We start from the raw sequence: 55,329 nt of genomic DNA on the forward strand, positions 1-55,329 counted from the left end.
CGCGTCACCGACCGCCGCCTCAGCCACCCCGGCTGCAAGGTCGCCGTCCTCTCCACCTTCGAGCACCGCAGCTTCGACCTCGCCGACATCGGCCTGGTCTTCACCCCCGGGTCCGACCTGGCGATCCTGAACTACATCGCCAACCACATCATCAAGACCGGCCGGGTGAACAAGGAATTCGTCGAGAAGCACTGCAACTTCAAGCGTGGCCGCGACGACATCGGCTATGGCCTGCGTCCCGACAACCCCTTGGAGAAGAAGGCGAAGAACGCCGCCAACGCCAACGACTCCGACCCGATCAGCTTCGACGAGTTCGCCAAGTTCGTCGAACCCTACACGCTGGACAAGGCGCACGAGCTGTCGGGCGTGCCGAAGAACCGGCTGGAGGCGCTGGCCGAGCTGTATGCCGACCCGAAGGTGAAGGTCGTGTCCTTCTGGACCATGGGCTTCAACCAGCATGTCCGCGGCGTCTGGGCGAACAACCTCGTCTACAACATCCACCTGCTGACCGGCAAAATCTCGCAGCCCGGCAGCGGTCCCTTCTCGCTGACCGGCCAGCCGTCGGCCTGCGGCACCGCGCGTGAGGTCGGCACCTTCTCCCACCGGCTGCCCGCCGACATGGTGGTGACCAACCCAGAGCACCGCAAACACGCCGAGGAGATCTGGAAGCTGCCGGAGGGGACCATCCCCGACAAGGTCGGCTACCACGCCGTCCAGCAGGACCGCATGCTCAAGGACGGCAAGCTCAACGCCTACTGGGTCATGTGCAACAACAACATGCAGACGGCCCCGAACACGGCGAAGGAGACCTTCCCCGGCTACCGCAACCCGGAGAACTTCGTCGTCGTCTCCGATCCCTACCCGACCGTCACGGCGCTGGCCGCCGACCTGATCCTGCCCACCGCCATGTGGGTGGAGAAGGAGGGCGGTTACGGCAACGCCGAGCGCCGCACCCAGCTGTGGCGCCAGCTGGTCGACGCGCCGGACGGCGCACGTTCCGACCTGTGGCAGATCATGCAGTTCTCCAAGCGCTTCACCGTGGAAGAGGTCTGGCCGGAAGAGCTGCTGAACAAGAAGCCGGAGCTGCGCGGCAAGACCCTCTACGACGTGCTGTTCCGCAACGGTCAGGTCGACCGCTTCCCGCTGTCCGACCTCGACTCGAACTACAACAACTTTGAGGCCAAGGAAGCCGGCTTCTACGTCCAGAAGGGCCTGTTCGAGGAATATGCCGCCTTCGGCCGCGGCCATGGCCACGATCTGGCGCCCTTCGACCAGTACCACCAGGAACGCGGCCTGCGCTGGCCGGTGGTGGACGGCAAGGAGACCAAGTGGCGCTACCGTGAAGGCTCCGACCCGTATGTGAAGGCTGGCGAGGGCATGCGCTTCTACGGCAACAAGGACGGCAAGGCCAACGTCTTCGCCCTGCCCTACGAGCCGCCGGCCGAGGCGCCCGATGCCGACTATCCGTTCTGGCTCAGCACCGGCCGCGTGATCGAGCATTGGCACAGCGGTTCGATGACCATGCGGGTTCCCGAACTGCGCAAGGCCTTCCCGAATGCCGTGGTCTTCATGCACCCCGACGACGCCAAGGAGCTGAACGTCCGGCGCGGCCAGGAGGTGCGCGTCACCTCCCGCCGTGGCGAGGTGCGGGTGCGGGTCGAGACGCGCGGGCGCAACAAGCCGCCGCGCGGCCTGGTCTTCGTTCCCTTCTTCGACCAGACGGTCCTCATCAACAAGGTGACGCTCGACGCCACCGATCCCATCAGCAAGCAGACCGACTACAAGAAATGCGCGGTCAAGATCACGCCCGTCGTGAACGCCTGAGGAGTGTCGGCATCATGAAGACCCGTTTCCTGATTGCCGCGCTGGCCCTGCTGGCCGGCATCCCGGCCCTGACCATCGGCGTCGCCACCAGCGGCGTGGCCGCCGACAAGCCCGCCGTCACCGCCAACGCCACCGGCACCGTGGGGGGGATCAAGGTCCCGTCCACCAACCACCCGATCACGCTGGACGTGCCGGCCGAGGCGACCCACCGCGAGATCACCGACGACCAGAAGCGCGTGCGCAACTACGCCGACCAGCCGCCGCTGATCCCGCATGCCATCCGCGACTATCAGATCGACCTGAACATCAACAAGTGCCTGACCTGCCACGACCGCCGCAACACGGCCGGCTCGCAGGCGCCGATGCTGTCGGTCACCCATTTCCAGGATCGTGACGGCCAGACGCTGGGCACGGTGGCGGCGCGCCGCTACTTCTGCACCCAGTGCCATGTGCCGCAGACCGACGCCCAGCCGATCGTTCCCAACAGCTTCCAAGACTTCGACTCGGTCCTGGGCCATGCCCAAGGCGGCCAGAAATGAAAATCCGTGACGCAGTGCTGTGCCTGTGGCGGCTGTTCGCCCGTCCCAGCGTCCATTTCAGCCTGGGCTTTCTGACGTTGGGCGGCTTCATCGCCGGCGTCGTCTTCTGGGGCGGCTTCAACACCGCCCTGGAGGCCACCAACAAGGAAGCCTTCTGCATCAGCTGCCACGAGATGCGCGACAATCCCTATGAGGAGCTGAAGCAGACCATCCACTTCACCAACCGCTCTGGCGTGCGCGCCAGCTGCCCGGACTGCCACGTCCCGCACCAGTGGACCGACAAGATCGCCCGCAAGATGCAGGCGTCGAAGGAGGTCTGGGGCAAGATCTTCGGCACCATCGACACCCGCGAGAAGTTCCTCGACAAGCGCCGCGAACTGGCCGAGCACGAATGGGCGCGGTTGAAGAACAACAACTCGCTGGAATGCCGCAACTGCCACAGCGCCGATTCGATGGACATCACCAAGCAGAACCCGCGCGCCGCGAAGATGCACGAGACCTATCTGTTCACCGGCGAGAACACCTGCATCGACTGCCACAAGGGCATCGCCCACCGCCTGCCCGACATGCACGGCGTCGAGCCGGGCTGGAGCATGAAGACCAGCCAGAAGTAAGCGTTTGAGTAAGGAAACAGCCCCGTCTCCGGAAGGAGCGGGGCTGTTTGCGTTTCACGGGAAACGTGTCGACTTCGAATGCCCCCACTTACCCCAGCATCGCCACCACCGACAGCGCCAGCAGCGTCACCAGCACCGCCTCGCCCAAGCCCACCAGTCCGCGCAGTCCCAGCGCGATGGCCCAGGTGGTCAGGTCGCGGCGGTGGCGGACCTCCTTCAGCAGGCGCTCCTGGATGCCGCCGACGGTGCGGCGGGCCGACAGGCTGGCGATGCCGCCGACCAGCGCCACCACCCCGGTGCCGAGCACGAAGTACAGCGCTCCCTTCCAGCCGGCAAAATGGTCGGGGTCGTTCAGGTAATGCCCGGCACCGACGATGATCCACACCGCCGCCGGCCAGACGCCGACGATCTCCGGCCCCGGTCCTTCTCCCTTCGACTCCTCGTCCATCGCCGCCGCTCCTTAGCCGCCCGGCACATGACGGTAGGCCAGCACGCGCGTCGCCGGACCACCCTCGACATCGGCCAGCGGCAGCAGCAGTTCGACGAACTTCGCCCCCGGCAGCATCGGGTCGTCGCGCACCAGCAGGCAGCGCGGCTCGCCGCTCTCCAGGCAGGCGCGCAGGTCGGACAACCAGCGCTTCGCCGCCTGCTCCGGATGGCAGTCGGTCACCCGCCGCGTCGTCGGCCGTTCGGACAGCCGGCGTTGCAGGGCGCGGCCGCAGGACTTGTAGACGAAATCGCTGCCGTCGGCGGTCGGCTCCATCAGGGCGATGCGCGGCACGCTCTCGCGCACCTGGGCGGTGTCGATCTCGGTCGCCAGCGGCATGCGGCGCTTGCGCTTCAGCCGGAGCCAGTGGGTGTAGAGCACCCGCACCTGCGGCGACTGCTCCACGTCGATCGGGTCGGCCCGGCAGGGCGGCGGCGGCACGTCGAGCACCGGCGTCGCGACCGGCGCGTCGGCGAAGGCGGCGGCGGCCGGCACCGGTTGGGAGACGGGAGGCACCGGCCGCGAGGCCGCGGCGGTGACCAGCGTGTGCGCCTGTCCCGCCGGCGTGTGGCCGATCCGTCCGCCATGCTTCTTCAGCATCGGCAGCGGCGCCCAGGCGCTGCAGGTGTGATAGCCCTTGGTGATGCGGCGGTAGTCCTGGCTGCTGGCAGTGCGGCATTCGCCCTCCACCCCGTGGCGGGCGACGTACACCAGCGTGTTGTCCTCCGACATCGCGCGCTCCCCGCCCCACGAGACGCAGGCGGCGCAAGCGCGGCTGTCCTTGGCGAATGCGTGGCTCATCGGGGCGTATCTCCAAAGGGTATGCGAAACGGGAGAATGGGAATTGATGCGTCCCTTTCCCCATCGGTTCAAGGGCCGCATGGGCCGGAACTGTCCTGCCCGAGATTCAGTCATGCGAGGGTGGCATCCATGCCACCCCTTCCCCCCCGGCCCGGAACCCCCTATAAGGGGGCCTTGCACGACATGCCCATCCCCGCTCTCCGTCTCCGGTCCCCCGGCGCCGGGGGGTTTTCGGCTGACCACACTTCAGAGAAGCGGACCCATGCCCAAACGCACCGACATCAAATCCATCTGCATCATCGGCGCGGGTCCGATCGTCATCGGACAGGCTTGCGAGTTCGACTATTCCGGCGTTCAGGCGTGCAAGGCGCTGCGCGAGGAAGGCTATCGGGTCATCCTCGTCAACTCCAACCCGGCCACCATCATGACCGACCCCGGTCTGGCCGACGCCACCTACATCGAGCCGATCACCCCGGCCGTCGTCGCCAAGATCCTGGAGAAGGAGCGTCCCGACGCCCTGCTGCCGACCATGGGCGGCCAGACCGCGCTGAACACGGCGATGGCGCTGTCCGACGACGGCACGCTGGAGCGCCTCGGCGTTGAGATGATCGGCGCCAAGCGCGACGTCATCGCCAAGGCCGAGGACCGCATCCTGTTCCGCGACGCCATGGACAAGCTGGGCCTGGAGTCGCCGAAGTCGCGCATGGTCCGCACGCTGGACGAGGCGATGGAGGCGCTCGACCTCGTCGGGCTGCCGGCGATCATCCGTCCCAGCTTCACGCTGGCCGGCACCGGCGGCGGCATCGCCTACAACCGGGCGGAGTTCGAGGACATCGTGCGCGGCGGCCTGCGCGCCAGCCCGGTCGGCGAGGTGCTGATCGAGGAATCGGTGCTGGGCTGGAAGGAGTATGAGATGGAGGTCGTGCGCGACGGCGCCGACAACTGCATCATCGTCTGCTCCATCGAGAACATCGATCCGATGGGCGTCCACACCGGCGACTCGATCACGGTCGCCCCGGCGCTGACGCTGACCGACAAAGAATACCAGATCATGCGCAACGCCTCGATCGCGGTGCTGCGCGAGATCGGCGTGGACACCGGCGGTTCGAACGTGCAGTTCGCGGTCAACCCGGCCAACGGCCGCCTGATCGTCATCGAGATGAACCCGCGCGTGTCGCGCTCCTCGGCGCTCGCCTCCAAGGCCACCGGCTTCCCGATCGCCAAGATCGCCGCCAAGCTGGCCGTCGGCTATCGCCTGGACGAACTGACCAACGACATCACCGGCACCACGCCCGCGAGCTTCGAGCCGACGATCGATTACCTCGTCACCAAGATGCCGCGCTTCACCTTCGAGAAGTTCAAGGGCTCGGAGCCGCTGCTGACCACCTCGATGAAGTCGGTGGGCGAGGCGATGTCGATCGGCCGCACCTTCCAGGAGTCGGTGCAGAAGGCGCTGCGCTCGATGGAGACCGGCCTGACCGGCTTCAACGAGCTGAAGATCGGCGGGGAGGAGAACCCGGACCGCACCGCCATCCGCGGCGCGCTGGCCACCCCGACGCCCGACCGCCTGCTGGTGATCGCCCAGGCCTTCCGCCACGGCTTCTCGGTGGACGAGGTGCAGGCCGTCTCCAAGTACGACCCGTGGTTCCTTGAGCAGATCAAGGAGATCACCGACCGTGAGGCGGCGATCCGCGACGGCGGCCTGCCGACCGACAAGGCCGGCTGGCTGAAGCTGAAGCAGATGGGCTTCTCCGACGCCCGTCTGGCAGAACTGGCCAAGACCAGCGAGGCGGCGGTCGCCGCAGCGCGGCGCATGGCCGGCGTCACCCCGGTCTACAAGCGCATCGACACCTGCGCCGCCGAATTCGCGTCGGCCACCCCCTACATGTACTCGACCTACGAGACCGACGGGACCGGCGAAGCCGAGTGCGAGTCCGAGCCGACCGAAGCGAAGAAGGTCGTCATCCTCGGCGGCGGTCCGAACCGTATCGGCCAGGGCATCGAGTTCGACTATTGCTGCGTCCATGCCGTCTACGCCCTGCAGGAGGCCGGCATCGAGACCATCATGGTCAACTGCAACCCGGAGACCGTCTCCACCGACTACGACACTGCCGACCGCCTGTATTTCGAGCCGCTGACGGCCGAGGACGTGGTGGAGCTGGTGCGGGTCGAGCAGCGCAAGGGCAACGTCCTGGGCTGCATCGTGCAGTTCGGCGGCCAGACCCCGCTGAAGCTTGCCGCCGCGCTGGAGGCCGCCGGCATCCCGATCCTGGGCACCTCGCCCGACGCCATCGATCTGGCCGAGGACCGCGAGCGCTTCCAGAAGCTGCTGCATGAGCTGAACCTGAAGCAGCCGGCCAACGGGCTGGCCCGCTCGCTGGAAGAGGCCGAGGCGGTCGCGACCAAGATCGGCTTCCCGGTCGTCATCCGCCCGTCCTACGTGCTGGGCGGCCGGGCGATGGAGATCGTCCACGACATGGCCGGGCTCCAGCGCTACATGGGCACCGCCGTGCAGGTGTCGGGCAAGAACCCGGTTCTGATCGACAGCTATCTGCAGGACGCCATCGAGGTCGACGTCGACGTCGTCTGCGACGGCACCGACGTCTATGTCGCCGGCGTGATGGAGCACATCGAAGAGGCCGGCATCCATTCCGGCGACAGCGCCTGCGCCCTGCCGCCCTACACGCTGCCCGCCGACATCATCGCCGAGATCAACCGCCAGTCGGACGCGCTCGCCCATGCGCTGAAGGTGGTCGGTCTGATGAACGTGCAGTTCGCGGTCAAGGACGGCACCGTCTACATCCTGGAGGTCAACCCGCGCGCCAGCCGCACGGTGCCCTTCGTCGCCAAGGCCACCGGCACCGCCATCGCCAAGATCGCCGCCCGTGTCATGGCGGGGGAGAAGCTGTCCTCCTTCACCCTGAACGGCCCGACCCCGCCGCACACCGCGGTCAAGGAAGCGGTCTTCCCCTTCGCCCGCTTCCCCGGCGTCGACATCGTGCTGGGTCCGGAGATGAAGTCGACGGGCGAGGTCATGGGCCTCGACCACAACTTCGCGCTCGCCTTCGCCAAGGCGCAGCTCGGCGCCGGCGTCACCCTGCCGGTCAAGGGCAGCGTCTTCGTCTCGGTCAAGGACCACGACAAGCCGGCGCTGGCGGTGATCTCCAAGAAACTGCACGAGATGGGCTTCCGCATCCTCGCCACCTCCGGGACAGCCAAGGTGCTGAGCGATGCCGGCGTGCCGGCGGAGACCATCAACAAGGTGGTGGAAGGCCAGCCGCACATCGTCGACGCCATGATCAACGGCGACGTGCATCTGGTCATTAACACCACGGAAGGCGCCCAGGCGCTGGCCGACAGCTTCAGCCTGCGTCGCACCGCGCTGACCTACAACATTCCGTACTACACCACCGTGGCGGGAGCACGCGCGGCAGTGGAAGCGATTGCCGCACTCCGGAACGGCAGCCTTGAAGTCGCCCCGTTGCAGTCGTACCTTAGCGGATCGTATTAAGGACGGACGACGGCGCGGCGGACCTCCTCCGCGCCGTCTTCGTCCTTGATGTCGCTTTGGACAGGTCGAACGACTGCAAGCGGTGATGGACCGAACATGGAAAAAGTTCCGATGACAGCGGCGGGCTTCAACCGCCTCCAGGAGGAATTGAAGCACCTTAAGATCACCGAACGCCCGGCGGTCATCAAAGCCATCGCGGAAGCCCGCGAACATGGCGACCTTTCGGAAAACGCCGAGTATCACGCGGCGCGCGAACGTCAGAGCTTCATTGAAGGCCGCGTGCTGGAGCTTGAGGACAAGATCAGCCGGGCGGAGGTCATCGACCCGGCCAAGCTGACCGGCAACACCGTGAAGTTCGGTGCGACCGTGACCCTGGCCGACCAGGACACGGACGAGGAGACGACCTATCAGATCGTCGGCCAGGACGAGAGCGACATCAAGAACCGCCTTCTGTCGATCCAGGCGCCGCTGGCCCGCGCCCTGATCAACAAGGCCGTCGGCGACAGCGTGGAGGTCTCCACCCCCGGCGGCTCCAAGCTGTACGAGATCGTTTCGGTCGAGTTCCGTTGAGGTTTTGATCTTCCCTCTCCCGCCCCCGGGAGAGGGAAGATAAAGCCCCCCCTACCCCCCAAGCTTCTCTTTGAAAAACTCCATCACCCGCCGGATCGCATCCGAGCGGGCGTCTTCGTTGGTGCCGACATGGGCGGTGCCGTCAGGAGCGGTTGCGAGATCCTGGCGCTTGCGCACCGGGGCGTCCGGCGCATCGAAGCCATGATAGGCGTCGGGGTAGACCACCAGATCGACCTTGTCCTTGACCCCGTCGCGGCCGGCCAGATCGATGCAGGCCTGCGGCGGCGTCCAATCGTCCTTGCCGCCGCCCAGCAGCAGAAGCGGACCGTCGGGCTGCCAATCCTCGTTGCTCAACGGCGCCTTGCAGCCGGGGTAGAAGGCCACGGCGGCACGGAAGCCGCCCTCCTCCGTCCCGGCCGGCCCATCCTCGCCGGCGCCATAAGCGGCCAGCACGGTGCTGGCGCCCTGCGACCAGCCGATCAGGCCGATGCGCTCATGATCGACCTCCGGCCGCTTGCGCAGGAAGGCCAGCGCCCCCCAGGCGTCGCGCTTGCGCTCCATTGTGGCGCGGACGGTGCGATCCTTCAGCGCGGTGGTGCAGACCTCCTCCACATCGCGCGGGCCGAAGCTGTCGACCATCAGCACCTCGAAGCCCTGCCGCTGCAGGTGGGTGGCCCACCAGACATGGCGCGGCGACACCCGGCCGTTGCGGGCATAGAGACCGCCGCAGCCATGCAGCATGACCACCGCCGGATGCGGACCGTTGCCGGCGGGGCGCAGCAGCCGGCCGCTCAGCATCGTCGGCGCCCCGCCGGTCAGATCCCCGTCGGTGGAGGGAAAGCGCACGATCTCCTCGGCATGGACGCCGACGGCGGCCTGCGCCGGCCCCGCCAGCACCAATTGCCCAAGAACCATCACCCCGACACCGGCACACAGCGCCGCGCCCAACACAGCCGCGCGACCGCGGGCGGAAGCCTTCATTCTGCAACGTCCCCGACGTCCGGCGCCGGCCACGACGGCGGCGCTCGCGGTTGCAATATTAATCCTCCGCGATGCGGAAGACCATGGGCGGCCCGCAATTGTCTCCACCACCAGGATCGGTGTCGATGGTTCTCCTGCTGGGGCTCTCCTGCGGCGGCTGTCTTGCGGCGACGTTTGCGCTAGGGTGCGGGACATGACCGAATCCGAATCCCGCTCCCCCACCCCGCCCTTCGGCGCCTTCTGCCTCTATTGGCTGCGGCTTGGGCTGACCAGCTTCGGCGGGCCGGCCGGGCAGATCGCGATGATGCAGGGCGAACTGGTCGACCGCCGCCGCTGGATCGACCAGACGCGGTTCCTGCACGCGCTGAACTTCTGCATGCTGCTGCCGGGACCGGAGGCGCAGCAGCTCGCCACCTACATCGGCTGGCGGATGTATGGCGTGCGCGGCGGGTTGGTGGCGGGCGGGCTGTTCGTGCTGCCGGGAGCGCTGGTCCTGCTCGCCCTGTCCTGGATCGCCGCCGCCCATGGCGACGCCGGACCGGTCGCTGCGCTGTTCGACGGCATCAAACCGGCGGTGGTGGCGATCATCGCCGCCGCGGTCTGGCGGATGGGCCGCCGCACGCTGAAGGGGCCGGCGGCCGTCGCCATGGCCGGCGCCGCCTTCCTGGCGCTGTTCGCGCTGCACCTGCCCTTCCCGCTGGTCATCGGCGCGGCGGCGGTGGTCGGCGGCGTGGCGGCACGCATGGGCCGTCATTGGTTCGCACACCCGCATCCGCTGGCCGACGGCGATGCCGGCCCGGTGGAGCCGGCGCCGGGACGCGGCCGGCTGGCGGCCCTTGCGGGCCTGTTCGTGCTGCTGTGGCTGGTTCCGGTCGGGGCAATCCTGCTGGCCTTCGGGAGCGATCCCTGGCGCGGCGTCGCGGCGCTGTTCACCAAGGCCGCCCTCGTCACCTTCGGCGGCGCCTATGCCGTGCTGCCCTACATCGCCGGGCAGGCGGTGGATGCCTATGGCTGGCTGAGCCCGCGCGAGATGGTCGACGGCTTGGCATTGGCCGAGACGACTCCGGGGCCGCTGATCCTGGTGACGCAATATGTCGGCTTCTTCGCCGGCTGGAACCGGCCGGGCGCGCTGTCGCCGGCGCTGGCGGGAGCGCTGGGGGCGGCGCTGACGACCTACGTCACCTTCCTGCCCTGCTTCCTGTTCATCTTCGCCGGCGCGCCCTATGTGGAGCGGCTGATCCACAACCGTCTGGCCACGGGGGCGCTGGCCGCCATCGCCGCGGCGGTGGTGGGGGTGATCCTGAACCTGGGAGTCTATCTGGGGGTGGCTGTGCTGCTGCCGGACGGCCGGACGGCCGGGCACATGATCTGGACCTGGGCGATCATGCTGGCCGCGCTCTATGCGCTGACCCGCCGCAACATGGCGATCCACTGGGTGGTGCTGGGGGGAGCGGCGGCGGGCCTGCTCCAGGCACTCGCCGCATCTTCCCTATAAAACGAGCCCCTGACCCCGCTCAGCGCCGGGTGGCGCGGGCGGGCGTCTCGGCCTCGTCCTCGACGAAATCCTCGTCCTCGTCGTCCTCGGTCCCTTCCGGGATGTCGGGCGAATCGACGTCGATGGGAACGCCGGGGGTGTGCTTGCTGGTGCGGATCGACAGGGCCGACTTCACATGGGCGACGTTGGGGGCCGCCGTCAGCTTGGTCGTCAGGAAGCGCTGGTAGTCGTCCCAGTCCTCCGCCACGATCTTCAGAACGAAATCATATTCGCCGGCCAGCATGTTGCACTCACGAACAAGCGGCCAGCTGTTGACGAGCTCCTCGAATTTCTTTAGGTCCGCTTCGGCCTGGCTGCTGAGGCCGACCTGGGCGAACACCGTGACGCCGAATCCCAGTGCATCGGGGTTGACGTCGGCGTGGTAGCCACGGATGAATCCCGCCTCCTCCAGCGCGCGGACGCGGCGCAGGCAGGGCGGAGCGGAGATGCCGGCACGTCGGGCAAGCTCCACATTGGTCATCCGGCCGTCGTTCTGCAGATCGCGCAGAATCCGACGGTCAATTCGGTCGAGTTTGACCCGCCGCATGGTTTTACTCGGTCGCTCCGGGGGTGATTTGGAGAAAGGATATTACACGGGCATGGTGTCTACGCCAAGACGGAAACCCCCGCAAGGGCGAGCAACCCGGATAACGGTCTTTTCGTCGCAATCCCCTTCGCAGCCACAACGATCCGAGTTCTCATGCAACCTTTGACCTGCTGGGTGGTGTCGGACGGCAAGGCCGGCATGGAAAACCAGTGCATCGGCCTGGCGGAGTCGCTTGGCCTGACGCCGGTCGTCAAGCGCGTCCACCTGCGCACGCCCTGGCGCCAGCTGACCCCCTACTGGCGCATCGGCAACCGCTTCGCCGCCGGTCCGAAGGGCGATCCGGTGGAACCGCCCTGGCCCGACCTGCTGATCGGCACCGGGCGGCAGTCCATCGCCGTCTCGCTGGCGGTGCGCCGCCAGTCGGGCGGCCGGACCTTCACCGTCCAGATCCAGGATCCGGTGATGAACCCGCGCCAGTTCGACCTCGTCGTCGTGCCGCGTCACGACAAGCTGCGCGGCGACAATGTGCTGGTGACCCGCGGCGCCCTGCACCGGGTGACGCCCGCCATCCTGGCCGACGCGGCAGAGCGATTCGCACCAAAGCTGGCCCATCTGCCGCACCCGCGCATCGCCGTGCTGATCGGCGGCGACAACGGCGTCTACCGCCTGACGCCCACCATCATGGGCGACGTGGCCGAGAGGCTGGCCAACCTGACGCGCACCCACGGCGCCGGGCTGATGGTCACCCCGTCGCGCCGCACCGGCGCCGACAACGAGGCGATCCTGCGCGCCCGCCTGTCCGGCCTGCCGGCGGAGGTGTGGGACGGCAACGGCGAGAACCCTTACTTCGCCTATCTCGGTTTGGCGGATGCGGTGGTGGTGACCTGCGACAGCGTGTCGATGACGTCGGAGGCCTGCTCCACCGGCAAGCCGGTCTACGTGATCGAGCTGGAGGGCGGATCGCCCAAGTTCCGCGCCTTCCATGACGGGCTGTACCAGGACGGCATCACCCGGCCCTTCGACGGCTCGCTGGACCAGTGGAGCTATCCGCCGCTGAACGAGACGGAGGTGGTGGCCGACGAGGTGCGCCGCCGCTTGTCCGCCCACCGCAAGCGGTTCGGTCTGTAACGACAAGCCGGCGGGGTGCGGCGCGACCAATGCGCGCACCCCGCTGGTAAGACCGGTTTGAGTGCGGAGTTCCGCCGTGGGTCATGCCATAAGCGCTGGCGAACCGGCCGTCTCCGAAAAGCACGGTCCGGGGCCGTCCTTCCATCCGGAACTTCGCCGCCATGACCACCCCCGACGCCGTTTCCGCCTCCTTCCTGCGTTGCCTGGAAAACAGCCGGCCGTTCGACCAGCCGTACAATCACTGGCTGCTGGCCGAGGCGTTGCCGGAGGAGTCCGCCGACGCCATCGCCGACCTGCCCTGGGGTCCGCCCCCGGTGTCCGACACCTATGGCAAGCGCGAGACCAACAACGCGTCGCGAACCTATTTCGGTGAGGAAAACCGCGCCAAATATGCCGTGTGCGAGACGGTGGCCCAGGCCTTCCAGAGCCGCCCGGTGGTGGACGCCATCCAGAAGACCTGCAACGTCGACCTGACCGGCACCAGCCTGCGTATCGAATATTGCCAGGATACCGACGGCTTCTGGCTGGAGCCGCACACCGACATCGGCGTCAAGAAATACACGATGCTGATCTATCTCTCGAAGGGGCCGAACTGCTCGCATTGGGGCACCGACGTGCTGGACGAGAGCCGGACGGTCGTCGCCCGCGCGCCCTACGCCTTCAACGAGGGGCTGATCTTCATCCCCGGAAGCAATACTTGGCATGGGTTCGAGAAACGTCCGATCGACGGTGTGCGCAAATCGATCATCGTCAACTATGTCGGCCCCGAATGGCGGGCACGGCAAGAGTTGTGCTTCCCTGACAAACCTGTTGCATAAAACTTCCGTCGTGGTTAAGTGACGCCGGTTTTGGGGGGCAAAGCCATCGTCGGCACGCTCTTTGGGAGTTCCGTACCCATGTCCATGCTTGATCTGGACAAATTCCGCGCCACCCCCCTGCAGCACGATCCCTATGATTTCCTGTGCGTTCCGGGTTTCGTGAAGCGGGAGTTTCTTGAAGAGCTGCACCGCGACTATCCCAAGGTCGACAAGCCCGGTTCGATCCCGCTGGGCGTCTTCCCGCAGGGGCCGAGCTTCGACCGGCTGATCGGCGAACTGAAGGGGCCGGAGGTCTGCAAGGCCTTCTCCGACAAGTTCGATCTGGATCTGTCGAAGTATCCGACCATGTTCACGGCGCGCGGCATGTGCCGGCCGACCGACGGCAAGATCCATCCGGATTCGGCCAGCAAGGTCATCACCGTGCTGATCTACATGAACCCGCCCTGGGAGGCGACCGGCGGCCGCCTGCGCATCCTGCGCTCCCAGAACCTGGAGGATTACGCCGCCGAGGTCCCGCCGGAGGAAGGCACCCTGATGTGCTTCCGCCGCAGCGACACCTCCTGGCACGGCCACTATCCCTTCGAGGGCCAACGCCGCGCGATCCAGATGAACTGGGTCAAGGGCAGCGTCTATATCTGGCACGAACAGTGGCGCCACCGCATCGGCGCCTGGGCGAAGGGCGTCTTCGGCAGCCAGCAGTCGGCAGGCTATTGAGGAAAAGGCTGAGGGGGCGGGCTTGAAGGGGCGAGCTGCCGCGCCCCTCAGTCGATCAGATCCTCGACCTCGCGGATTCGGCCATTGTCGATCATGAACTGGACCAGTTCCGGGCGCTGCTTGCCCAGCGTGCGGTGACGCTGGCGGACGGCGGCGATCAGGTCGCCGTTGCGGCCGAGGATGTCATCGGCGAACTCGATCATGCGCAGGTTGGGCCAGGTCTGGGCGCGGATGCCCACCACCATCCCCACCGCGTCGGCTGCCGGAAGGTCGGGGCGCGCTTGGGCCAGGATCATGGTCAGCGCCGCGGTGGACCGCGACACGCCGGCATGGCAGTGGACCAGCAGATGGCGGCAATCCACCGGCTCGGCCAGCAGGTCGCGGCCGAAGGCCAGGATGCGCTCCACATCCGACCGTTCCGGCGCGATCTGGCCGCGGGTCGGTTCGATGACATCGTGGAAGCGCAGCTCCAGCCGCTCATGCTCGCCGTAATCGCCGAACTCGCTCGGCTCCGTCATCTCGGGGTCGAGGATGGACAGCACGTGGCTGACCTTGCCGCCGCCGAAATTGCAAAGCTCGCTGAGACCGCAGACCGTCAGGCCGAAAGGCACGAAATCGCTGGCCATCATTCTCTCGTTCGATTGCGGAGGGAAGGAAACGGAGGGCTGGGGAGCCGTATTTGGCACCCGGCGCCGCAGCGCCGTCAACCCGGCGGTCAGGTCAAAGAACGTTGAACAGGTAGAGCAGGAGGATGACGGGGATCGGAATGCCGACCAGCCACAGCAGAATACCGCGCACGAAGCCTCTCCTTCCGTCGTTGCAACGGGCGATCCGGCCGGCCGGCGCCGGCCCTCTCACCCGTTACAACGGCGCGGCCGCCGGTTGGTTGCAGCGGCGGATAAGACCCTCAGGCCTCGTCGCCCCCCTCGCCGTCGGAAACGGCCGGGCCGGCGTCCTCAGCGGACGGCGGCGTCGGACGCGGACGGCGGGTGCGCAGCTTCTTCAGCAGCAGCGAGAAGGGCTTCAGCGCGGTGTCCATGATGGTCTGGTCACCCTCCAGCCGCGACAGCAGGAAGGCGCCGGCCTCCAGGGTGGAGACGCTGTCGCGCCGCGGCTCCTTGCGCGCCTGCCCATAGAGCGAGCGGAACTGCGGGTTCAGCACGATGCGGCGGCATTTCAGCAGCCAGGCATTGCGCCACCACAGGGTCTTGGCCTGGCTCCAGGTGCCGTCCAGGACGATGACGCCCTCCAGATCCTCCAGGATGTCGGCGCTGTCGCGGAGCGGCTGGCCGTCCTTGTCGACCACCGCCACCTCCGGCCGGGGAGCGCCGCCGTCCTTCACCGGACCGAGATACAGCACGCCCCAGCGCTTGGGATCGACCTCCCGCCCCAGGATGCGCTTCAGCCCCGGCCAGCTCAGCCCGACCTTCACCATCGAATTGGCGAACTGCAGATGGGCGATCTGGGCGGTGCCCAGATTTTCCCGCTTCTCCTGCGGGTGCTGCAGGATCAGCAGGAACACGCCGTTGTCGATCGGCTGCACTGCCTCGCAAACGCACAGATGATTAGGTTTTAGGCAGGTCGGGCAAGAATCGGGTACGGGGGCGCTGTGCATGGGAGGTACGCATTCCTTGAAGAGGATTGGCCCCGAATATGGGTTGGAACGGCACGGAAGGGAACACATCTCACACGGGACGGCGGCGATGCCCGATCGAAGGGCGATGGCCGCCACGGCGTGTACGACAGTGTCCCTCGTGTCATACCGGTTCATGTGGGTTCGAGTGGCTTCGTATAAACCGTTTGTAGAGACTTAGTCGTGTGTCATGGAACTCGTGTGACGCGCTTAACAGCTGGCCTGGAACTTGCGTAGTTATTATCCAGGCAAACAGGAACGACGGGTGGGCCAGGACCGGCCTTAGTCAGGCTGATCCGCGGTGCCATCCGGCGCTCAGAAGGAGACCTGCCATGCTGCCCGCCCACCTTGCCGACCGCCTGCTGAAGCAGCGCCGCGATGCCGACAACGCGGAATTCGCCCGCCAGCTGCCGCTCTACGCCCCACTGGACGCGGATGACCCGCGCTGGATGACCGAGCCGGACGGGTCGGAGCAGCCCGCCCGCCGCGAGCCTGACTGGGCCACCAACTACTGATTCGGCACTCAGCGCGCGATAGCCGGTTTGCGGTGATCCGACAAGCGACCCTGTCGGTTGTCGGACATCGAGTCCAGGGCCATCGAATGCGAGGCTATCGAGTGCCGGGCCGGCCATGGCCCCGAGTCGCTTCGCGCGGCCTGCCCAAGGCCGCTTCCATCCTCTTTCCCCACGTCGCGCCAGCCCTCCCCGTCCCAGGAGAGGGTCCAGTGCCCTGGGCGCCCGCCCCGGCACCGTTCCAGCGCGACGGACCAGCGTGGTTTTCCCAGCCCCGGCGGACCTCCGGCCGGGCGCGGGGCCGCATCCTCCTCCCCATCCAGGCTGGGTGCAGCATCCAGGCGCCAGCGGGTCACCGCGGCGCTGAGCCCCTCCGCCCGCCGGTTGCGTCCACCCGACGCACCCAAACCCGCGCTCAGGTCCAGCAGGAAGCCGGTCACCCCCGACGACTCGGCAGCGAGCTGCAGCCGCCGGCTGGCGGTGAGGTCCAGCCCCTCCAGCTCGCCCAGCACCGCCGACAGGGCGGAGCTGCGCAGCGCCTCCTCCATCGCCCACAGCGCATCGACCGGCCGCACCGCCCGCACCGCCACCAGCCGGTCCGGCGTCAGCCCATAGGCCGCCAGCCCCGGGGCATACAGGTCGCGCCCGCGCAGGATCCACAGCGCCGGCGTCCTCGGCGTCGCCAGCCGGGCCAGCAGCGCCGCGGCGAATCCGGTACCCGCCCCCGGATCCTCCGCCGCCACCCCATGCAGGCAGCCCAGCGGCAGCCCGCCGTCGGGCAGATGCCCGTCGACCGCGTCGATACCGAACGGCAGGATCCTCCCACCCTCCCCGCCCGCCCCCTCGATCCGCCGGATGCGCGCGCGCAGGTCGGCCAGCACGCCGGCACGATCACGCGGCGCAGCCTCCGCGGACGGCGAAGGGGACAACAGGACAGGCATGACTCGGCTCCGCTCGACAGGTATATGTTCCTGATATGTTCTATCATGGAGCCATGTCGAGGGGGAGTCTGCGACTCCTGTCTTGTCCTGTGACCGATTGCCCGGAGGCTCGCCGACCTCTCAGGTCAATTGCCGATGGGCGTGACGCCGATCTTGCTGCGCGGGGCGGCCTTGATGGTCGGACCGGCATTGTCGACCGGCTTCTCCAGGGTGGTGGAGGTGCCGCGGCTGCCGCGCGGCGTGTTGCTCTTCAGGCTGAGCAGATGCAGCCGGACATAGGCGGTGGACCCGCCGGCCTTCACCGCCACCCAATCGCTGTTGCGCACCCGGCCCAGCGTGGTCACCGCCTGCCCTGCTCCCAGCGTGGCGACGACGCCCGCACCGGCGGACGGCTGGGCGCGCAACGGGGTCGGCTTGTCCACCTGCCATTCCCCATAGATCGGTTCCAGCCCCGCCCCGGTATCGGGCGCGGTGCGTACGGTCGGCGGATTCGGAATCCGCTGGTACGGCATGCAGCCGGGAACCATCAGCGTGGCCAGGGCCACCATCAGCGGAAGGAAACGCACACGCCGGATCATCGCTCACCTTGATATGGATCGGTGATTTGCAGGAAGGGCGAAAGGGGCTGGCAAACAGGAGCAATGGACCTTCGGCGCGACCATACAGGAGGTGCCCCCCTCTTCGCCACCGCAGCACACCCAACCTCGCTATGCGCTTTTTGGGGCACGTCGCCCGCCCCCCGAAGAATTAATGCAAATCCAATCTTTTTTGCGCCGCCCCAGCGCAGGAGTCCGGCCGCGCCCCGCGTATCTTGACCATCACGACGGCACCTTACGGGGGCATCCGGCCATGATCTCCTCCCTCGGCAGTTCCAGCAGCGCGGCGACGCTCCAGAAATTCTTCTCCAAGGCGGATGCCAACAGCGATTCGTCGCTGTCCAAGGACGAGCTTCTCGGTGCGCTCGGCGGCACTTCCGCCGCATCCGACAGCGACAAGCTCTCCTCGGCGGTCGACAGTCTGGTCGGCAGCCTGGACAGCGACAAGAACGGCTCGCTCAGCGCGACGGAGTTCAGCTCCTTCTCCAGCCAGTTCGACTATGGCAGCGGCAGCGCCCTGCTGGCGGCGCAGGAGCAGGCGAGCGCGATGCAGCAGCAGTTCGCGCAGAACCTCTATTCCAGCCTGGACAGCGACAGCAGCGGCGGCATCAGCACCGACGAGCTGACCTCCGCCCTCACCTCCGCCGGCCAGTCGTCCACCGACGCCTCGTCGCTGTTCAGCAGCCTCGACAGCGACGAGGACGGATCGATTTCCGAGGACGAGCTGAGCAGCGCGCTGAAGCAGGCCGACGCCAACCGCCCGCCGCCCCTCCCCCGCCGCCCGCCAACGACAGCGGCACGGCCAGCGCTTCGGAGAGCACGTCCGACAGCAGCAACGGCGCGTCGGCAACGTCCTCCGCCTCATCTTCGGGAAGCACCGCGTCGGCGGGCGGCACGACCAGCTACGACCCGCTGGACACCGACAAGGACGGCTATGTGTCGGAACAGGAACGGATGGCCGCCTATGGCGGCGTCACGCAGCAGCAGGCGGGCGGCGTGACGTCCAACCGCCTCAGCGGCGACATGCTGCGGACATTGATGCAGGGCATCAACGAGGTTGCCGCGTAGCCTTGTGGGTTCGGATGCGCGGCACGGGAAAAGGCGGTCGGCGGGTGGCGCCGGCCGCCTTTTCTTTTTGAAGAACGGCCCTCAAACTGCCCGGCCCTCAAACAGCCCGGCTGTGCCGCCCGGCGCCCTTGGACAGGTGGGTGTCGAAACGGGCGGCGACGATGCGCATCAGGGGGCGGGCGCTCTCCGGCACATGGACGCGCCGGCCCTCCACCACCGCGACACCGTCGGCGACCAGATCGGCCATGCCCTCCAGTTCCGCGTCGAAGGCCGACTCAGGCAAGCCGTGAGCTTGGGCGATGGCGGCGGTGTCGACCGACAGGTCGCACATCAGCCGCATGATCAGGTCGCGCCGCACCTTGTCGTCCGTGGTCAGCGCGATGCCCTTGCCGGTGGGCAGGCGGCCTTCCTCGATGGCGGTGGCATAATGGTCGAAGGGCACGGCGTTCTGCACATAGCCCTGCGGCAGCGCGCCGATGGAGGAGGAACCGAAGCCCAGCAGCACCTCGGCGTCGTCGGTGGTGTAGCCCTGGAAGTTGCGGCCCAGCCGCCCTTCCTCCTGCTGCACCGCCAGTTCATCGCCGGGACGGGCGAAATGGTCGAGACCGATGGCGCTGTAGCCGGCGGCGGCCAGCGTGTCGCCGATGGCGGCGAACTGCTCCCACCGGCCAATCGAACCGGCCAGCGCCGCCTCGTCGATCTTCTTCTGGTGGGTCTTCATCCACGGCACATGGGCGTAACCGAAGACCGACAGCCGATCCGGCGCCATCTCCAACGCGATCTCGGCGGAGCGGGTGACGCTCTCCACCGACTGGTGCGGCAGGCCGTACATCAGGTCGAGGTTGACGCTGGTGATCCCGGCCTCCTTCAGCCAGGCCAGCGCCTGTTCGGTGACGGCGCGCGGCTGGACGCGGTTGATCGCCTGCTGCACCGTCTCGTCGAAATCCTGCACGCCCAGCGAGGCGCGGTTGACGCCGGCGCGGCCCAGCGCCGCGGACATTTCCGCCGTCAGGGTGCGCGGGTCGATCTCCACCGCCAGTTCGGCATCGGCGGCGACGTCGAAGCGGGTGCGCAGCAGCGCGATGATCGCCTCGAAGTCGTCCGGCGCCATCATGGTCGGGGTGCCGCCGCCGAAATGGATGTGGCGCACCGCCAGCCGGCCGGGAACGCGCTCCGCCACCATGGCGATCTCGCGCCGCAGATGGCCGAGATACTCGGCGATCGGCTCGTAGCGCGCGACGATCTTGGTGTGGCAGCCGCAGTACCAGCACATCTTCTGGCAGAAGGGAATGTGCAGGTAGAGCGAACCCGAGCGGGCGGGATCGATCGCCTCCAGCCAACCGCCATAGACGTCGCCGTTCACCTTGGGGGTGAAGTGCGGCGCGGTCGGGTAGCTGGTGTAACGCGGCACCCGCAGCCCGTCATACTTGGCGAGCAGCGCGGGATCGACACCGTGGGAACGGGACGGGGCGGGGGCCGGCTTTACGGCCAGGGCGGTGATGGCGTTCATGAGCGACAGAGTGCCGCAGTCCCCCCACCCCTGCCTTGATCCACGTCAAGATCGCAGGGACCGCCATTTCAGCGCTTCGCCGCGGCGGCGGCCAGACGCTGTTCCAGATGCTCGTGCAGCAGGTTCAGGTTCATCCGGTTGGCCTTGAAGGCGATGTCGAAGACGGTGCCCAGCACCGGGATCGACCCGCCGGCCCAGTCGAGCAGGACGTTGAAGACCATGCGGGCGACCAGCGTCTTGGGCAGGTCGAAGCGGGCGGCCTCCATGATGATGTAGGCGGAAACCAGCGCGGTCGCCGTGTCGCCCGCCACCGGCACCAGACTGGCGATGCCGTCCAGCCCGACCGGGATGCGGGTGAAGGGGATGCGCCAGCGGCTGTCCATCAGGCGGGACAGGCGGCGCAGCCGCTCCAGCCGCTGGAAGTCGATGGGGATCGAGCTGCCGGACCCGCCCGGTGGGGGATCTTCGGCAACGGTGCGCCGGCGTGTGCGGATGGCGTCGATCATCGCATGTCCCCCCGATCTGTCGGTCCCGCGCCTGCCGCGCGACTCCCCACCAAGGAAGAACCGGCCAGCACGCCCGCGGGTTCCGCCTTCCCGGAACAAAGTTCGCGCACCAAACAGATACCATGGGCGACTATCTTTGGCGATAACCTTCGCCGATCGGCATCAGGTCGCCCGCGCCGCCGCCCGCGCCCGCCTTGTGCCGGCGACATGGAGCAGGCCATAGCCGACCAGCGCCGAGGCGAGCGACCCGGTCAGCACGCCCAGCCGCACCGCCACCGCATGCTGCGGATCGGCGAAGGCCAGCGTCCCGATGAACAGGCTCATGGTGAAACCGATGCCGGTCAGCACGGCGACGCCGTAGACCTGACTCCAGCTGGCCCGCGCCGGACGCTCGACCACGCCGATATGCACGGCGATCCACACGGCGAGGAACACGCCCACCTGCTTGCCCACGAACAGGCCGAGCGCGATGCCCAGCGGCACCGGCTCCATCAGGCTGGCGGGGGTGATGCCGTCCAGCGGCACGCCGGCATTGGCCAGCGCGAAGACCGGCATGATGAGGAAGGCGACCCAGGGATGCAGCGCATGCTCCAGGCAATAGAGCGGCGCATCCTCCGCCCGCTTGCCGTCAGGACCCTTGACCCGCAGCGGAATGGCGAAGGCCAGCACCACGCCGGCCAGCGTGGCGTGGATCCCCGATTTCAGCACGCACACCCACAGCACCAGCCCCAGCAGCAGATAGGGCGTCAGCGAACGCACCCCGGCCCGGTTCAGCAGCCACAGCCCGACGGCCGATGCCGCCGCCAGCCCCAGCGCCATCGGCACCAGCCCGTGGCTGTAGAAGACGGCGATGATCACGATGGCGCCCAGATCGTCCATGATCGCCAGCGCCAGCAGGAAGACGCGCAGGCTGCCCGGCACGCGGTTGCCCAGCAGGGACAGCACGCCGAGAGCGAAGGCGATGTCGGTGGCCGCCGGGATCGCCCAGCCCTGCAGGGCGCCCGGTTCGGCCTGGGCGAACAGGCAATAGACCAGCGCCGGCACCGCCATGCCGCCCAGCGCGGCGATGCCCGGCAGCATCGCCTTGGCCGGGCTGGACAATTCGCCCTCCAGCACCTCGCGCTTGATCTCCAGCCCGACCAGCAGGAAGAAGATCGCCATCAGCCCGTCGTTGATCCACAGGATCAGCGGCTTGTCCAAACCGACGCCCCCTGCCGTCACCGCCAGTTTCGTCGCCAGGATCGTGTCGTACAGCGGGGCCGCCGGCGAGTTCGCCCACAACAGGGCGAGCACCGCCGCAATCATCAGGACCACGCCGCTGGCGCTTTCGGTTTTCAGGAAGGTGGCGAGGCGTCCAAGCGTCATCGCGTCTCGTCTTTCCGGTCTGTTGGTCGAAAGGAACAAATGGCACCGTCAGGCTTCCGTTGGAAGACGCGGATGTCGAAAAATGCGTACGCCAACGATCGGCAGAGCATCGCGGCGAATTGACGCGCATGTGCATCTAAGCTGCTGCTGCTGCTCCGAATTTTGACGCCGAATACTTGAGGCCAGTCGGGCTTATGTCTTTTGATCGCTGGCGATGTCTGAGGGCAGCCGACACAATTCACCCAACAGCATCAGCAGAGCCGAAGGCCGATCGCTCCCAAGGCAATCAAAAATTGGGGCGATCACCGCAAGGCTCGGGGCAGGCCGGCAAACGGCCGCCCGTTCCGGAGGAAACGACCATGACCACGCTTTACTGCGCCTGCTGCGGCAGGCCCTTCGTCCGCACGTCCGCCCGCGGTCCGGCGCCCTTCTATTGCTCCCAGGATTGCCGGCTTCAGATGGCGGTCCGCCGGCGCGCCTGGAGCGGCAGGACGGCCACCCGACAGACCGTCGAGCGGCACGAGGTGGAGCCGGCCCCCTTCGGCCGCCTCCCCGCCGCGGCAGGCGGACAGCGGGCCGCAGCCTCCTGGAGGTGAAACGCACCGCCCCCGGATCAACGGCAAGACGGCGTCAGGACGGGGGAAGAATGGCGGAAAAATGGAACTGGCCCCTCTTGCAGCGGACCGCGGCCGACCTCATGTGGTCGCGGTCACGCTGGTGCCCTGCGGTGCCGGCGTGCAGCCTGTCGACTGCACCCATTTGACCGCCGGAGCCCCGCCCCTTCATGCTCGACCTTCTCGCCGACCCGAATGTCTGGGCCAGCCTTCTGACGTTGACCGCGTTGGAGATCGTGCTGGGCATCGACAACATCATCTTCATCTCGATCATGGCGTCGAAGCTGCCGCCCGAACGGCAGCACAGCGCGCGCCGCGTCGGTCTCGCGCTGGCGCTGCTGACCCGCCTGGCCCTGCTGGCCTCCATCGCCTGGGTGGCGCAGCTGACCCAGCCGCTGTTCACCGTCGCCGGCTGGGAGGTGTCGGGCCGCGACCTGATCCTGATCCTGGGCGGCCTGTTCCTGCTGGCCAAGGGCACGCTGGAGATCCACCACACCGTCGAAGGCCATGAGGAGAGCGGGTCGGCGCCCAAGCACGCCACCTTCACCTCGGTGGTCGTCCAGATCATGTTCCTGGACATCGTCTTCTCGCTCGACAGCGTCATCACCGCCGTCGGCATGTCCGACCATCTGCCGGTGATGATCGCCGCCGTCGTCATCGCCATGGCGGTGATGCTGTTCGCCTCCGGCCCGGTCGGCGACTTCGTTAACCGTCACACCACGGTGAAGATGCTGGCGCTGTCCTTCCTGCTGCTGGTCGGCGTGGCGCTGGTGGCGGACGGCCTGGGCTTCCACATTCCCAAGGGCTACCTGTACTTCGCCATCGCCTTCTCCGCCCTGGTGGAGGCGCTGAACCTGTTGGCCCGGCGCAAGCAGAGCCCGGGGCACTGACGGCAAAGAGGGGACGGCAAAGAGGGGCGCCCTTCCCGGCGCCCCTTCTCTCCCTCACGCCTCGGCGCGGTCGGCCATCATGTGCTCGTAAGCGACCTTGAACAGGTCGCGGATCGACACGATGCCGACCGCGCGCTTGCCCTGGGTGATGGGCAGGTGGCGGTAATGCTTGTCGTGCATCAGCTTCAGCGCGTCGACCGCGTCGGCATCGGGCGGCAGGCTGTCGGGGTTGCGGGTCATCACCGTCCCCACCTCCACCGCCGACGGGTCGAGATCCTTGGACAGCACCTTGTTGTTCAGGTCGCGCTCGGTGACGATGCCGATCAGGGCGCCGTGATCGACCACCAGAACCGCGCCGATGTTCTTTTCGGCCATCATCTTCGACACGGTGGCGACGGAGGTATCCTCCGGCACCAGGATCAGCTCCTGCGACTTCACGACGTCCGGAACCAGCTTGCGTTTCATGACTTCCCCGAGGATCTGGTTGTTGTGGACCAGACTGTAGCCAAAGCGGACGATCGGGGAGAACAACGGCATAGCAGCAGAAGCGGCGCCGATTGTCGCAGGCAGACCTTACGAATACTTACGAAGCTTTTGGAACCGAAGCATTGGGTGTCGCCATTGCCGATCCCGCCGATGCCTGCCGCCCGGCGATCACCATGCCCAGCACCAGCAGCAGCGTGCCCAGCACCACCGCGGCGGCGGCCCCCAGCAGCGCGGCGTTGAAGCTGCCGGTGCGCGTCACCACCAGCCCGGCCGGAAGCGGCCCGATGATCTGCCCCAGCCCATAGGCGGCGGTCAGCGCCCCGACCACCCGTGCCGACGCTCCACCCGACAGTTGCCGCCCCAGCGCGAAGGCCTGCGACACGATCCCGACGAAGGTGCCGCCGAACAGCAGGGCCGAGACCACCGACGCGGTGGGCGATCCGGTCATCGGCAGCAGGATGGCCACCGTCTGCGTCAGATGCGCCAGGATCAGCGACCACCAGCTGTTGGTGCGCCGGGCGACCGAGGCCCAGAAGACCCCGGCGCCCATCGCCCCGATGCCGACGACCATCCAGGCGGCCTCGCCCACCGCGGCGGTGCCGGGATCGGTCTTCAGGATCGACACCAGGAAGGTGGCCGACACGATGTAGCCGCCGCCCTCCAGGAAATAGGCGACCGTCAGCAGCAGCAGCGGCGCCGACAGCCCGCCCGCCCGCGCCGGGGCGGCCCCCTCCGCCTTGGCGACCGCCGCATGGCATTGCGGCGCCGGATCGCGCACCCAAAGGCCGGGCATCAGCCCCAGCACGGCACAGATCGCCCCCAAGGCCAGCCAGTCGCCGTCCCAGCCCAGCCGTCCGCCGAACAGCGCGACGAACAGGCCGGAGGCGGCGATGCCCACCCCGATCCCGGTGTAGAGCCAGCCGGCCAGCCGCTCCCCGCCGCCGCGGGTCAGCGTGTCCAGCACCATGGCGATGCCCAGGATGAAGATGCCGGCGCTCGACACCCCCGACAGGAAGCGCAGGACCAGCCAGACCGGCATCGCCTGCCCGGCATCCCCGAGATCGAGCCCCATCGCCGCGGTGGTGGCGACGCTGATCAGCAGCGACAGCCGGAACACGGCGGTCCGCGTGGCGCCGTGCGGCACCAGACCGGCCCCCAGCGCCCCGACGAAATAGCCCAGATAGTTCAGCGAGGCGAGCAGCCCCGCCCCGTCGGCCCTTAGCCCGGTGGCCTCCTGCATCGCCGGCAGGATCGGGGTGAAGGCGAAGCGCGCGACACCCATTGCGATGGCAAGCCCGATCAGGCCGCCAACCAGCACCCGAACCATGTTCCACGCCCTCTCGGTGTTCGGCCGGCTCGTTGAAACAAGAACTGTTTGGAAAAACGAACCGTTCGGCCGGCCGATTGATTTGCGGTTCATCATGGCCGCGGCACTGCCCTCATTTCCAATGAATTGTTCTGATGATAAGCTCCACTTTCAGTGATGGGTGCCATGCATTGGCGGTTGGGGAGATGGTGCGATGGATCTGGCCGGTTTGCGGGTGGTGAAGGCGGTGGCCGACACCGGCAGCGTCAGCCGGGCGGCGGAGGCGCTGAACTGCGTGCAGTCCAACGTCACCGCGCGGATCAAGCGGCTGGAGGAGGATTTGGGCGTCGACCTGTTCCTGCGCCTCAGCCGCGGGATGGAGCCGACGCCGGCCGGCCGGGTGCTCAGCGGCTATGCCGACCGGGTGCTGCGGCTGGTCGCCCAGGCCCGCGACGCGGTGGCGGAGGCGGCCGGGCGCGGCGGCCGGCTGGCGGTGGGCAGCATGGAATCGACCGCCGCGGTGCGGTTGCCGCCGATCCTGGCCCGTTTCCACCGCGACCACCCCGACGTGGAGCTGACCATCACCCCCGGCCCGACCGAGACCCTGCTGGGCGACGTGCTGGGCGGACGGCTGGACGGCGCCTTCGTCGGCGGCGAGGTGGCGCATCCCGACCTGACCGCCCGGCGCATCTTCGACGAGGAGCTGGTGCTGGCCGAACCTGCCGCCGGGCTGACCACCGACTCCGCGCGCCGCACCCTGCTCGCCTTCGGCCGGGCCTGCGCCTATCGCGGCCGGGCGGAGATGGCGATGCGCGAGGCCGGGCGCGTGCCCTTCCGCGTCATGGAGTTCGGGGCGCTGGACGCCATCCTGGGCTGCGTCGGCGCCGGCATGGGGGTGACCGTCATCCCGCGCTCCGTCGTGGAGCGCGATCCATGGCGCGAGTTGCTGGTCGCCCGGCCGCTGCCGCAAGCGCTGGGCCGCATGCCGACGCAGTTCGTGCGCCGCACCGACGCCATCGAGACCGCCAGCCTGCGCGCCTTCCTGGACGCCTTCTCCGGGGACATCGCTTCCGTTGCCCATTCGAAAAAGGCCGCCACGGGTGCGACAGGGTCGCCCACATCACGCGCAGGGTTGAACGGTTCGTCTGCGGCATGCTAGGCAGGCGCGGGTTGGCCATCCGGCCCGTTGCCATGCGCGTGCCCATTCCTGCCGGCACCGCCGGCCGGAACAGCGGAGAAGAATCATGCCCTACGTCGTCACCGACGGCTGCATCAAGTGCAAGTACACCGACTGCGTCGAAGTCTGCCCCGTGGATTGCTTCTACGAGGGTGAGAACATGCTGGTCATCCACCCGGACGAGTGCATCGACTGCGGCGTGTGCGAGCCGGAATGCCCGGCCGAAGCGATCGTCCCCGATACCGACGACCGCGCGACCAAGTGGCTGGAGATGAACCGCGACTATTCCGGCCAGTGGCCGAACATCACCCGCAAGAAAGACGCGCCGCCCGACGCCGACGAGTTCAAGGGCGTCGACGGCAAGTTCGAGAAGTACTTCTCCCCGAAGGCGGGCGGCTGAGGCCGGACCAGCGGATGCGGCCCGGCCATTCCGAGTCGGGCTGCATCAACCGATTGATCCCGCCGATGTTGCTATGCAAAATCGACGGGGCGGCCATGGCCGGGCGATGAACGATTTCCGCCCGGTAGATTGCGCGTTCCCTTTGTAACTCGGGCGTAACATCGCTATAATGCGCGACCGGAGCCGGCCTCCGCGCCATTGCCGGTTTTCCCTATGTTCCAGGACCTGTGGCTTTTGTGATCGTCGTGGATGGGTCCCATCCCCACGGCGCCATAACTGTCCGGGGTCCTTTTTCGTCCCTTCCACCGGGGCGGCAAAATGGCGTGATCGCGAGAAGTGAGAGCCAATCCAAATGTCGAACAAGCTTGACTTCGAAGCCGGTGACTTCGTCGTTTATCCGGCTCATGGCGTCGGTCGGGTCGAAGGGATCGAGACCCACAGCATCGCCGGACTCGAGGTTCAACTCTACGCGATCACGTTCGAGAAAGAGCGCATGACGCTCAAGGTTCCGGTCACCAAGGCCCGCAACGCCGGCCTGCGCCGCCTGTCCTCCAAGGACCGCATCAAGGTCGCGCTGGAGACGCTGCAGGGCCGGTCGCGCGTCCGCCGCACCATGTGGAGCCGCCGCGCCCAGGAATATGAGGCCAAGATCAACTCCGGCGATCCGGTGTCCATCGCCGAGGTGGTGCGCGACCTGTACCGCGGCGCCGACCAGTCCGACCAGTCCTACAGCGAGCGCCAGATCTATCAGGCCGCCCTGGAGCGTCTGGCCCGCGAACTGGCCGCCGTCGAGAAGATCGACGAGACCAAGGCGACGGAGCGTCTGGAGTCGGTGCTGTCCAAGGCAGCCTGATTCCAGGGCCTGGGTTCCAGGCTCCTCATATACGTCCGTGACACGAACGGGCGCGCGGCTGCTACGTCACGCCGCGCGCCCGTCTCGTTTTTCGCCTTTGTTTCCGTGGCATGACACGCCTAAACTCCCGCCGCCTTCCGGCAGACGCCGCCGGAACGACTTCGCGACCGACGTCGAAGGGAATCCAGTTTGGGTCTGCCGCCGCGCCTTGCTCTTCCCAACCGTCAGGCCAGCCGCCATGCCGCGAGCATCGTCGGCGCCATCGAGGATGGCAGCCGTTTCGCCTCGCTCGGCCGGCCGCGCCGCGTCTGGGCCATCGGCGCCATCCATGCGCAACCCGACCGGCTGGATTTGATCCATCACGCCATCGGCCAGCGATTCCGCCCCGGCGACCGGCTGGTCTATCTCGGCAACATGATCGGCTTCGGCGACCGGGTGGTGGAGACCATCGACCGGCTGCTGGCCTTCCGCATCGCCCTGCTGGCGATGCCGGGCATGATCGCGTCGGACATCGTCTATCTGCGCGGCCAGCAGGAGGAGATGTGGCAGAAGTTGCTGCAACTCCATTTCGCTCCCGATCCCCGCACCGTGCTGGACTGGATGCTGCGCCAGGGCGTGGCGCCGACGCTGGCCGCCTATGGCGGCAATCTGGATGCCGGTATGGCGGGCGCGCGCGGCGGTGCGGTGATGCTGGGCCGCTGGACGCGCGAGCTGCGGCAGGCGGTGGCCGCGAGGCCGGGGCATGAACAGCTGTTCAATGCCCTGCGCCGCGCCGCCTACACCGGCGGGCCTGCAAATGACATTGCCAAGAAAGAGGGGGCCACGAAAGAGGGGGCCGCGAATGACGGGGCACCCGATGGGACCTCGGACGGCGCCGACTGGACCGGCAACAGCCGGGGCGGCGGAAGCCTGCTGCTGGTCAATTCCGGCATCGATCCCCGGCGCCCGCTGACCGGCCAGGGCGACGCCTTCTGGTGGGGCAGCGCCGGCTTCGCCCGGCTGGAGCAGCCCTATGGCGGCTTCAATCGGCTGGTGCGCGGCTATGATCCCGGCTGGACGCCGGAAAGCCCCGGCGTGGATGTCGGACCGGTGACGGTGACGCTGGACGGCGGCTGCGGCCGTGGTGGTCACCTCGTTTGCGCCTGTTTCGATTCTTTCGGCGAGATGCTGGACCTTTTCCAAGCGTGACCCATCCTTAGGTCCAGCCTGACCTTTCAGCCCGTCCGCCCCCTTCCTCCGTACAGGTCCGGCTATCCTTCCGGCAGCCGCCTCATGGGCCGCCGGCAAAAAACCTCCGTCCCTTGTGATCCGTTCCCCCTACACCTGCGTATGATTCCGCAACAGGGCGCGCTCATGCTTGTTGTCTAACCCGACGGCATCGACCGGGGGCAGGCGGCAAGCGGCGAAGACCCGATAGTACGGGGATATGCGAAGGAACACGATGCCGCCCAGACGGGAAGGAAGGGACGGATGGCATACATCGACGATCCGGAGACTCAGCGTGCTAATCTGAGCTTCATCAAGGCATCCATGCGCGAACCGTTGCTGTCGCGCGACCATGAATTCGAACTCGCCCGAAAATGGCGTGAGGGCCATGACGAACGGGCGCTGCATCAGCTGGTCCGGGCCTATACCCGTCTGGTGGTGGCCACCGCGTCGCGCTTCCGCAATTACGGCCTGCCGATGGGCGATCTCGTCCAGGAAGGCAACGTCGGCCTGATGCAGGCGGCCAGCCGCTTCGAACCCGACCGCGAGGTGCGTTTCTCCACCTATGCCGCTTGGTGGATCCGCTCGGCCATGCAGGACTACATCCTGCGCAACTGGTCGATCGTGCGGACCGGCACCACCGCCGCGCAGAAATCCCTGTTCTTCAACCTGCGTCGCCTGCGCGCCAAGATCGACAGCGCCACGCAGAACGGCAACGGCGCACGCCTGACCAAGGAAGGCCGCGAGTGGATCGCCGGCGAACTGCAGGTCGAGGTGTCGGAGGTCGAGGCGATGGAGATGCGCCTGTCCGGCTCCGACCAGTCGCTGAACACGCCGGTGGCCGACGGCTCCGATGACGACTGGCAGGATTTCCTGGCCGACCAGCGCCCCTCGCCCGAGGACGTGGTGATCGGCATGCGCGACGCCAACACCCGTTCGCAATGGCTGGCGGAAGCGTTGGGCGAACTCAGCCCGCGCGAACGCACCATCATCCGCGAACGCCGCCTGCGCGAAGAAGGCGCCACGCTGGAGGAACTCGGTCGCGAACTGGGCGTCAGCAAGGAGCGCGTGCGCCAGTTGGAGCATCGGGCCCTGCTGAAACTGCGGCAGTCGATGCTGAAGCGGGTCGAGGATTCCGACGACCTGCTGGCGGAGGCGTGAAGACCAAGCCTCGCTTGCCCCCACCCTAACCCTCCCCCGCTTCGCAGGGGAGGGAGTAAAGTGCAAGGGCTGCGGCAGTCCCCTCCCTCGCGAAGCGGGGGAGGGTTAGGGTGGGGGTCTAACGTCCCCACCCCGTCACACCATCAATGCCGGAAGTGCCGCATTCCGGTCAGCACCATCGCCAGACCCTTCTCGTCCGCGGCGGCGATCACGTCGGCGTCGCGGATCGAGCCGCCGGGCTGGATCACCGCGGTCACACCCGCTTCCGCGGCGGCCAGCAGGCCGTCGGCAAACGGGAAGAAGGCATCCGACGCAACCACCGAACCCTTGGTCAGCGGCTCCGACAGGCCGGCGGCCTTGGCGGCTTCGGCCGACTTGATGGCGGCGATGCGGGCCGAGTCGACGCGGCTCATCTGACCAGCGCCGACGCCCACGGTGGCGCCGTTCTTGGCATAGACGATGGCGTTCGACTTGACGTGCTTGGCGACGCGGAAGGCGAACAGCAGGTCGGCCAGTTCCTGTTCGGTCGGCGCGCGCTTGGTGACGACCTTCAGCTCGGCCGGGTTGACGCGGCCGCTGTCGCGGTTCTGCAGCAGGAAGCCGCCCGACAGCTGCTTGATCATCATGCCGGGCTCGGCCGGGTTCGGCACGTCCTTGGTCAGCAGGACGCGCAGGTTCTTCTTGGTCGCCAGCAGCGTGCGGGCGGCCTCGTCGGCGTCCGGAGCGATCACCACCTCGGCGAACAGCTTGGAGATCTCCTCGGCCGTCTCCGCGTCCAGGCTGCGGTTGACGGCGATGATGCCGCCGAAGGCGCTGACCGGATCGCACAGCAGGGCCGACTTGTAGGCCTCCAGGAGGTTGGTGCCCTGGGCAACGCCGCAGGGGTTGGCGTGCTTGATGATGGCGACGGCAGGCTGCTCGAACTCCGCCACCAGTTCGAAGGCGGCGTCGGTGTCGTTCAGGTTGTTGTAGGACAGCTCCTTGCCCTGGAGCTGCACGGCGGTGGCGACGCCCGGACGCTTCTCGCCGGTGACGTAGAAGGCCGCCTGCTGGTGCGGGTTCTCGCCATAGCGCAGGGTCTGGGCCAGCGATCCCGACAGGGTGGTGCGCGGTGGGAAGGTCTCGCCCAGCTGGCCGGCCAGCCAGGTGGAGATGGCGGCGTCATAAGCGGCGGTTCGGGCATAGGCGCGCTGGGCGAGCCGGCGGCGCAGGGCCAGCGTGACGCAGCCGTCATGGGTCGCCAGCTCGTCCAGCACCGCCTCGTAATCGGACGGCTCGGTGACGATGGCGACGAAATCGTGGTTCTTGGCGGCGGCGCGGATCATCGCCGGCCCGCCGATGTCGATGTTCTCGACGCAATCGTCATAGGCCGCGCCCTTGGCGACCGTCGCCTCGAACGGGTAGAGGTTGACGACCACCAGATCGATGCCGGGGATGTCGTGCTGGGCCATCGCGTCGGCATGGATGTCGCGACGGGCCAGGATGCCGCCATGGACGCGCGGGTGCAGCGTCTTGACGCGGCCGTCCATGATCTCCGGGAAGCCGGTGTGGTCGGAGACCTCCTTGACCGGGACGCCGGCCTCTGCCAGACGCTGGGCCGAACCGCCGGTCGACAGGATCTCGACGCCACGGGCGGCGAGCGCCTTGCCCAGCTCCACCAGACCGGCCTTGTCGGACACGGAAATCAGGGCGCGGGTGATGCGGACCTTGTCGGGGGCGGGGGCGTGGTTGGCTTTGGGCGGGCTCATGGCGTCATCCTGATCGCTGCGGGTGGTGCGTTGGGCCGCAGGCAACCGGGGAGACCCGGACAAGCACGGAAGAAGAAAAGCACGGACGGCCACGGAAATGCCGCTCGGCTGTGCTTATCCGCGTCCGCCCGCCCGCACATTGCCGGTCCGGACGGACATGGATAAGCACGGCGAGACGAGTCCCGTGGTCGCCCGTGCCCCAAATCCCGTGTTCATCCGTGTTTCCACGCCCCTTCCGAAAGGAATAGGCCCGGCCACCGCGGATGGGCGCGATTTACGCCGCCTTGCGCTCGCGGCGCAAGGCCCATTTCACCGTCAGCCCTTCGGGGCCGCATTGTCCCTGCATCATGATCTGCCGGCTGCGGCGCGGCTCGTCCCCGCTGCCGAGATAGACGCTCTCCGCCACCTCCAGCACGGCGCCGGTCACCCGCATGCGCCAGGTATTGCCGCTGGGCAGGCGCAGAAGCACCTGATCGTTGCGCCCATCGCCCTGCCCTTGGACCGGCACCACCTCGACATTGGGATGCAGGTGGAAGCGGATGGCGTAGGGCTGCGGCTGCGGCGTGGCGCCGATCACCGGCTCCAGCGTGTCCTCGCCGCGCAGGTCCTCGCCATTGTCGGCCAGATAGACGCGGCGGCGGTGCAGCAGGCCGAATCCCTTGCTGTAGCCATTGTGGCTGGCGACCACCAGCATGGCGCCGTCGGATTCCTGCCGCTCGCAACTGACATTCGTCGGCCGGCGGCCGAGCCCGCCCTTCTCCAGCACTTCCGACGAGTTGGTGTCGGCCACCACCATGGTCGAATGGGCGGACGTCCCGGCCAGCGCCGCGCGCCAGGGGCCGCGCTGGGACGGGTGGCTGCCGCAATTGACGATCAGCCGCTCCTTGTTGACGGAAACCTCCATCGACAGGGTGCCGGCATGGGCGGTGCGGTCCAGTCCGGCCGGCGGCGGCGCGCCGGTGTCGAGCAGCACCAGCGTGCGCCCGGCGAGCAGACGCTCGAACCCGGTGTGCGGCGCGCTTTTCAGCGGACGGCCGCGGGCGTCGGCCTGGGCCAGCACGGTGTCGATCAGCGCCGGCTCCTCCTCCCGCCCGCCGTTGAACAGGGCGAGCCCGCCATCGACATGGCGGAAGAAGCGCAGGGCCGGGGTCATGCGGTCGATGGCGTGCTGGAGGCTTTCCGGCACCTCTTCCCGCGCGACGCGCAGCACGGCGCGCATGTCGATCAGGTCACGCAGAACCCGCATCTGGATCGACGGGTTGCGTTCCACATGGCCGCCGTCGGGCAGGATCTGGCGCGGCAGTTCCTTGTCGAGCAGGCGCAGCGCCTCGCGCGCCGCCTTGTCCTGATCGGGCAGGCAATAGCCGCCATAGAGCAGGCCCTTGATCGCGCCGATCAGCCGTTCGCCGTCGAGTTTGGCCGGCGCCACCCGCAGCAGGTGGCGCAACTGGCGGGCCATGCTCTCGAACATCCGCGCACGGAACTCGTCGTCGGCGGACGCGCAGTAGAAGTCATGCAGACCGATCCAACTGGCAAGCCGCACGCCCAGCACGTCGGGAGCCCAGCTCTGCGCATGCCAGCCGCCATTCTGGTCCAGCCACGACCACACCAGCACCCGCGCCCGGCGCCGCGCGGTGTCGCCGCCGACCGCCCGCAGGTCGCGCAGCCACTCAAAGCCATGGGCGGCGCGCAGCCAGCCGACGCTGGCACCCTGGGGCCGCCAATTGGGCGCACCGTTGGGATCGACCATGATCGACTGCCCGGCGAAGTTCATCCGCCCGGCCAGCATGGCGTTGCCGTTGTCGATGTCGCCGGGCCAGGGATCGGGCGGGATCACCGCCAGCGCCCCCGGCGCCTTGCCGCCCAGCATCAGGGCGTAAAGGGGATTCCCATAGGCAAGGCGCGCCATGCCGCTGCGAAACCGTCCGTTCCCGTCGCCCATCTGCGCCGACTCCTTCAGGACCGCGAGCGGCGTCGGCGGCCGGCGGAGGGTGATGATGCAGTGCGGGAGAACGCGGACGGAAGCATGGGTCGTGTCGTATCAATTCGCCGCCCGCACCGCAAGACGGGCCTGGGATTTATCCCGCGGTGCGGACTGGATGAGTGGCTCAGTCCGGGCGTCGGCGCAGGCGCGCCACGAAGAAGCCGTCGATCCCGCCGAGATCGGCCAGCATGCCCGGAAGGCTGCGGACCTCCCCCACCTCGTTGATCGGCTCCGACAGGCCGCCGAGTTCGTCGGCGGTCACAGGCCAACGCTCCACCCGCCTGTCCTGTTCCAGCAGACGGGCGATCTGCGCCTCCCCTTCCTCCGGCTGGATCGAGCAGGTGCAGTAGATCAGCGTGCCGCCGGGCTTCACCAGCTCGACCGAGCGGGCGAGCAGCCGCGACTGGGCGCGGGCCAGCTTGGCGATGTCGTCCGGCGTCTTGACGCGCAGGATGTCGGGATGGCGCCGGATCGCACCAGTCGCCGAGCAGGGCGCGTCGAGCAGAACGGCGTCGGCCGGCTCCTCCGGCTCCCACGTCGCGGCGTCGGCGGCCAGCACCTCGGCCTCCAGACGCAGGCGCTTCAGGTTCTCCGTCACCCGCTCCAGCCGGCGGGCCGAGCGGTCGATGGCGGTGACCTGCGCGCCCTGCACCACCAGCTGCGCCGTCTTGCCGCCGGGAGCGGCGCACAGGTCGAACACGCGCTTGCCCCGAAGATCACCGAACAGCTTGGCCGGCAGCGAGGCGGCAAGATCCTGGATCCACCACTCCCCGTCCTCGAAACCGGGAAGCTCGGTCACCGACCCGCCGGGCGGACGGCGCAGCGAGCCGGTCGGCAGCAGGGTGGCACCCAGCCGCTCCGCCCAGCCCTCCGGGTCCGACTTCACCGTGATGTCCAGCGGCGCTTCGTGCAGGTGGGCCTCGACGATGCCGCGGGTGCGGGCGGTGCCGTAGGCGGAGCGCCAGGACAGCCACAGCCAGTCCGGCGTGTTCAGCCGCCCGGCATCCTGCCGCGCCGCCATCTCCGCCCCTTCGCGCCCGATGCGGCGCAGCACGGCGTTGATCAGCCCCTTGTAGGGAGCGGCGTTGCGCGCGGCGGCCAGTTCCACCGCGGTGTCGACCGCGGCATGGGCGGGGGTGTTCAGGAACACCAGCTGCGCCGTGCCCAGCCGCAGCATGTCGTGGATGGCCGCCTTGGGCAGACCCGGCTTGGCGAGGCTGGCCTGGATCATCTCGTCGATCTGGCCCAGCCGGCGCAGGACGGTGGCGACCAGCAGGCGGACGAAGCCGCGGTCGCGCGGCTGCAGCGCCGCCAGTTCGGGATGCGCGTCGAACGCGTCGTCGAAGGGAACGGACTTGCGCAGCACGTCGCGCAGCAAGTCGAGCGCAACGCCGCGGGCGGCGAGGGAAGTGTCGGTCATGACTATGGATCTAGCGCGCCGGACGGCCAGTGTCGATAAGGGATGCCCGGTGTTTCCGGACAATGAAGACCAAAAAGCGGAGGTCGGAAAAGCGAAGGGCCGGTGCGTTGCCGCCCGGCCCTTAGGTCTTCGCTTCTCTACCGGAGAACTGGAGCGGGCGAAGGGATTCGAACCCTCGACCCCAACCTTGGCAAGGTTGTGCTCTACCCCTGAGCTACGCCCGCGCTCCCGTCGTCCGGGAGCCGCTTTCTACGGAAACGCGGCCTCCGCCGCAAGAGGAAAATTCACCCTCCCCTCACTTTTTTCGCGACGGCTTTCCCCTCCCCTGCTGCGCTGCGGCACCGGGCGTCTTGCGTCCCGGCGGAGGCGCGCTATGGTACGCAACCATACGGCAACGGATGGAGATTGCGGCATGGCCGGCACCATCACCCTGACCCGCGATGGAGCGGTCGCGACCCTGACCCTGTCCAACCCGGACAAGCTGAACGCCTTCGACAAGCCGATGTGGCACGCCCTGATCGGCCACCTGACAGCGCTTGAGGCCGACGAGGGAACCCGCGTCGTCGTGATGCGCGGCGGCCCCGGCTCCAACGGGTCGCGCACCTTCTCCCCCGGCGCCGACATCTCGGAATTCGAGAGCGAGCGCAACAGCCCCGAACAGGGCGCCAGCTACGGCGACCTGATGGACGAGGGGCTGGACGGCCTGCGCGCCCTGCGCCATCCGGTTCTGGCCGCCATCGACGGTCCCTGCTGCGGCATCGGGCTGGCGGTGGCGCTGGCCTGCGACCTCAGGGTCTGTTCGGAGAGCAGCCGCTTCGGCGTGCCGGTCAGCCGGCTCGGCATCTCCATGGGACCGACGGAGCTGAAGCTGGTCGCCGACGTCGCCGGCGGCCCGGCGGCGCTGGAGATCCTGCTGGAAGGCCGCGTCTTCGGTGCGGCGGAGGCCAAGGACAAGAATCTCGTCCACCGGGTCGTCGCGGATGAGGGCTTCGAGGCGGAAATCGCTGCCACGATCCAGCGCATCGCCGCCGGCGCGCCGCTGGCCGCCACCCTGCACAAGCGCTATGTCCGCCGCCTGTCCGACCCGGCGCCGCTGACCGAGGCCGAAATCGCCGAATGCTACCACTGCTTCGGCACCGAAGACTTCCGCGAGGGCTACCGCGCCTTCCTGGAGAAGCGGAGGCCGGTATTTACGGGACATTGATCTTTGGAAAGAGTGTAGTTGCGGCAGGCAAGATTTACACGGATTTAGACACGGATTACACGGATTTTTTCTTGCTCGTGGCAACGCCTTGACCTCTCCCGGCAAGCAAGGACCTGGGCAACGCCATATCCGTGAAATCCGTGCTTCAATCCGTGACATCCGTGTCGATCTTGCCCGCCGATCCAGCGCGCCCCAAGAATCACCTCCCCGACCTCGCTTACGCATGGCAGGGCTTTCGCATGTGCGATGGTCAATGCGGCGGAACGTCTCACATTCGTAGGGCTCCGTTCCCTGCCTGACGGTCCGTCATGTCGCGCGTCACCCCGCTGATCATCGCCTGCGCCCTGTTCATGGAGAACCTCGACTCGACGGTGATTGCCACGGCGCTGCCGGCGATCGCGCGGTCGATGGGCGAGGATCCGCTGCGGCTCAGCCTGGCGATGACCTCCTACATGCTGGCGCTGGCGGTGTTCCTGCCGGTCAGCGGCTGGGCGGCCGACCGCTATGGCGCGCGCACCGTTTTCGCCAGCGCCATCGCCGTCTTCATGGCGGGGTCGATCGCCTGCGGCCTGTCGAACGGGCTGGTGGAGTTGGTGGCTGCCCGCATCCTCCAGGGCATCGGCGGCGCGATGATGGTCCCGGTCGGCCGGCTGATCCTGCTGCGCACGGTGCCGAAGGACCAGCTGGTGACGGCGATGGCGCGGATGACCCTGCCGGCGCTGATCGGGCCGGCGCTGGGGCCGCTGGTGGGCGGCGCGATCACCACCTATGCCTCCTGGCGCTGGATCTTCTTCATCAACGTGCCGATCGGGCTGATCGGCATCGCGCTGGTGCTGGCGCTGATCCCCAACCTGAAGGAGGAGCAGCGCGACCCCTTCGACGCCCGCGGCTTCCTGTGGAGCGCCACCGCGCTGGCCGCCTTCATGTTCGGTTTCGAGAATATCGGGCGCGACCTGCTGCCGCCCAGCGCGGTGGCGATTCTGCTGGCGGTGGCACTGCTGGCGACGCTGGCCTATCTGCGCCATGCCCGCCGGGTGGTGCGGCCGGTGCTCGACCCGTCGCTGTTCCGGCTGGCGACCTATCGCGCCTCGGTCCTGGGCGGCACGCTGTTCCGCGTCGGCAACGGCGCGGTGCCCTTCCTGATGCCGGTGATGCTGCAGATCGGCTTCGGCCTGACCGCCTTCGAGTCGGGAGCGCTGACCTTCGCCGGTGCGGCGGGGGCGCTGACCATGAAGGCGCTGGCCGGCCCGATCCTGCGGCGCTTCGGCTTCCGTCTGGTGCTGACCCTCAATTCGCTGGTCAGCGGTGCGATCCTGGCCAGCTACGGCGCCTTCCGTCCCGACACGCCGCATCTGGTGATCCTGGGCGCGCTGCTGGTGGGCGGCTTCTTCCGCTCGCTGCAGTTCACCGGGATGAACACGCTGAGCTATGCCGAGGTGCCGCAGCCGATGACCAGCCGCGCCAACACGCTGGCCAGCGTGATGCAGCAGCTGTCGCTGAGCCTGGGCGTCGCCGTCGGCGCCACCGCGCTGCACCTGACCACCCAGTGGAGCGGCGGCGCCCTGACCCCCGCCACCTTCGTTCCCGCCTTCCTGACGGTGGGGCTGATGGCCTGCGCCTCCAGCCTGCCCTTCTGGCGCCTGCCCGCCGATGCCGGCAACGAGATCAGCGGGCATATCGGCAGCGCCCGCCCTGAAACACGCCCCGAAACGCGGCATGACGCTGCCCGCAACGCGACGGTCAAGACCGCCGCCCTGACCGACGCCGCGGATTAGCAAAGATGGGGGCGAATGGCCGCCGTCCCATTTCCGAGCATCGCAAACACCCCTATCCATTATACGGATATGCCCGGATCGCTGTGACTTCGGATGAGAATAATTCCGGCGATCATGATTAATTTTCGTGCGAGTCGCTTTTACTAGCGCGTGCGTTCCGGGCGCGTTCCCGCTATAAACATGCATGGCGGCCATGCGCCGTCCTCAAGATAAACGGGAGGCTCCGGGCGGCTGCGCATCGGGGCGGGACAGCATGATGGATTGGGACAAGCTGCGGGTATTCCACGCGGTGGCCGAAGCCGGCAGCTTCACGCATGCCGGCGAGACGTTGAACCTCAGCCAGTCGGCGGTCAGCCGCCAGATCAGCGCGCTCGAGGAAAGCCTGGGCGTTCCGCTGTTTCACCGCCACGCCCGCGGGCTGATCCTGACCGAACAGGGCGAGTTGCTTCACCGCACCGCCCGCGACGTGTTCGCCAAGCTGTCGATGACCGAAGCGATGCTGACCGAAAGCCGGGAGCATCCCAAGGGACCGCTGCGGGTGACGACGACCGTCGCCTTCGGATCGACCTGGCTGACGCCGCGCATCAACGAGTTCATGTCGATCTACCCCGACATCCAGCTGACGCTGCTGATCGACGACGACGAGCTGGACCTGGCGATGCGCGAGGCGGATATCGCCATCCGCATGAACACGCCGCGCCAGCCGGACCTGATCCAGCGGCACCTGATGTCGATCCGCTTCCACCTCTATGCCAGCCAGAGCTACCTGAAGAAAAAGGGCACGCCCAAGACGGCGGCCGAGCTGGACAATCACGACCTGATCACCTATCCGCCCGACGTGCGGGCGCCGATTCCGAACGTCAACTGGATCATGGAGGTCGGCGACCCCTCGCCCAACCGGAAGCCGATCCTGCAGGTCAACAGCGTCTACGCCATCTATCGCGCGGTGGAGAGCGGGCTCGGCATCGGCGCGCTGCCGGACTTCCTGGTCGACAGCTTCTCCAAGGACGTGACCCGGATCCTGCCGGACGTCGACGGGCCGAAGGTCGACGCCTACTTCGTCTATGCCGAAGAATTGCGCCATTCCAAGCGCATCGCGGTCTTCCGCGACTTCCTGGTTAAAAAAGTGGCAGAAACTCCGTTCTGACCTCAAACAATTTTCAATGATCCCGTAAGAGAATTGCCGAAATCGACGATGTCTTTCCGACTTTCCGGAGCGGCATCGTCGATTTCGGCATTTTTATTAGCCTTCTAAGGATATTTTGAAGCCATGCGCGTCTTGCATGGTAGATTTATATATTTGTGCCTGGAAAGTTGGCAGCAGAATGGTCAAATTTTGATCGTTGGATGTTGCGACGCAGCATCCGATGTTTCGTCCCGGAGGTCTCCCCTCCGGGGTTGGGTCCTCGGACCCAGCGTCTCCCAGACGTGAAGCCTCCCTGTTCAACTCGCCGCTAATCCAATGGGTTAGCGGCGGTTTTTTTATGTGGGCAGGGGTTGGGGGAACTCGGGGGGAACAAATCCTCCGCCCTAGGTCGCCGTACCATTCTCGGCGCTAGAGAACTCCCTTAGGGACTGAGGGAGTGGCACCCGGCAATAGCCCCGTCGCGATATGCCTCGACTCGCGGGAGAACGCGAGCAAGGACCGCCTCGATCCCGCGCTCGATCCTTGTCGCAATCGCGGCGGCGATCGCCTCCGGAGAGAACCCGGCGGGCGCGATCGCGGAGGAGGGAGCGAGCTCGGCCCGCTCGTACCCGAGCCGCTCGGCGAGGTCGGCATCGAAGATGCTGGGCTCGCCTTCAATATCGAGGAAGCATCCATCGTCGCGACGCAAAAATCCGTCAGAATGGCGGATAGAATTCGCTTCTACTTCCTGCGTATATCTGCGTAAAACTGCGTATCGAAAGAGGTAGACCGTTATTCGGAGGCTGGGTTATGCTGTTCCAAAGCGCCCGTTCGATCCTTTTAGCTGCGGAGAGTGAGTTAGAGCGTAAGGACGCCCGCGATTGCTGGAAATCCGACGAGGAAATCGAGGCGAGTGTTCTCCGTATTTGCGACGCGGAGGACGCCGTCGCCAGAGCTCCGGCCTCCTGCGCTTCGGACGTTGCATTCAAACTGCGGTACGCGATTGGCTTGCTCGACGAGGCGGAGGCGACGGGAACGCTTGAGAATCGCCTCCGGATTATGCTCCGAGGGGCTTTGGCCGATCTCGACCGGGGCGGCTCCGCGGCTCTTGCGTAACACCAAGCCCGCGCCTCGGCTACATTGGGGCGCGTTAGGCAATGAGCGAGCGTTACCTCGACTTCCAAGGTGTGACAGATAAGCTCGCCGAAATCGGCGTTACTCGTTCCGACGGCTCTCCGATCCCGGTGGATACCATCCGTACGTGGGCGGACAAGGGGCGGCTCCCCTTCTTCAAAGCCCCGAACAATCGACGCCTTATCTCAGAGCGCGTGCTCCTCGAGGCGTTCCGGAAGCTACAGGAGGAGGCGCTTAAGCCCCCTCCCAAATCTCGGCTTAGGTAGGAGCGGCGCCATAAACACCGTCCGCCTTCCCGGCGGCGATGATTTCGGCGACGACCTCCTGGACCGTCATCGCCCGCGGCGCCTTCTGAATCGGTGCGGCGAGGCAGTCGTCCGGAACGGTTGCCTTCGCGAGAATGGCGGCGAGCTCCGGCGTAAGCCCGCTCGTCGGGTCCGCTGCTCTGGCACGGGGCGCCGCAGGACGATCCGCAAGCTCGGCGGAGGCGAAGATCGAGCGGACGATCTCCTCGGCTTGGAGCTCGGGCGAGGGCTGCGGCGTGGCGGACGGGAGCGCCGGAGCGGTTGCAGGTACCGTCAGAACGGCGGGCGTGGCGGAGCCCAACGCGCCGACCGGGGGGAGCCCGGCGCATTTGCGAACGCGCGCCGCATGTGCCGAGCAAAAAGCCGCCTCTCGCGGGTCGGACGCGATGCGAGCTCTCTCCTCGAGCCGCTCAGCTATCCGCATATTAGCCTCTCGAAACTGGGTACTCATTCACTACCCTCAGATTTTGGATGCGGCCTCGCCTTCCTTGACCCCCAAAACCACCCGGTTAGGGCCGCCCGGCGGGGAGAAAGGCTTTTCGTTGTTGGACGGGCCGCGGGCGTCCTCAATGGTGCCGGGGCGTTTCGAAATCAGTTGATGGGAACGACGGCGAGCTTCAGCCCAAGGACGCCAAGCGCCGCCTCGGCGCTTTCGAGATCGGGCTTGTTGCGCTTGCGCCAAGCCGTAATGGTTTCCCGAGCTAAGCCAGACCGGGCCGAAAGCTCGGCATAGGTAACGCCCCGATCACGCATGGCGCCGAAAATCGCTTTTGCAATCGGATGCGCTCTCTCGGGGATGCTCGCTCGACTGGCCATTCGGCCCTCCGCAGATGTCAATCAGTGAGCAACGGTATCAGTTGTTAAAGCTTATTCCGGAGAGAGCTCAGGTAGCCCAAATGTTGGGGCAACGGTTTCCCCTAACTATGACCTTGTGGCGGGGAAACCGTTGCCCCCGTCGCGAGTATCTTTCTACGGTAAGTGCGGAAACTCGGTTGAAGGCGCCGCAAATCGGCTTCGTCATCTTCGCCGCCCTAGTTTACGAGCGAGTGGGCCTTGGTCGGGATCGCGAGGAGGCGGGTTTTGCAGCGCGAGAACTCCGCGCCGACGACCTTCGCAACCTCGTCGATCGGGACGACCTCGCGCTTTGCCTTTGCGAGTTCAAGCTCCTCGCGCGCCGCCCGTGCCGTCTCGTACCGCTTGCGGATCTCCTCGAGCGAGAGCCGGGACATATCGCCTTGCGTCGCGGCGATCGCCCGATCCTCGAGCCACTTCCGGACCTCGCCCGTATCGAAAGCGTACTCGCGCCCTTTCCGGCCTTGCTCGAGAACAGGCATTCCGGCTCGGAGCCAAGCCGAGACGGTCGGGAGCGAGACGTCGAAAATCTCGGCGAGCTCGTTTCGGTTTACTTTCTTGCCCATGCTCGGACTCTCCGGGGAGTGCCGGGCGACGGAAAGCGAGCTCCGATCGCCCGGCGGGCAGGCTTATGCAAGCCCGCGGCGGTCGGCGTAAGCCTCGAGGATGCACTCGGAGGGCTCGGCGAGGCGGCGGGCGGCACGATCGGGGCGGAGGCTGTCGACGGCGATCCGGACGGCGGTGGGCTTGCGGCTCTCGGCAATGTCGCGGGCGAGCTCGAGGATATCCTCGACCTCCTCCTCGAGCGCCTCGAGCGTCCCGCCATTCCAGAGGATCAAATCCGCCTCGATCCTATCGACCCGCTCGGACGGATGGATCGGGAGCCGGAACCCGAGCGCCAGGAGGAGGCGCCCGACGATCCCCCAACGGGCGCGGGGCTTAACGCGCGGGTTCTCGATCCGGACGATAATGCCGCCGAGGTCGCGGACCGCTTGCGCCTCATTGGGAAAACGGACGTCCTCGACGGCGATTGCCACGTCGCCGAGCTCCTCGATCCGGCGGCGCCAAGCGTTCGCCCAAAAGGCGTCGCCGATCATGTTCCGGCCCCATTCCGTTCCGAGGGTAATCAATGCGTGCCGAGGCGTGCGTCCGCAAAGGAGCTCGAGCGGCTCCTCTTTCCGATCGCCCTCGACCTCCCGGTCGGTGAGCCCGACGGCGCGGAGCATGTTTTTCAGCGGGTCGGCGATCCGCGCCCGCTCGAAACCGTGCGCGTCCTGTAGGTAGGTGGCGGCGGTCGACTTGCCCGCCCGAGCGTACCCGACGAATCCGATCAGCATTCCCGAAACTCCGATCTAGGTTGGAGCCGGGAGGATCGCCAGGGCGCCAGAAGGTGGCGAGTGAGGTTCGGTCTCCTTCTGCGTCCCAACGTTATTCGACCGCTCTCTTCCTCAGACGCACCATTTATGCGAGCTTTTGGAATTAGAGCATCCTTATTCAGGCGGAACATATGGAGTGACCCATGAAGCGCGTTGCCTTCATTGCCCTTTTGATGCTGGTATCGCCCTCCGTATTTGCACAACAAAGTGACATACGGGATGGTATTCGTGAATGCCTCAACCAAGCAGTACAGGGTCAGAACCTGCAATACAAAAAGCTATATAGTCAAGGTCAAGTAGATTTATTGTTATATTGTTCTGGAGCGCAAGCAAATAAGCTATGGGATGTACTTGGCCATTTTAGTGGCGATAGCCAGCCTATGGTTGGCAATGATAACTCGCGTTACATATCTAGATCTGGTGGAGACGGCCTTTATTGTACTAGGACGTATCAAGCACCAACTGGCGCATCCGCCAATCGCTTTGACTGCGGCATTAAAATTGGCGTGAGCAGTACAGTAATGAGCGCAATGTAATGTGCTCAGGTGAGGCTATAACTTTGCCCCTCTTCCCAATGAAAACAAAAAGCGGCGATAGAAATTGCATTGCCTAACCAGGAGCCGGGGTCGCGAGGCACCCGTGACGGTGGGGCGTCTAGGAGGACCCATACCGGGGGAGGGGGTGCCCGCCCATCGATCCCCCTCGAGGGTCATTCCTCCCGCTCCGCTGCCGCTTGCCTGTGGCGTGGCCCGATGATCGAGAGGTTGAGAGATAGCCCTTCAAGCCTCGCCTCCTCATCAAGCCTCGAGAGTGCGTTGCCCAACACTTGATTAACGTGATGCCGCACATTCTACGAGGACACGCGGCCTTTCCGAATTGATCCAAGAGTGCAGCCAATGCAATCTAGCTGACTGCCGTTCGTCAACCATCCGATATGTCTGGAAGATGCAATGAAGCCTAGAATGTTTATAGCGTCGTCGGTTGAGCATCTTGATCTTGCTTATGCAGCCCAAGAGGGCTTGGAGCACGATGTAGAGCCTACAGTTTGGTCCCAAGGGGTTTTTGCGCTGTCTAGAACCGCAATGGCTTCTTTGATAGACATACTAGACGAAACTGATTTTGGCTTGTTTATCCTCGCGCCTGACGATATTACCCAGATTCGCGACGCATCAAAGCACACCGTGCGAGACAATGTAGTTTTCGAACTTGGGCTATTTGTTGGTCGTCTAGGCAGCGATCGGTGCTTTTTGATAGTTCCAAGAGGTGTCGAGGATTTGCATCTCCCCAGCGATCTTTTGGGGTTAACGCCAGCAACCTTCGAGCCCGATAGGCAAGATGGAAATATGGTGGCTGCCCTCGGTCCCGCCTGTAATCGTATTCGTAAGGCCGTGGCAAGGCTGGGATCTGTTGTCCATCAAGCGCCAAAATTGCCTGCTGTTGTTCCAGAAGACTCGGAACTCCTTTGCAGCGACCCGACAGATTGCCAAGCGTTATTGGAGTCGTGGATGGGGGCAAGGACTACATCGGACAACCTCCGGGCCATGCGATATAAGGACATCGATCGTGAGCTACAGTTGGCTCCCGGCTCGGCTCGGCTTTACATTGAAGAAGCTGCTAAACGCTGGGGTTATGTGCCAGCGAAGAAAGGAAAAGATGTGATAATGTTCAGAGATTCCGACGATTTTTAGGGGAAGTTATCGAGTCAGAGGGCGCAGTTTTTCGTCAGCCCCGGCGCGAGACAATGCGCCGGGGCGATTTCGCTTTTCAGCCGTTCGGCATACGAACTCGGTCAGCCCCATAGTACCGCGCCGCCCTCTCCCACGTCCGAACCTCGACGGCCCGAGCAAGGCGCAACGCGGCGACGATCATCGGGTCCGAACGCGGCGAGGAAGGCGCGCCAGAGCTCGACCAATCGCCGCCTATACGGCTCCGGCCCGATCGGAGGGGGTTTAGTAGCCGCCGAGCGCGTAACCTCCTCCTCGGGCTTCCGGCGGACTCACCGTTGGCTGTGTCGTTTGACCTCCACCTAGGGACACGGAACGCGGAGAGAACGAGGCGGGACTCCCTCGTTAGAGGGAGAGTCCTCTCTTTCTTTATCTGTATCTGTATCTGTATCTAGGGCGGCGTTATGCGTTACCGATGGCGTTACGCTGGCATTACGGCGCAACAAAAAGGGCCGGATCACTCCGGCCCTCGCTGTCCTACTTGCCCCAAAAGCGGCGCTTTCCGGGTCGCGCCGCCGGGAGGGCGACGCTCTCCGCAAGGGGCGGAAGCTGATCGCCGAGAATAACGCGAGCGGCAATAGTCCGCCTGACCTCTCGCGGTTTCTCATGGGCGCTCTGGCCGATAGCCCGCATTTCCCCCGTTCGAGGGTCCTTCTCCCATTGGGTCGGACCGCGGACAATTTCGATCTCCTCGCGCGCGGGCTCCTCGCGATTGGGCGCCTTACGGGCCATTACCTCTGGCGAGAGCAAGAGATCGCTCCGCCCCGCCGCATGCAAAGCCTCATTGGTGGTTTTCGTCAGATTGATCGCCGACACCCAATCCGGAAGGAATGCCGCGATCGTCTCGGCGGCGGGCGCGTACTCCGTATCCAACCGGCGAATCACATTGGCAACCGCGGCGACGGCCTCCGCCTTCCGGCGGTCGAGCGCCTCCTCGGTTTCCCGCTTGATCACGGAAGAGTGCCGCTCCTCTAGCACCTCGACCAAAGCACGGAGGCGGGCAACCTGTCGGCGGGCGGCGGTGGTCTGCTGTTCGTGGCGGTCGAGGGCTTTGTCGTCGTCGGCGAGGAGGACGGAACGGTGCGCGCGATCGAGGCGGGCGAGCTCGGCCTCCGCCGCCTTAAGCTCGCGGGAAGTAGCTTCGAGCATTTCGGCAACCTGAACCGCCGTCGCCGATTCATTCACACTCTTAATTTTAGCGATCACAAACATTGTTAATCCTTTGGTTGTGCCGATGGTCAAAGTCCGACTCTCGGGATTTGGAGCCGGGGATTAGTCGAAGGGGTTAGGCGGGCTCTCACCCTGCCGAACCGCCGCCATGTACTCGTCAAAAAGACGCTGGCGCTCCGGCGATAGCCCGGCGTAACCGCCGCGCCCCTCTGCCTTATTCGTCTCCTCGGCGCGGCGCTGGTGCTCGTCGATGTGCCTGCGCGCCCGATCCGCGGCGGCGCTGCGCTTCGCCTTTAGCGCCTCGAGGACGCTATTGAGCTCGGCGGGAGACGGCAGGAAGCGGAAATGCTTGACGCAGAAGTCGTGGGCGAGGCGGCAGAGATTCCGCGGAAATCCCTCGAACATCCGAACGAGTCCGGAAATGTAAACCTCGGGCTCGGGCGGTCGGCCGTTGGGGTAGATAGCAACGAGGTGCCCCGCCAACCGGGCTGCAAGCGGCTTTTCAATGCAACCGGAAAGGCTCTCACGCACCTCAGCGATAATCCGCTCGCAATCAGCGGCGGGAATCAGCCGGGAATGCTCGTCAAGCGCGTCGGTGCGCTCGAGCTCACGCCGATAGCGATCGGCAGTCGGACAAATGTTAGACGCGAAAGGCGCCGGTATGTCCTCAAAAGCGACCGGAAGAGCCGGGCGCGGAGAATTGGTGTTTTCCATCGTGGTTCCTAAAGGTCGAGATCGTCGAAGGACTGCGTCGCGCTCGCGTCAGCGCGGCGAATTACGTTGCGAATTGCGTCGGTGACGGCGTTGGTCGGGCGAGCGCCGGGCGCCGGGCGCCGGTCGTCGTATGAGCCCTCGAGGAGCTTGGTAAAGCTCCGCTCTTGGCAGAGGAAATCGAGGTCGGCGCGGAAACCGCGGTCGGTCCGCCCGGTCAAGAACGGGGAGGCGGCGAGCTTTTCGAGGGCAACCTCCCATCCGGGGAGCCCGCCGCAATCGCGGAGCCGGGCGACGAGGGCTCGGCGGCGCTTGTCGGTGAGCTTTAGCGCCCGCGGGAGTCCGCTCTGCTCGGCGGTCGCGTTGTAGAGATCGACCGCGAGCGAAATCTCCTGCGCCGTCGGACCGGCGGGCGCCGTCGAGCGAACGCGAGACGGGACTCCCTCGTTAGAGGGAGACTCTTCTCCCTCCTCCTTTTCCATCCTCCCTCCTTCCTCCTCCATCTGCTGAGCCGTTTCCGAAACCGCTTCCCCACCGGTTCCGAACTGATTCCCCACCGGTTCCGAACCGTCTCCCTCGTCGGCGCCCGGCGTGAGTTCGTCGCTGCCGATGGCGACGTAATCGCGGAGGTCAGCGGGGAGCGGGTAAACCGCGTTGGGCTTCTTAGGACGCTGGTAGCGGCGGAAGTTCCGGATCGCCCCGTAGGCTTTGCCCTCGACCTCGAACCGGCGAACGATCCGGTTGGCGACGAGCTCGTCGAGGAGGTCGGCAAGGTCGAGGGTATCGGCAGGGAAAAGGCGCATTTTCAGCGCCCGAGGCTTCCACTCGAAAACGCCTTGGTCGTCAGCCTCATTCCGGATTGCGATCGCGAGGAGGCGAGCGGGATAGTCGCACTCGACGAAATCCTCGTCGGTCCACTGCCCAGGATGGACGGAGCGAATGCGCGCCATGATCGGCCCTCCGGTTTGCCGCTGGTTAGGCGGCGTTCTTTTCGGAGGAGGAGCGGAGCGACGCGAGCCAAGCCCGCGCATCATCGGCGAGGATGAGCGTGCGGCGCCCGACCTTCGTACCCCTCAGCCGCCCCGCCTTTAGTTCAGCAAAGGTGAGCGTTCGCCCGACGCTGGCAACTTGGCAAAACTCCTCGATCGAATAGGCAAGGCGCTCGGATGTGGTGTTCGTGGCTGCCATTTCGGCCCCCCGTGGGTTACGTGTTCGCACGAACCCTGACGGACCAACGAGCCGCCCGAAAGCGAGAGGGGATATTCCAAATGAAGGTTGTGAAATCTAATGGGAGGCAGCATTTGGAAGGTGGCGCGGGCGAGTGCCGCGCTCGCCTCCGCACGGTTCCGCCTTTGGTGGCGCGGCTATCCCCCGCTACCTTGTGTTACGACGCTCGGCGAAACTTACAATATTCGTGGGACCACGGCTCACAATCGAATCGACGTGGCGAGCCCAAGCCTCGAGGGCAGCGAACTTCTCCTCCCGGTAGGAGTGGACGTTGTAGGTCACGGCGAGGGCTGGGCGGCTGTGGTTTAGAACGCGCTCGATAACATCCTGAGAGAACCCGAGGCGCCCTAGCCCGGTAGCGGCGGTGCGCCGGAGGTCGTGGAATGTCCAGCCTTGGACCTTGCTCTCCCGGTCAACGATCTCCTTAAGCCGCTTCATTCCGGCGTAGGGCTTTTCGCCCTTTGGATCGCATGTGAATACATAGGGTCCAACTTGCGGGAGGGCTTCCAAGAGCTCGACCACTGCGGCGGGTAGCGGCAATTCATGATCGCGTTTGGCTTTGTTACGCTCGGCTGGCAGGAGCCACGTCGCCCCGCGCAACTCGGAGCGAGGTAGGGCGCGTACCTCGTCGCGTCGCTGACCGGTCAGTATCAGCATTTTGACCAATGGGCCACTAGGATAGGACAATGTGTCGGCGGCGCGCCAAATAGCCGCTAGCTCCTCGTCGTCTAATACACGCGACCTAGGCGTCTCAATCTTCTTGCGCTTTTTGACGGTCGATGCCGGATTAGCGTCGAGATAATCGCGCTCCACGGCCCAATTAAAGGCGGCAATGATCTGCGAACGGACGCGGTTTACCTGAGCGTTCAACCCCTTCTTAGTCTGCAAATCGTCGAGCAATTCAACCACGTCGGCGCGGCGAATCTCATTCAGCCCTTTTCGACCGAGAGTCGGCTTTACGTGCGCCAAATAGAGCTTTTCGGTTTGCTCCCATCGCCGCTGATTCGGTTTGCAATATTCCTCGACATATCGGTCGAGAAGGTCGCTAACGGACGTCGGGCGACGAGCGGCTCGCGCCTCCTCCTCGGCCTCACGCCGCTCTTGGGCGGGGAGATCGATCCCGCTCTTTGCCGCGTCGTAAATTGCGCGAGCCCGCTTCCGCGCGTCGGAGAGGGAGATGGATGGATAGGGGCCGATAGTGTAGCGCCTCAGGTCGCTCGTCCCTTTAACGCGGTAGTTGACGCGCCACGACTTCGCCCCGTTCGCGGTGACGCGGAACTCTAAGCCCGGCGTGGCCTCGTCCGTCAGTTCGAGACGTCCCGACGTGGGCGGCTTGGCGGATTGGAGGTGCTTATCCGTGAGGCGGACGCGAGGCATAGCGTTAGCTCGACATTGGGGGAACTCTGGGGGAACAGAATATCCCGGCCTCTCACGAACTGCAATGAACCTTGCTGAACAATATTGCGAGACATTACAACGCCTTACGGAGAGCAATTGGCGAGGGGGCGAACGTTGAAGAACTTCGGAGGTTGAATGACGTTGCGTCTCCCAGACGTGAAGCCTCCCTGTTCAACTCGCCGCTAATCCAATGGGTTAGCGGCGGTTTTTTTATGTGCGCAGGGTCTGGGCCACTCCGGGGGAACGGTCAAACCGCATTTCCGCTCCCCTACGGCGACGGACACCTCATGGCCAAGCTGTCGACGCACAAAGGGCCGCCCCATGGGACGGCCCCCTGTTCACGGTCGACAGCCTGCCCCTCAAGCCATCTCGGCCAGCTCGATCTGCTCGGCGCGGTCGTTCACCTTGGTGCGGATCCGCTCCAGCGCAGCCAGCGGAATGTCGATCTTCACGCAGGGTTCCTGAACGCGCGGATCGTCTCCCGGATACAGCGCCTCATACTCGGCGGCATTGTCGTAGGCTTGGCGGTTGTCCGCTTCGAGATAGGTCTCGACCGGCAGCCCCTCGGCATACATGCCGTCATGGCTGTCGAGTTCGATGTGGAAATATTCGATCTCCTCCATCGCATCGACCTGCCGGATCGACGAGCCGTTGATCAGCAGGCGGGCCGATACACCATACTCGCCGATCAGCAGCGCATGGCTGGGGGAGATGTAGAGGTCGCGGGCGGGCAGGTCCCGGGCGATGGCGCCGCGGGCGATCCGGACCGGCAGGTGAACCTTGCGCAGATGCTCGGTGTCTAAGGACGACCCCGCCAGCAGGCGGCGGCCGATCCAGCGGATCGAACGGAACTCGCCGGTCACAGACGACTGGATCAGATCGCCGATCTTCAGGCTGTCGACAGGCACGTCGCCAAACATGGAACGGACGTAGGTGCCGCGGAGAATGCAGGTCGGAGTGGGAAGGGGAGTCATTGTATTGAAAAGCCCCATGTCATTTCGATGAGTCCTCCACCGGCCGTGCCAAGCTTCACGATGCCCGGCACGGCGGTGGCGTACTCCGAAAAGGTTACTCCGTTAAGCAATCCGCGGGGCGGCGAAGTTGTGCGGATTTATGACTGCCGGTGACCAATTGTCGCAGATGCGCCGGCGGACGACTGCGGCATTTCGTCCGATTCCTGCTCTTCCAGCGCCGCCCGAGCAAGGGCGAGGATATTGTCGAGCCGGATCACCAGCTCGTTCTCGCACAGGGCTGAACGTGCTGATGCGGCTTCGTTTATGATCGCCCGCAAGGCGTCGCTTTGTGTCATGTCGACCTCCGATCCCGTGGTACCCGCTTGTCCGTTTGATAGAACTCCACCCGACAGGTCCCCACTCCCTGTGAAAAACTTCACAGCACGCATCCCGCCGTTTCACATACCCATTTATGCATCGGCAACGGAGGGCTCCCCCATGCACATGCGCAATATCAGGGTGAACGGCAAGCGGACCAGCATGAAGCTGATGCCGGTCGAGTGGGAGTCGCTCGAGGAAATCTGCGCCCGCGAGAACATGACGATGAGCGAACTGGTGTCGAAGATCGATGCCGAACGCCAGGACTGCGACAATCTCACCGGCTGTGTCCGCGTCTATGCGCTGTGCTATTTCCGCAAGGCCGCCAGCCTGTCGGAGCCGATGCCCCGCCACCGCGCGCCCGCAGCCGTGGCCTTCGCGGCGGAATAACCGGCCCATCCCGCATAAGCAGTTTGCCGAAGCACCGGCCGCCGGGGTCCGACCATCGGACAGGACCCGTGGCGCTGCCGCGGCCGGCACACCATGTTCGACGCAGGCCCCGTTCCGGCGGCCATCCTCCTTGCGTCGACCGAGATGGTGTGCCGATGCCGGATGCCGATCAGTTTCCCGTCTACAGCGCCGCCGAGCGGCGGGCGGATGCGGCCGTTCATGCCATCGGGGTAACGGCGGGCGTCGCCGGCTTCGTCTGGCTGCTGAATGCCGGCGTGTTCTCCGGGGCGGTTCCGGTCCACACGGCGCTGGCGCTGGTCATCTACGGATTGGGGTTGGTGGGGATGCTGACGGCGTCCGCCGCCTACAACCTCGCCCCGCCCGGCCTGGGCAAGGCGCTGCTGCGGCGGATCGACCATGCCATGATCTTCGTGATGATCGCCGGCACCTACACGCCCTTCACGCTGGGGCTGGGCCAGGGGATCGGGCTGGGCGGCGCCGTGTGGGGCGGGGCCGCCGTCGGCGCGACGCTGAAGCTGCGCTTTCCGGGCCGCTTCAACCGGCTGGGGCTGGCGCTCTATCTCGGGCTCGGCTGGGCGGTCGTCACCGCGCTGGAACCCTTGGGCACGGCATTGTCGACCCCCGCCCTGTGGCTGCTGATCGCCGGCGGGCTGGTCTACACCATCGGCGTCGTCTTTCACCTGATGGAGCGGATGCCCTACAACAACGCGGTCTGGCACCTGCTGGTGCTGGCCGCCGCCAGCTGCCACTTCGCCGCGATCACAGTGGCGTTTCTCTGATTGGCGTTCCTCTGAAATGCCGGGGCCGCAGAGGACAAGCGGCCGCCGATTCCGTATCTTCCGCGGATCACGATCCAAGGGAGACATGATGGCCAACATGGGACCATCCTTCCGCCTGTCGCCGGCCAGCGCGGCACTGGCCTTAGTGACCGCGGTTCTCATGACCGGCACGGTCGGCACCGCGCGGGCCGAGCCGTCCTTCGATTGCAAGGCGGCCGCCACGCCGGTTGAAAAGGCGATCTGCGCCGATTCCAAACTGGCCGATGCCGACCGCGAGATCGCCGACGCCTACAAAACCTTGCAGGATCTGTCGGGCACCGCCGATCGCGAGCGGCTGCGCACGGAGCAGCGGGCATGGCTGGCCCAGCGCAACCAGTGTGCGGCGGCGCCCTCCCCCGGCACCTGCCTTGGCCCGGTGCTGGACGCCCGGCGCACGGCCCTGTCCGAGTCGGTGCCCAAGGCGGTCGCCGCGGTGACCACCATCATCGACGGCATCGCCGCCGACCCGGCCGGTGCCGCCAAGCGGCTGGCCGAGATCCGCGGCGGGCTGGGCAAGGGATGGAGCGCCTATCTGCTGCGCTTCGGCCCCTCCCCCGACCGCGCCAAGGCGGAAACGCTGCTGCGCGACGCCATCGCGGGCATCGACGATTCCTATGCCCGTGAAACCGCGTCGGGCGTCGATCTCGCCACCGACGACGGCTTCCTCACCGCACTCCGCGTCGTCAGCGACGATGTGGAGATGGCCTGGCCCTGCTCGGTGATGGAAAAGCGGGGGGCGGCGGCCTGGAAGGCGATGGAGCCGCTATACGGCAGCAACCGCGACAATTTCGGCGCCTATCCTGCCTGCCCCGACGACAACGCCCTGCTCGCCTCTCCGGATTGGAAGGCGGTGGACGAACTGTTCGCGCCGATGCTGGAGGCGGCCTCCAACCGCACCGGCACCATCCGCTTCGCGGCCTACCGCCAGATGGGCATCGACCGCATGAAGTCGGCGGTCGATCCGCGTCTGTTCGTTGCCGATGCACCGGAACTGGCAACGCTGGTGAAGGACACCGCCGGCTGGTCCAACCCGCGCTGGATCGCGCCCGGCTGGGGCGATCGCCTGCGCAAGGCGGTGGACGCGGCGGTCACGGCCTGGACGCCGCAGATCGCCGCCCGCTACGGCATGACCAAGCCGGAGGCCCGCCGGGTGGCCGAGGCGGTGGCCGCGCAGGGGCTGAGCGGCAGCGTCGGCCTGATCACCGACAATCTGGAACTCCAGAAGGACACCCGCCTCCCCGACTGGCTACGCGGCAGCTGGAGCTGGAACGGCGGCGGGTCCGAGGACACGCCCTTCACCGGTCCCGCCGGAAAGGCGCGCATCGACGAGACCTCCATCTGCGTCGGGAGCGAGTGCGGCGGCTATGACGTCGCCGGCCAGGGGGAGGACGCGCCTTTCGACGCCAAGGAGGTGCCGAAGGACGTCAAGCCCGCCCCGAACGCCGCCCGCCAAGCGGTCAGCCTTGCTCCGGTGTCGGCCGGCTCCAGCCTGACCATCGTCCCGCTCGCCGGCGGCAATCTGCTGGTCACCGGTACGGCTAAACCGGTGGTGCTGAAGCGCGAGGGGAAATAGACCGACTCCGGCGCCGGCCCTTCTCTCCCTGGGGAACGCGAAAGTCTCGAACGCGAAAGTCTTGCCTGCATCGTTCGGGTAGGCGACACTTCGCGGCGCGTGCTGCGGTTGCGGAACCGGGCGCGGCTTTCCGGGGGGAGGCATGGCACGGAACCTCAAGGCGCTCGGGTTGTGGCGCACCGCGCTGGTCGCCAGCGTCCGCAAGGACGCGCCGGACCTGTCGGCGCGGCAGCTGGCGATCCTTCTCCAGGTCTATCTGACCGACCCGCCGCACACGGTGCGCGGTCTGGCATCCCTGCTGAACATTTCCAAGCCGGCGGTGACCCGCGCGCTCGACCGCCTATCGGTGCTGGGCTTCGTCAAGCGCAAGCGCGATGCGGAGGACAAGCGCAACGTGCTGGTCCAGCGCACCGTGAAGGGCAGCGTCTATCTGTCCGATTTCGCCGAGCTGGTGATCGCCGCCGGCGCCGTCGCGCCGGAGGACATGGCCCGCATCCAGGCCGACGAGGAACTGGCCGCCGCCGCCAAGGCAAGGCTGGAGGCGGCATTGCAGGATGTACCGACGCGGGAGGCCGCCGCACTGGAAGCCTCCGCATCCTGAGCGGTCCAGGTCAGCCCACGACAACTGGCACGTCTTCGCTGAAGCCGTCGTCCCCGCGAAGGCGGGGATCCAGGCACTCCATCAAGGAAACCAAAGGGCAAGCTGAATTCCCGCCTTCGCGGGAATGACGACCGATAAGGCGCCGATTGGCCCTGTTCTTCCTTACAGCAGCGCTTCCAGCACGCGGTCGGGCGGGGCGTGGCCGTCGGTGAAGGTCTTGATGTTGATCACCACCTTCTCGCCCATGTCGATGCGGCCCTCGATGGTGGCGGAGCCCATGTGCGGCAGCAGGACGACATTGTCCAGCCGCAGGAGCTTCGGGTTGACCGCCGGCTCATGCTCGAACACGTCCAGGCCGGCACCGGCGATCTCGCCCTTCGACAGCATGCGGGTCAGCGCCACCTCGTCGATCACCTCGCCGCGCGAGGTGTTGACGATGTAGCAGTGCGGGCGCAGCAGCTTCAGCCGGCGTTCCGACAGCAGGTGATAGGTGGCCGGCGTGTGCGGGCAGTTGATCGACACGATGTCCATCCGCGCCAGCATCTGGTCCAGGCTGGACCAGTAGGTCGCCTCCAGCTCCTGCTCCAGCTCCGGATGGACGCGGCGGCGGTTGTGGTAATGGATCGACATGCCGAAGGCGCGCGCCCGCTTGGCCAGCGCCGAGCCGATGCGGCCCATGCCCAGGATGCCCAGCCGCTTGCCGCTGATGCGGTGGCCCAGCATGGTGGTCGGCCCCCAGCCGGTCCATTGGCCGGAGCGGACCAGACGCTCGCCCTCCGCCACGCGGCGCGCGGTGGCCAGCAGCAGCGCCATGGTCATGTCGGCGGTGTCCTCGGTCAGGACGCCGGGGGTGTTGGTCACGACGATGCCGCGCTCGCGCGCCGCCTTCAGGTCGATGTGGTCGACGCCGGTGCCGAAGGAGGCGATCAGCCGCAGCTGCGGCCCGGCGGCTTCGATCAGCGCGCGGTCGATGCGGTCGGTGACGGTGGGCACCAGCACCTCGGCAATGTTCATCGCATCCTGCATCTGGGCCGGGGTGAGCGGCACGTCGTCCGGATTGAGCCGGGTGTCGAACAGCTCCATCATCCGCGTCTCGATGACGTCCGGCAGCTTGCGGGTGACGACAACGAGCGGCTTCTTCTTGTCGGT

Annotated in this window: 57 protein-coding genes and 1 tRNA gene (2 of these 58 only partly in view); 29 read left to right on the top strand and 29 right to left on the bottom strand. The window is 66.5% G+C overall.

Annotated elements, in window-relative coordinates:
• The 3 genes in view from napA to ACCD06_RS15450 are tightly spaced (at most 14 nt apart) and all read left to right on the top strand, a layout consistent with a single transcriptional unit that may run on beyond the window.
• A protein-coding gene (gene napA / locus ACCD06_RS15440; protein WP_413341635.1) for a nitrate reductase catalytic subunit NapA crosses the window boundary here: on the top strand, positions 1-1,824 show its 3' portion. 678 nt of this gene lie to the left of the window's left edge; only the last 1,824 of its 2,502 coding nucleotides appear in the window; its start codon lies off the left edge, out of view; the stop codon is at positions 1,822-1,824.
• Between the two features lie 14 nt (positions 1,825-1,838).
• Positions 1,839-2,363 (top strand): nitrate reductase cytochrome c-type subunit, encoded by a 525-nt coding sequence (locus tag ACCD06_RS15445; protein WP_199232079.1) that lies wholly within the window; start codon positions 1,839-1,841, stop codon positions 2,361-2,363.
• Entirely contained in the window at positions 2,360-2,977 is a 618-nt protein-coding gene (locus tag ACCD06_RS15450) for a NapC/NirT family cytochrome c (RefSeq protein ID WP_109075225.1), read from the top strand. Before ACCD06_RS15445 ends, ACCD06_RS15450 begins: the two co-directional genes overlap by 4 nt.
• A gap of 88 nt (positions 2,978-3,065) precedes the next feature.
• Here the strand turns inward: ACCD06_RS15450 and ACCD06_RS15455 are convergent, their stop codons facing one another.
• Complete coding sequence (locus tag ACCD06_RS15455; RefSeq protein WP_109075224.1) at positions 3,066-3,425, bottom strand: hypothetical protein; 360 nt, start codon at positions 3,423-3,425, stop codon at positions 3,066-3,068.
• A gap of 12 nt (positions 3,426-3,437) precedes the next feature.
• Complete coding sequence (locus ACCD06_RS15460) at positions 3,438-4,265, bottom strand: hypothetical protein (RefSeq protein ID WP_413341638.1); 828 nt, start codon at positions 4,263-4,265, stop codon at positions 3,438-3,440.
• A 262-nt stretch (positions 4,266-4,527) separates the two neighbouring features.
• Between ACCD06_RS15460 and carB the strand changes: the two genes are divergently transcribed.
• Positions 4,528-7,776, top strand: coding sequence for a carbamoyl-phosphate synthase large subunit (gene carB / locus ACCD06_RS15465; RefSeq protein ID WP_413341640.1), 3,249 nt, complete (start codon positions 4,528-4,530; stop codon positions 7,774-7,776).
• A 96-nt stretch (positions 7,777-7,872) separates the two neighbouring features.
• Entirely contained in the window at positions 7,873-8,346 is a 474-nt protein-coding gene (greA, locus tag ACCD06_RS15470) for a transcription elongation factor GreA (RefSeq protein WP_085090382.1), read from the top strand.
• A 51-nt stretch (positions 8,347-8,397) separates the two neighbouring features.
• Here greA and ACCD06_RS15475 read toward each other — a convergent pair whose 3' ends face one another.
• The gene (locus ACCD06_RS15475) at positions 8,398-9,327 is read right to left on the bottom strand and encodes a dienelactone hydrolase family protein (RefSeq protein ID WP_413341642.1); all 930 of its coding nucleotides are present in this window, start codon (positions 9,325-9,327) and stop codon (positions 8,398-8,400) included.
• Positions 9,328-9,520: 193 nt separating this feature from the next.
• Between ACCD06_RS15475 and chrA the strand changes: the two genes are divergently transcribed.
• Positions 9,521-10,822: a chromate efflux transporter gene (chrA, locus tag ACCD06_RS15480; protein WP_413341645.1), complete on the top strand. Its 1,302-nt coding sequence runs from the start codon at positions 9,521-9,523 to the stop codon at positions 10,820-10,822.
• 19 nt (positions 10,823-10,841) lie between these two features.
• Here the strand turns inward: chrA and ACCD06_RS15485 are convergent, their stop codons facing one another.
• Positions 10,842-11,408, bottom strand: coding sequence for an Lrp/AsnC family transcriptional regulator (locus ACCD06_RS15485; protein ID WP_012972884.1), 567 nt, complete (start codon positions 11,406-11,408; stop codon positions 10,842-10,844).
• A gap of 153 nt (positions 11,409-11,561) precedes the next feature.
• Here ACCD06_RS15485 and ACCD06_RS15490 point away from each other — a divergent pair, with 153 nt between their 5' ends.
• The 3 genes from ACCD06_RS15490 (at position 11,562) to ACCD06_RS15500 (ending at position 14,068) form a co-directional block, all read left to right on the top strand.
• Entirely contained in the window at positions 11,562-12,536 is a 975-nt protein-coding gene (locus tag ACCD06_RS15490; protein ID WP_109075219.1) for a mitochondrial fission ELM1 family protein, read from the top strand.
• A gap of 161 nt (positions 12,537-12,697) precedes the next feature.
• Complete coding sequence (locus ACCD06_RS15495) at positions 12,698-13,354, top strand: 2OG-Fe(II) oxygenase (protein ID WP_109075218.1); 657 nt, start codon at positions 12,698-12,700, stop codon at positions 13,352-13,354.
• A gap of 78 nt (positions 13,355-13,432) precedes the next feature.
• A complete protein-coding gene (locus ACCD06_RS15500; protein ID WP_413341648.1) occupies positions 13,433-14,068 on the top strand; it encodes a 2OG-Fe(II) oxygenase in 636 nt (211 codons plus the stop codon).
• Positions 14,069-14,115: 47 nt separating this feature from the next.
• Here the strand turns inward: ACCD06_RS15500 and ACCD06_RS15505 are convergent, their stop codons facing one another.
• A complete protein-coding gene (locus ACCD06_RS15505; protein ID WP_413341650.1) occupies positions 14,116-14,697 on the bottom strand; it encodes a tyrosine phosphatase family protein in 582 nt (193 codons plus the stop codon).
• A gap of 278 nt (positions 14,698-14,975) precedes the next feature.
• A complete protein-coding gene (locus ACCD06_RS15510; protein ID WP_413341652.1) occupies positions 14,976-15,611 on the bottom strand; it encodes a DTW domain-containing protein in 636 nt (211 codons plus the stop codon).
• A gap of 422 nt (positions 15,612-16,033) precedes the next feature.
• On the opposite strand from ACCD06_RS15510, the gene ACCD06_RS15515 reads away from it, so the two are divergent.
• On the top strand, positions 16,034-16,216 hold the full coding sequence (locus ACCD06_RS15515) for a hypothetical protein (RefSeq protein ID WP_109075215.1): 183 nt from the start codon (positions 16,034-16,036) through the stop codon (positions 16,214-16,216).
• Between the two features lie 8 nt (positions 16,217-16,224).
• On the opposite strand, the gene ACCD06_RS15520 is transcribed toward ACCD06_RS15515, so the two are convergent.
• Both ACCD06_RS15520 and ACCD06_RS15525 read right to left on the bottom strand, forming a co-directional pair.
• Positions 16,225-17,154: an ImuA family protein gene (locus ACCD06_RS15520; RefSeq protein ID WP_413341654.1), complete on the bottom strand. Its 930-nt coding sequence runs from the start codon at positions 17,152-17,154 to the stop codon at positions 16,225-16,227.
• Between the two features lie 125 nt (positions 17,155-17,279).
• On the bottom strand, positions 17,280-17,720 hold the full coding sequence (locus tag ACCD06_RS15525) for an SH3 domain-containing protein (RefSeq protein WP_247874471.1): 441 nt from the start codon (positions 17,718-17,720) through the stop codon (positions 17,280-17,282).
• 283 nt (positions 17,721-18,003) lie between these two features.
• Between ACCD06_RS15525 and xopAW the strand changes: the two genes are divergently transcribed.
• Entirely contained in the window at positions 18,004-18,750 is a 747-nt protein-coding gene (xopAW, locus tag ACCD06_RS15530; protein WP_413341656.1) for a XopAW family type III secretion system calcium-binding effector, read from the top strand.
• Between the two features lie 165 nt (positions 18,751-18,915).
• On the opposite strand, the gene hemN is transcribed toward xopAW, so the two are convergent.
• From hemN to nhaA, 3 genes are all read right to left on the bottom strand, one after another.
• Positions 18,916-20,328, bottom strand: a complete 1,413-nt coding sequence (gene hemN / locus ACCD06_RS15535) for an oxygen-independent coproporphyrinogen III oxidase (protein WP_109075212.1) — start codon at positions 20,326-20,328, stop codon at positions 18,916-18,918.
• A 68-nt stretch (positions 20,329-20,396) separates the two neighbouring features.
• Positions 20,397-20,834 carry a DUF4112 domain-containing protein gene (locus tag ACCD06_RS15540; protein WP_413341658.1) on the bottom strand — a complete coding sequence of 146 codons (438 nt, stop codon included), beginning with the start codon at positions 20,832-20,834 and terminating at the stop codon, positions 20,397-20,399.
• A 162-nt stretch (positions 20,835-20,996) separates the two neighbouring features.
• A complete protein-coding gene (gene nhaA / locus ACCD06_RS15545) occupies positions 20,997-22,199 on the bottom strand; it encodes a Na+/H+ antiporter NhaA (RefSeq protein WP_413341660.1) in 1,203 nt (400 codons plus the stop codon).
• A gap of 359 nt (positions 22,200-22,558) precedes the next feature.
• Here nhaA and ACCD06_RS15550 point away from each other — a divergent pair, with 359 nt between their 5' ends.
• Positions 22,559-22,795, top strand: a complete 237-nt coding sequence (locus tag ACCD06_RS15550) for a hypothetical protein (protein WP_109075209.1) — start codon at positions 22,559-22,561, stop codon at positions 22,793-22,795.
• 188 nt (positions 22,796-22,983) lie between these two features.
• Positions 22,984-23,703: a TerC family protein gene (locus ACCD06_RS15555; protein WP_109075208.1), complete on the top strand. Its 720-nt coding sequence runs from the start codon at positions 22,984-22,986 to the stop codon at positions 23,701-23,703.
• Between the two features lie 54 nt (positions 23,704-23,757).
• On the opposite strand, the gene ACCD06_RS15560 is transcribed toward ACCD06_RS15555, so the two are convergent.
• Together ACCD06_RS15560 and ACCD06_RS15565 are read right to left on the bottom strand one after the other, a co-directional pair.
• Complete coding sequence (locus ACCD06_RS15560) at positions 23,758-24,168, bottom strand: cyclic nucleotide-binding/CBS domain-containing protein (protein WP_247870761.1); 411 nt, start codon at positions 24,166-24,168, stop codon at positions 23,758-23,760.
• Between the two features lie 118 nt (positions 24,169-24,286).
• Complete coding sequence (locus ACCD06_RS15565; RefSeq protein ID WP_413341662.1) at positions 24,287-25,516, bottom strand: YbfB/YjiJ family MFS transporter; 1,230 nt, start codon at positions 25,514-25,516, stop codon at positions 24,287-24,289.
• Between the two features lie 193 nt (positions 25,517-25,709).
• Between ACCD06_RS15565 and ACCD06_RS15570 the strand changes: the two genes are divergently transcribed.
• The 5 genes from ACCD06_RS15570 to ACCD06_RS15590 all read left to right on the top strand — a co-directional run bounded on the left by ACCD06_RS15570 (position 25,710) and on the right by ACCD06_RS15590 (position 30,292).
• Positions 25,710-26,654, top strand: coding sequence for a LysR substrate-binding domain-containing protein (locus ACCD06_RS15570; protein WP_413341664.1), 945 nt, complete (start codon positions 25,710-25,712; stop codon positions 26,652-26,654).
• A gap of 85 nt (positions 26,655-26,739) precedes the next feature.
• Complete coding sequence (gene fdxA / locus ACCD06_RS15575) at positions 26,740-27,072, top strand: ferredoxin FdxA (RefSeq protein ID WP_085090756.1); 333 nt, start codon at positions 26,740-26,742, stop codon at positions 27,070-27,072.
• 352 nt (positions 27,073-27,424) lie between these two features.
• Positions 27,425-27,925 (top strand): CarD family transcriptional regulator, encoded by a 501-nt coding sequence (locus ACCD06_RS15580; RefSeq protein ID WP_014248912.1) that lies wholly within the window; start codon positions 27,425-27,427, stop codon positions 27,923-27,925.
• A 189-nt stretch (positions 27,926-28,114) separates the two neighbouring features.
• On the top strand, positions 28,115-29,113 hold the full coding sequence (locus ACCD06_RS15585) for a hypothetical protein (RefSeq protein WP_413341667.1): 999 nt from the start codon (positions 28,115-28,117) through the stop codon (positions 29,111-29,113).
• Between the two features lie 282 nt (positions 29,114-29,395).
• Positions 29,396-30,292, top strand: a complete 897-nt coding sequence (locus ACCD06_RS15590; RefSeq protein WP_413341670.1) for an RNA polymerase factor sigma-32 — start codon at positions 29,396-29,398, stop codon at positions 30,290-30,292.
• A 143-nt stretch (positions 30,293-30,435) separates the two neighbouring features.
• Here ACCD06_RS15590 and purH read toward each other — a convergent pair whose 3' ends face one another.
• The 4 genes from purH to ACCD06_RS15610 all read right to left on the bottom strand — a co-directional run bounded on the left by purH (position 30,436) and on the right by ACCD06_RS15610 (position 35,668).
• On the bottom strand, positions 30,436-32,040 hold the full coding sequence (gene purH / locus ACCD06_RS15595) for a bifunctional phosphoribosylaminoimidazolecarboxamide formyltransferase/IMP cyclohydrolase (protein ID WP_413341672.1): 1,605 nt from the start codon (positions 32,038-32,040) through the stop codon (positions 30,436-30,438).
• A gap of 274 nt (positions 32,041-32,314) precedes the next feature.
• A complete protein-coding gene (locus ACCD06_RS15600) occupies positions 32,315-33,982 on the bottom strand; it encodes a heparinase II/III family protein (RefSeq protein ID WP_413341675.1) in 1,668 nt (555 codons plus the stop codon).
• Positions 33,983-34,148: 166 nt separating this feature from the next.
• Positions 34,149-35,444 carry an RsmB/NOP family class I SAM-dependent RNA methyltransferase gene (locus ACCD06_RS15605; protein ID WP_413341677.1) on the bottom strand — a complete coding sequence of 432 codons (1,296 nt, stop codon included), beginning with the start codon at positions 35,442-35,444 and terminating at the stop codon, positions 34,149-34,151.
• Between the two features lie 149 nt (positions 35,445-35,593).
• Positions 35,594-35,668, bottom strand: a tRNA-Gly gene (locus tag ACCD06_RS15610).
• A gap of 188 nt (positions 35,669-35,856) precedes the next feature.
• On the opposite strand from ACCD06_RS15610, the gene ACCD06_RS15615 reads away from it, so the two are divergent.
• The 5 genes from ACCD06_RS15615 to ACCD06_RS15635 all read left to right on the top strand — a co-directional run bounded on the left by ACCD06_RS15615 (position 35,857) and on the right by ACCD06_RS15635 (position 40,665).
• Positions 35,857-36,648 (top strand): enoyl-CoA hydratase/isomerase family protein, encoded by a 792-nt coding sequence (locus ACCD06_RS15615; RefSeq protein ID WP_413341679.1) that lies wholly within the window; start codon positions 35,857-35,859, stop codon positions 36,646-36,648.
• Between the two features lie 308 nt (positions 36,649-36,956).
• Positions 36,957-38,423, top strand: coding sequence for a DHA2 family efflux MFS transporter permease subunit (locus tag ACCD06_RS15620; RefSeq protein WP_413341681.1), 1,467 nt, complete (start codon positions 36,957-36,959; stop codon positions 38,421-38,423).
• A gap of 256 nt (positions 38,424-38,679) precedes the next feature.
• A complete protein-coding gene (locus ACCD06_RS15625) occupies positions 38,680-39,570 on the top strand; it encodes a LysR family transcriptional regulator (protein ID WP_109075197.1) in 891 nt (296 codons plus the stop codon).
• A 436-nt stretch (positions 39,571-40,006) separates the two neighbouring features.
• Positions 40,007-40,315 (top strand): hypothetical protein, encoded by a 309-nt coding sequence (locus ACCD06_RS15630; RefSeq protein ID WP_413341683.1) that lies wholly within the window; start codon positions 40,007-40,009, stop codon positions 40,313-40,315.
• Positions 40,316-40,359: 44 nt separating this feature from the next.
• Positions 40,360-40,665 carry a hypothetical protein gene (locus ACCD06_RS15635; RefSeq protein ID WP_413341685.1) on the top strand — a complete coding sequence of 102 codons (306 nt, stop codon included), beginning with the start codon at positions 40,360-40,362 and terminating at the stop codon, positions 40,663-40,665.
• A 276-nt stretch (positions 40,666-40,941) separates the two neighbouring features.
• Here the strand turns inward: ACCD06_RS15635 and ACCD06_RS15640 are convergent, their stop codons facing one another.
• From ACCD06_RS15640 to ACCD06_RS15655, 4 genes are all read right to left on the bottom strand, one after another.
• Positions 40,942-41,439, bottom strand: coding sequence for a hypothetical protein (locus ACCD06_RS15640; protein WP_413341687.1), 498 nt, complete (start codon positions 41,437-41,439; stop codon positions 40,942-40,944).
• Between the two features lie 140 nt (positions 41,440-41,579).
• Positions 41,580-41,804, bottom strand: a complete 225-nt coding sequence (locus ACCD06_RS15645; RefSeq protein WP_413341689.1) for a helix-turn-helix domain-containing protein — start codon at positions 41,802-41,804, stop codon at positions 41,580-41,582.
• A gap of 215 nt (positions 41,805-42,019) precedes the next feature.
• Entirely contained in the window at positions 42,020-42,406 is a 387-nt protein-coding gene (locus ACCD06_RS15650) for a terminase small subunit (RefSeq protein WP_413341691.1), read from the bottom strand.
• 63 nt (positions 42,407-42,469) lie between these two features.
• Positions 42,470-43,177, bottom strand: a complete 708-nt coding sequence (locus ACCD06_RS15655; RefSeq protein ID WP_413341693.1) for a hypothetical protein — start codon at positions 43,175-43,177, stop codon at positions 42,470-42,472.
• A gap of 182 nt (positions 43,178-43,359) precedes the next feature.
• On the opposite strand from ACCD06_RS15655, the gene ACCD06_RS15660 reads away from it, so the two are divergent.
• Together ACCD06_RS15660 and ACCD06_RS15665 are read left to right on the top strand one after the other, a co-directional pair.
• Positions 43,360-43,752, top strand: a complete 393-nt coding sequence (locus ACCD06_RS15660; RefSeq protein ID WP_413341695.1) for a hypothetical protein — start codon at positions 43,360-43,362, stop codon at positions 43,750-43,752.
• Between the two features lie 426 nt (positions 43,753-44,178).
• A complete protein-coding gene (locus ACCD06_RS15665) occupies positions 44,179-44,904 on the top strand; it encodes a nucleotide-binding protein (RefSeq protein WP_413341697.1) in 726 nt (241 codons plus the stop codon).
• 513 nt (positions 44,905-45,417) lie between these two features.
• Here ACCD06_RS15665 and ACCD06_RS15670 read toward each other — a convergent pair.
• The 7 genes from ACCD06_RS15670 to ACCD06_RS15700 all read right to left on the bottom strand — a co-directional run bounded on the left by ACCD06_RS15670 (position 45,418) and on the right by ACCD06_RS15700 (position 50,755).
• Complete coding sequence (locus ACCD06_RS15670; protein ID WP_413341699.1) at positions 45,418-46,152, bottom strand: hypothetical protein; 735 nt, start codon at positions 46,150-46,152, stop codon at positions 45,418-45,420.
• A 60-nt stretch (positions 46,153-46,212) separates the two neighbouring features.
• Entirely contained in the window at positions 46,213-46,824 is a 612-nt protein-coding gene (locus ACCD06_RS15675; protein WP_413341701.1) for a hypothetical protein, read from the bottom strand.
• 8 nt (positions 46,825-46,832) lie between these two features.
• Positions 46,833-47,771: a hypothetical protein gene (locus tag ACCD06_RS15680; protein WP_413341703.1), complete on the bottom strand. Its 939-nt coding sequence runs from the start codon at positions 47,769-47,771 to the stop codon at positions 46,833-46,835.
• A gap of 25 nt (positions 47,772-47,796) precedes the next feature.
• Positions 47,797-48,009: a hypothetical protein gene (locus tag ACCD06_RS15685; protein ID WP_413341704.1), complete on the bottom strand. Its 213-nt coding sequence runs from the start codon at positions 48,007-48,009 to the stop codon at positions 47,797-47,799.
• A 186-nt stretch (positions 48,010-48,195) separates the two neighbouring features.
• The gene (locus tag ACCD06_RS15690) at positions 48,196-49,425 is read right to left on the bottom strand and encodes a tyrosine-type recombinase/integrase (protein ID WP_413341706.1); all 1,230 of its coding nucleotides are present in this window, start codon (positions 49,423-49,425) and stop codon (positions 48,196-48,198) included.
• Between the two features lie 380 nt (positions 49,426-49,805).
• Entirely contained in the window at positions 49,806-50,438 is a 633-nt protein-coding gene (locus ACCD06_RS15695) for a Hint domain-containing protein (RefSeq protein WP_413341707.1), read from the bottom strand.
• 119 nt (positions 50,439-50,557) lie between these two features.
• Positions 50,558-50,755 carry a hypothetical protein gene (locus tag ACCD06_RS15700; protein WP_413341709.1) on the bottom strand — a complete coding sequence of 66 codons (198 nt, stop codon included), beginning with the start codon at positions 50,753-50,755 and terminating at the stop codon, positions 50,558-50,560.
• 142 nt (positions 50,756-50,897) lie between these two features.
• On the opposite strand from ACCD06_RS15700, the gene ACCD06_RS15705 reads away from it, so the two are divergent.
• From ACCD06_RS15705 to ACCD06_RS15720, 4 genes are all read left to right on the top strand, one after another.
• Positions 50,898-51,167: a ribbon-helix-helix domain-containing protein gene (locus ACCD06_RS15705; protein ID WP_085090410.1), complete on the top strand. Its 270-nt coding sequence runs from the start codon at positions 50,898-50,900 to the stop codon at positions 51,165-51,167.
• A gap of 155 nt (positions 51,168-51,322) precedes the next feature.
• Complete coding sequence (gene trhA, locus ACCD06_RS15710; RefSeq protein WP_169055022.1) at positions 51,323-51,967, top strand: PAQR family membrane homeostasis protein TrhA; 645 nt, start codon at positions 51,323-51,325, stop codon at positions 51,965-51,967.
• 97 nt (positions 51,968-52,064) lie between these two features.
• Positions 52,065-53,579, top strand: a complete 1,515-nt coding sequence (locus ACCD06_RS15715) for a lysozyme inhibitor LprI family protein (protein ID WP_413341712.1) — start codon at positions 52,065-52,067, stop codon at positions 53,577-53,579.
• Positions 53,580-53,721: 142 nt separating this feature from the next.
• Positions 53,722-54,180, top strand: coding sequence for a MarR family transcriptional regulator (locus tag ACCD06_RS15720; protein ID WP_109075192.1), 459 nt, complete (start codon positions 53,722-53,724; stop codon positions 54,178-54,180).
• A gap of 162 nt (positions 54,181-54,342) precedes the next feature.
• Here ACCD06_RS15720 and ACCD06_RS15725 read toward each other — a convergent pair whose 3' ends face one another.
• Positions 54,343-55,329: the 3' portion of a 2-hydroxyacid dehydrogenase gene (locus tag ACCD06_RS15725; RefSeq protein WP_109051890.1), read on the bottom strand. The gene runs 3 nt beyond the window's last position; the window shows 987 of its 990 coding nt (coding positions 4-990); the start codon falls outside the window, past its right edge — the gene reads right to left on this strand; the stop codon is at positions 54,343-54,345.

It is taken from the genome of Azospirillum sp. CT11-132 (assembly GCF_047302835.1).
Classification (GTDB): Bacteria; Pseudomonadota; Alphaproteobacteria; order Azospirillales; family Azospirillaceae; genus Azospirillum.

Coding starts and splice junctions, on each gene's coding strand:
- ACCD06_RS15685 (WP_413341704.1), bottom strand. CDS start 48,009: ATGGCAGCCACGAACACCACATCCGAGCGCCTTGCCTATTCGATCGAG.
- ACCD06_RS15655 (WP_413341693.1), bottom strand. CDS start 43,177: ATGCTGATCGGATTCGTCGGGTACGCTCGGGCGGGCAAGTCGACCGCC.
- ACCD06_RS15680 (WP_413341703.1), bottom strand. CDS start 47,771: ATGGCGCGCATTCGCTCCGTCCATCCTGGGCAGTGGACCGACGAGGAT.
- ACCD06_RS15565 (WP_413341662.1), bottom strand. CDS start 25,516: ATGGTTCGGGTGCTGGTTGGCGGCCTGATCGGGCTTGCCATCGCAATG.
- xopAW (WP_413341656.1), top strand. CDS start 18,004: ATGATCTCCTCCCTCGGCAGTTCCAGCAGCGCGGCGACGCTCCAGAAA.
- ACCD06_RS15490 (WP_109075219.1), top strand. CDS start 11,562: ATGCAACCTTTGACCTGCTGGGTGGTGTCGGACGGCAAGGCCGGCATG.
- ACCD06_RS15615 (WP_413341679.1), top strand. CDS start 35,857: ATGGCCGGCACCATCACCCTGACCCGCGATGGAGCGGTCGCGACCCTG.
- carB (WP_413341640.1), top strand. CDS start 4,528: ATGCCCAAACGCACCGACATCAAATCCATCTGCATCATCGGCGCGGGT.
- ACCD06_RS15625 (WP_109075197.1), top strand. CDS start 38,680: ATGGATTGGGACAAGCTGCGGGTATTCCACGCGGTGGCCGAAGCCGGC.
- ACCD06_RS15505 (WP_413341650.1), bottom strand. CDS start 14,697: ATGATGGCCAGCGATTTCGTGCCTTTCGGCCTGACGGTCTGCGGTCTC.
- ACCD06_RS15695 (WP_413341707.1), bottom strand. CDS start 50,438: ATGGGGCTTTTCAATACAATGACTCCCCTTCCCACTCCGACCTGCATT.
- ACCD06_RS15485 (WP_012972884.1), bottom strand. CDS start 11,408: ATGCGGCGGGTCAAACTCGACCGAATTGACCGTCGGATTCTGCGCGAT.
- hemN (WP_109075212.1), bottom strand. CDS start 20,328: ATGAACGCCATCACCGCCCTGGCCGTAAAGCCGGCCCCCGCCCCGTCC.
- ACCD06_RS15550 (WP_109075209.1), top strand. CDS start 22,559: ATGACCACGCTTTACTGCGCCTGCTGCGGCAGGCCCTTCGTCCGCACG.
- ACCD06_RS15645 (WP_413341689.1), bottom strand. CDS start 41,804: ATGGCCAGTCGAGCGAGCATCCCCGAGAGAGCGCATCCGATTGCAAAA.
- purH (WP_413341672.1), bottom strand. CDS start 32,040: ATGAGCCCGCCCAAAGCCAACCACGCCCCCGCCCCCGACAAGGTCCGC.
- ACCD06_RS15715 (WP_413341712.1), top strand. CDS start 52,065: ATGGGACCATCCTTCCGCCTGTCGCCGGCCAGCGCGGCACTGGCCTTA.
- ACCD06_RS15665 (WP_413341697.1), top strand. CDS start 44,179: ATGTTTATAGCGTCGTCGGTTGAGCATCTTGATCTTGCTTATGCAGCC.
- ACCD06_RS15650 (WP_413341691.1), bottom strand. CDS start 42,406: ATGGGCAAGAAAGTAAACCGAAACGAGCTCGCCGAGATTTTCGACGTC.
- ACCD06_RS15455 (WP_109075224.1), bottom strand. CDS start 3,425: ATGGACGAGGAGTCGAAGGGAGAAGGACCGGGGCCGGAGATCGTCGGC.
- ACCD06_RS15600 (WP_413341675.1), bottom strand. CDS start 33,982: ATGGGCGACGGGAACGGACGGTTTCGCAGCGGCATGGCGCGCCTTGCC.
- ACCD06_RS15500 (WP_413341648.1), top strand. CDS start 13,433: ATGTCCATGCTTGATCTGGACAAATTCCGCGCCACCCCCCTGCAGCAC.
- ACCD06_RS15555 (WP_109075208.1), top strand. CDS start 22,984: ATGCTCGACCTTCTCGCCGACCCGAATGTCTGGGCCAGCCTTCTGACG.
- ACCD06_RS15590 (WP_413341670.1), top strand. CDS start 29,396: ATGGCATACATCGACGATCCGGAGACTCAGCGTGCTAATCTGAGCTTC.
- ACCD06_RS15690 (WP_413341706.1), bottom strand. CDS start 49,425: ATGCCTCGCGTCCGCCTCACGGATAAGCACCTCCAATCCGCCAAGCCG.
- ACCD06_RS15640 (WP_413341687.1), bottom strand. CDS start 41,439: ATGAGTACCCAGTTTCGAGAGGCTAATATGCGGATAGCTGAGCGGCTC.
- ACCD06_RS15660 (WP_413341695.1), top strand. CDS start 43,360: ATGAAGCGCGTTGCCTTCATTGCCCTTTTGATGCTGGTATCGCCCTCC.
- fdxA (WP_085090756.1), top strand. CDS start 26,740: ATGCCCTACGTCGTCACCGACGGCTGCATCAAGTGCAAGTACACCGAC.
- ACCD06_RS15580 (WP_014248912.1), top strand. CDS start 27,425: ATGTCGAACAAGCTTGACTTCGAAGCCGGTGACTTCGTCGTTTATCCG.
- ACCD06_RS15460 (WP_413341638.1), bottom strand. CDS start 4,265: ATGAGCCACGCATTCGCCAAGGACAGCCGCGCTTGCGCCGCCTGCGTC.
- ACCD06_RS15720 (WP_109075192.1), top strand. CDS start 53,722: ATGGCACGGAACCTCAAGGCGCTCGGGTTGTGGCGCACCGCGCTGGTC.
- ACCD06_RS15560 (WP_247870761.1), bottom strand. CDS start 24,168: ATGAAACGCAAGCTGGTTCCGGACGTCGTGAAGTCGCAGGAGCTGATC.
- ACCD06_RS15670 (WP_413341699.1), bottom strand. CDS start 46,152: ATGTTTGTGATCGCTAAAATTAAGAGTGTGAATGAATCGGCGACGGCG.
- ACCD06_RS15450 (WP_109075225.1), top strand. CDS start 2,360: ATGAAAATCCGTGACGCAGTGCTGTGCCTGTGGCGGCTGTTCGCCCGT.
- ACCD06_RS15605 (WP_413341677.1), bottom strand. CDS start 35,444: ATGACCGACACTTCCCTCGCCGCCCGCGGCGTTGCGCTCGACTTGCTG.
- ACCD06_RS15515 (WP_109075215.1), top strand. CDS start 16,034: ATGCTGCCCGCCCACCTTGCCGACCGCCTGCTGAAGCAGCGCCGCGAT.
- ACCD06_RS15520 (WP_413341654.1), bottom strand. CDS start 17,154: ATGCCTGTCCTGTTGTCCCCTTCGCCGTCCGCGGAGGCTGCGCCGCGT.
- ACCD06_RS15675 (WP_413341701.1), bottom strand. CDS start 46,824: ATGGAAAACACCAATTCTCCGCGCCCGGCTCTTCCGGTCGCTTTTGAG.
- trhA (WP_169055022.1), top strand. CDS start 51,323: ATGCCGGATGCCGATCAGTTTCCCGTCTACAGCGCCGCCGAGCGGCGG.
- ACCD06_RS15540 (WP_413341658.1), bottom strand. CDS start 20,834: ATGATCGACGCCATCCGCACACGCCGGCGCACCGTTGCCGAAGATCCC.
- nhaA (WP_413341660.1), bottom strand. CDS start 22,199: ATGACGCTTGGACGCCTCGCCACCTTCCTGAAAACCGAAAGCGCCAGC.
- greA (WP_085090382.1), top strand. CDS start 7,873: ATGGAAAAAGTTCCGATGACAGCGGCGGGCTTCAACCGCCTCCAGGAG.
- ACCD06_RS15445 (WP_199232079.1), top strand. CDS start 1,839: ATGAAGACCCGTTTCCTGATTGCCGCGCTGGCCCTGCTGGCCGGCATC.
- ACCD06_RS15475 (WP_413341642.1), bottom strand. CDS start 9,327: ATGAAGGCTTCCGCCCGCGGTCGCGCGGCTGTGTTGGGCGCGGCGCTG.
- ACCD06_RS15705 (WP_085090410.1), top strand. CDS start 50,898: ATGCACATGCGCAATATCAGGGTGAACGGCAAGCGGACCAGCATGAAG.
- ACCD06_RS15635 (WP_413341685.1), top strand. CDS start 40,360: ATGCTGTTCCAAAGCGCCCGTTCGATCCTTTTAGCTGCGGAGAGTGAG.
- ACCD06_RS15570 (WP_413341664.1), top strand. CDS start 25,710: ATGGATCTGGCCGGTTTGCGGGTGGTGAAGGCGGTGGCCGACACCGGC.
- ACCD06_RS15700 (WP_413341709.1), bottom strand. CDS start 50,755: ATGACACAAAGCGACGCCTTGCGGGCGATCATAAACGAAGCCGCATCA.
- chrA (WP_413341645.1), top strand. CDS start 9,521: ATGACCGAATCCGAATCCCGCTCCCCCACCCCGCCCTTCGGCGCCTTC.
- ACCD06_RS15620 (WP_413341681.1), top strand. CDS start 36,957: ATGTCGCGCGTCACCCCGCTGATCATCGCCTGCGCCCTGTTCATGGAG.
- ACCD06_RS15495 (WP_109075218.1), top strand. CDS start 12,698: ATGACCACCCCCGACGCCGTTTCCGCCTCCTTCCTGCGTTGCCTGGAA.